The 56,052-nt window shown below is 63.6% G+C and carries 50 protein-coding genes, 2 pseudogenes and 1 riboswitch (1 of these 53 only partly in view); of the genes and pseudogenes, 29 read left to right on the top strand and 23 right to left on the bottom strand.

Going from position 1 to position 56,052, the window contains the following annotated elements; translation table 11 throughout:
• Together tilS and ftsH are read left to right on the top strand one after the other, a co-directional pair.
• Positions 1 to 185, top strand: partial view of a tRNA lysidine(34) synthetase TilS gene (gene tilS, locus FJ492_RS07835; RefSeq protein ID WP_140769572.1) — the 3' portion only. Its footprint begins 1,183 nt before the window's first position; 185 of the gene's 1,368 nt are visible here — the last part of the coding sequence; its start codon lies off the left edge, out of view; its stop codon occupies positions 183 to 185.
• Positions 186 to 307: 122 nt separating this feature from the next.
• Positions 308 to 2,233 (top strand): ATP-dependent zinc metalloprotease FtsH, encoded by a 1,926-nt coding sequence (gene ftsH / locus FJ492_RS07830; protein ID WP_027141803.1) that lies wholly within the window; start codon positions 308 to 310, stop codon positions 2,231 to 2,233.
• Between the two features lie 66 nt (positions 2,234 to 2,299).
• On the opposite strand, the gene FJ492_RS07825 is transcribed toward ftsH, so the two are convergent.
• Entirely contained in the window at positions 2,300 to 2,665 is a 366-nt protein-coding gene (locus FJ492_RS07825) for a helix-turn-helix domain-containing protein (RefSeq protein WP_140508974.1), read from the bottom strand.
• A 183-nt stretch (positions 2,666 to 2,848) separates the two neighbouring features.
• Here FJ492_RS07825 and FJ492_RS29550 point away from each other — a divergent pair.
• A pseudogene (locus FJ492_RS29550) lies at positions 2,849 to 3,612 on the top strand (SDR family oxidoreductase).
• Between the two features lie 28 nt (positions 3,613 to 3,640).
• The gene (locus FJ492_RS07815; protein WP_140769349.1) at positions 3,641 to 4,510 is read left to right on the top strand and encodes an NAD(P)-binding domain-containing protein; all 870 of its coding nucleotides are present in this window, start codon (positions 3,641 to 3,643) and stop codon (positions 4,508 to 4,510) included.
• Positions 4,511 to 4,583: 73 nt separating this feature from the next.
• On the opposite strand, the gene FJ492_RS07810 is transcribed toward FJ492_RS07815, so the two are convergent.
• Positions 4,584 to 5,447: a hypothetical protein gene (locus FJ492_RS07810; protein ID WP_140769347.1), complete on the bottom strand. Its 864-nt coding sequence runs from the start codon at positions 5,445 to 5,447 to the stop codon at positions 4,584 to 4,586.
• 369 nt (positions 5,448 to 5,816) lie between these two features.
• Between FJ492_RS07810 and glmM the strand changes: the two genes are divergently transcribed.
• The 5 genes from glmM to serA all read left to right on the top strand — a co-directional run bounded on the left by glmM (position 5,817) and on the right by serA (position 12,514).
• A complete protein-coding gene (gene glmM, locus FJ492_RS07805) occupies positions 5,817 to 7,169 on the top strand; it encodes a phosphoglucosamine mutase (RefSeq protein WP_027141808.1) in 1,353 nt (450 codons plus the stop codon).
• Positions 7,170 to 7,416: 247 nt separating this feature from the next.
• The gene (locus FJ492_RS07800) at positions 7,417 to 8,259 is read left to right on the top strand and encodes an outer membrane protein (RefSeq protein ID WP_140769345.1); all 843 of its coding nucleotides are present in this window, start codon (positions 7,417 to 7,419) and stop codon (positions 8,257 to 8,259) included.
• A gap of 302 nt (positions 8,260 to 8,561) precedes the next feature.
• The gene (locus tag FJ492_RS07795; protein ID WP_140509082.1) at positions 8,562 to 9,419 is read left to right on the top strand and encodes an outer membrane beta-barrel protein; all 858 of its coding nucleotides are present in this window, start codon (positions 8,562 to 8,564) and stop codon (positions 9,417 to 9,419) included.
• A gap of 253 nt (positions 9,420 to 9,672) precedes the next feature.
• Positions 9,673 to 10,848 (top strand): phosphoserine transaminase, encoded by a 1,176-nt coding sequence (locus FJ492_RS07790; RefSeq protein ID WP_140769343.1) that lies wholly within the window; start codon positions 9,673 to 9,675, stop codon positions 10,846 to 10,848.
• A gap of 64 nt (positions 10,849 to 10,912) precedes the next feature.
• Positions 10,913 to 12,514, top strand: coding sequence for a phosphoglycerate dehydrogenase (gene serA / locus FJ492_RS07785; protein ID WP_027141812.1), 1,602 nt, complete (start codon positions 10,913 to 10,915; stop codon positions 12,512 to 12,514).
• A 204-nt stretch (positions 12,515 to 12,718) separates the two neighbouring features.
• Here the strand turns inward: serA and FJ492_RS07780 are convergent, their stop codons facing one another.
• The gene (locus FJ492_RS07780; RefSeq protein ID WP_027141813.1) at positions 12,719 to 13,636 is read right to left on the bottom strand and encodes a DMT family transporter; all 918 of its coding nucleotides are present in this window, start codon (positions 13,634 to 13,636) and stop codon (positions 12,719 to 12,721) included.
• A 211-nt stretch (positions 13,637 to 13,847) separates the two neighbouring features.
• Between FJ492_RS07780 and FJ492_RS07775 the strand changes: the two genes are divergently transcribed.
• Together FJ492_RS07775 and FJ492_RS07770 are read left to right on the top strand one after the other, a co-directional pair.
• Entirely contained in the window at positions 13,848 to 15,146 is a 1,299-nt protein-coding gene (locus tag FJ492_RS07775; RefSeq protein WP_140752019.1) for an adenylosuccinate synthase, read from the top strand.
• Between the two features lie 75 nt (positions 15,147 to 15,221).
• A complete protein-coding gene (locus FJ492_RS07770; RefSeq protein ID WP_140769341.1) occupies positions 15,222 to 16,976 on the top strand; it encodes a hypothetical protein in 1,755 nt (584 codons plus the stop codon).
• A gap of 26 nt (positions 16,977 to 17,002) precedes the next feature.
• Here FJ492_RS07770 and FJ492_RS07765 read toward each other — a convergent pair whose 3' ends face one another.
• From FJ492_RS07765 to FJ492_RS07755, 3 genes are read right to left on the bottom strand one after another with little or no spacing between them, the layout of a single operon-like run.
• Positions 17,003 to 17,224, bottom strand: coding sequence for a CcdB family protein (locus tag FJ492_RS07765; protein WP_246675940.1), 222 nt, complete (start codon positions 17,222 to 17,224; stop codon positions 17,003 to 17,005).
• A 33-nt stretch (positions 17,225 to 17,257) separates the two neighbouring features.
• Complete coding sequence (locus FJ492_RS07760; RefSeq protein ID WP_140769339.1) at positions 17,258 to 19,078, bottom strand: ABC-F family ATP-binding cassette domain-containing protein; 1,821 nt, start codon at positions 19,076 to 19,078, stop codon at positions 17,258 to 17,260.
• 1 nt (position 19,079) lies between these two features.
• Positions 19,080 to 19,739: a thiamine diphosphokinase gene (locus FJ492_RS07755; RefSeq protein WP_140769337.1), complete on the bottom strand. Its 660-nt coding sequence runs from the start codon at positions 19,737 to 19,739 to the stop codon at positions 19,080 to 19,082.
• 87 nt (positions 19,740 to 19,826) lie between these two features.
• Positions 19,827 to 19,941, top strand: a riboswitch (TPP riboswitch).
• A 43-nt stretch (positions 19,942 to 19,984) separates the two neighbouring features.
• Here FJ492_RS07755 and thiB point away from each other — a divergent pair.
• The 4 genes from thiB (at position 19,985) to FJ492_RS07735 (ending at position 25,145) form a co-directional block, all read left to right on the top strand.
• On the top strand, positions 19,985 to 20,983 hold the full coding sequence (gene thiB / locus FJ492_RS07750; protein WP_140769335.1) for a thiamine ABC transporter substrate binding subunit: 999 nt from the start codon (positions 19,985 to 19,987) through the stop codon (positions 20,981 to 20,983).
• A 23-nt stretch (positions 20,984 to 21,006) separates the two neighbouring features.
• Complete coding sequence (thiP, locus tag FJ492_RS07745; RefSeq protein ID WP_140769333.1) at positions 21,007 to 22,674, top strand: thiamine/thiamine pyrophosphate ABC transporter permease; 1,668 nt, start codon at positions 21,007 to 21,009, stop codon at positions 22,672 to 22,674.
• On the top strand, positions 22,667 to 23,443 hold the full coding sequence (gene thiQ / locus FJ492_RS07740) for a thiamine ABC transporter ATP-binding protein (RefSeq protein ID WP_140769331.1): 777 nt from the start codon (positions 22,667 to 22,669) through the stop codon (positions 23,441 to 23,443). The genes thiP and thiQ overlap by 8 nt, the downstream gene beginning before the upstream one ends.
• Before the next feature lie 232 nt (positions 23,444 to 23,675).
• The gene (locus tag FJ492_RS07735; RefSeq protein ID WP_140713033.1) at positions 23,676 to 25,145 is read left to right on the top strand and encodes a M48 family metalloprotease; all 1,470 of its coding nucleotides are present in this window, start codon (positions 23,676 to 23,678) and stop codon (positions 25,143 to 25,145) included.
• Between the two features lie 16 nt (positions 25,146 to 25,161).
• Here the strand turns inward: FJ492_RS07735 and FJ492_RS07730 are convergent, their stop codons facing one another.
• Together FJ492_RS07730 and FJ492_RS07725 are read right to left on the bottom strand one after the other, a co-directional pair.
• A complete protein-coding gene (locus FJ492_RS07730) occupies positions 25,162 to 26,025 on the bottom strand; it encodes an RNA polymerase factor sigma-32 (protein ID WP_027141824.1) in 864 nt (287 codons plus the stop codon).
• Between the two features lie 71 nt (positions 26,026 to 26,096).
• A complete protein-coding gene (locus FJ492_RS07725) occupies positions 26,097 to 26,282 on the bottom strand; it encodes a hypothetical protein (protein ID WP_140769329.1) in 186 nt (61 codons plus the stop codon).
• Between the two features lie 61 nt (positions 26,283 to 26,343).
• On the opposite strand from FJ492_RS07725, the gene FJ492_RS07720 reads away from it, so the two are divergent.
• The 3 genes from FJ492_RS07720 (at position 26,344) to FJ492_RS07710 (ending at position 28,699) form a co-directional block, all read left to right on the top strand.
• Positions 26,344 to 27,117, top strand: a complete 774-nt coding sequence (locus FJ492_RS07720; protein ID WP_140509004.1) for an amino acid ABC transporter substrate-binding protein — start codon at positions 26,344 to 26,346, stop codon at positions 27,115 to 27,117.
• A gap of 134 nt (positions 27,118 to 27,251) precedes the next feature.
• Positions 27,252 to 27,932 (top strand): amino acid ABC transporter permease, encoded by a 681-nt coding sequence (locus FJ492_RS07715; RefSeq protein WP_140752065.1) that lies wholly within the window; start codon positions 27,252 to 27,254, stop codon positions 27,930 to 27,932.
• A complete protein-coding gene (locus FJ492_RS07710) occupies positions 27,929 to 28,699 on the top strand; it encodes an amino acid ABC transporter ATP-binding protein (protein WP_140509006.1) in 771 nt (256 codons plus the stop codon). Before FJ492_RS07715 ends, FJ492_RS07710 begins: the two co-directional genes overlap by 4 nt.
• A gap of 78 nt (positions 28,700 to 28,777) precedes the next feature.
• Here the strand turns inward: FJ492_RS07710 and FJ492_RS07705 are convergent, their stop codons facing one another.
• The 6 genes from FJ492_RS07705 to FJ492_RS28675 form a co-directional block, all read right to left on the bottom strand.
• Positions 28,778 to 29,359 (bottom strand): CarD family transcriptional regulator, encoded by a 582-nt coding sequence (locus FJ492_RS07705; protein WP_006327799.1) that lies wholly within the window; start codon positions 29,357 to 29,359, stop codon positions 28,778 to 28,780.
• A gap of 369 nt (positions 29,360 to 29,728) precedes the next feature.
• Positions 29,729 to 30,067: a ferredoxin FdxA gene (gene fdxA, locus FJ492_RS07700; RefSeq protein WP_013892564.1), complete on the bottom strand. Its 339-nt coding sequence runs from the start codon at positions 30,065 to 30,067 to the stop codon at positions 29,729 to 29,731.
• Positions 30,068 to 30,302: 235 nt separating this feature from the next.
• Entirely contained in the window at positions 30,303 to 30,689 is a 387-nt protein-coding gene (locus tag FJ492_RS07695; protein ID WP_140509007.1) for an RNA-binding S4 domain-containing protein, read from the bottom strand.
• 10 nt (positions 30,690 to 30,699) lie between these two features.
• Positions 30,700 to 34,131 (bottom strand): helicase-related protein, encoded by a 3,432-nt coding sequence (locus FJ492_RS07690; RefSeq protein WP_140769327.1) that lies wholly within the window; start codon positions 34,129 to 34,131, stop codon positions 30,700 to 30,702.
• A 298-nt stretch (positions 34,132 to 34,429) separates the two neighbouring features.
• Positions 34,430 to 34,666 (bottom strand): hypothetical protein, encoded by a 237-nt coding sequence (locus FJ492_RS07685; protein ID WP_140752037.1) that lies wholly within the window; start codon positions 34,664 to 34,666, stop codon positions 34,430 to 34,432.
• Positions 34,667 to 34,804: 138 nt separating this feature from the next.
• A complete protein-coding gene (locus tag FJ492_RS28675) occupies positions 34,805 to 35,161 on the bottom strand; it encodes a hypothetical protein (protein WP_246675939.1) in 357 nt (118 codons plus the stop codon).
• Between FJ492_RS28675 and FJ492_RS29095 the strand changes: the two genes are divergently transcribed.
• Entirely contained in the window at positions 35,073 to 35,489 is a 417-nt protein-coding gene (locus FJ492_RS29095) for an FAD-dependent monooxygenase (protein ID WP_246675937.1), read from the top strand. The two genes, FJ492_RS28675 and FJ492_RS29095, sit on opposite strands and share 89 nt — an antisense overlap.
• 26 nt (positions 35,490 to 35,515) lie before the next feature.
• Positions 35,516 to 35,716 carry a hypothetical protein gene (locus tag FJ492_RS29090; RefSeq protein ID WP_246675936.1) on the top strand — a complete coding sequence of 67 codons (201 nt, stop codon included), beginning with the start codon at positions 35,516 to 35,518 and terminating at the stop codon, positions 35,714 to 35,716.
• Between the two features lie 97 nt (positions 35,717 to 35,813).
• Here FJ492_RS29090 and phbB read toward each other — a convergent pair whose 3' ends face one another.
• Both phbB and FJ492_RS07665 read right to left on the bottom strand, forming a co-directional pair.
• Positions 35,814 to 36,539: an acetoacetyl-CoA reductase gene (phbB, locus tag FJ492_RS07670; RefSeq protein ID WP_140769323.1), complete on the bottom strand. Its 726-nt coding sequence runs from the start codon at positions 36,537 to 36,539 to the stop codon at positions 35,814 to 35,816.
• Between the two features lie 108 nt (positions 36,540 to 36,647).
• On the bottom strand, positions 36,648 to 37,826 hold the full coding sequence (locus FJ492_RS07665) for an acetyl-CoA C-acetyltransferase (RefSeq protein ID WP_140769320.1): 1,179 nt from the start codon (positions 37,824 to 37,826) through the stop codon (positions 36,648 to 36,650).
• Positions 37,827 to 38,122: 296 nt separating this feature from the next.
• Between FJ492_RS07665 and phaR the strand changes: the two genes are divergently transcribed.
• Positions 38,123 to 38,731, top strand: coding sequence for a polyhydroxyalkanoate synthesis repressor PhaR (phaR, locus tag FJ492_RS07660; RefSeq protein WP_027141834.1), 609 nt, complete (start codon positions 38,123 to 38,125; stop codon positions 38,729 to 38,731).
• Positions 38,732 to 38,751: 20 nt separating this feature from the next.
• Here phaR and FJ492_RS07655 read toward each other — a convergent pair whose 3' ends face one another.
• Positions 38,752 to 39,894, bottom strand: coding sequence for a citrate synthase (locus FJ492_RS07655; RefSeq protein ID WP_140769317.1), 1,143 nt, complete (start codon positions 39,892 to 39,894; stop codon positions 38,752 to 38,754).
• A gap of 92 nt (positions 39,895 to 39,986) precedes the next feature.
• Between FJ492_RS07655 and FJ492_RS07650 the strand changes: the two are divergent.
• From FJ492_RS07650 to FJ492_RS07630, 5 genes and pseudogenes are all read left to right on the top strand, one after another.
• A pseudogene (locus tag FJ492_RS07650) lies at positions 39,987 to 41,074 on the top strand (citrate synthase/methylcitrate synthase).
• 207 nt (positions 41,075 to 41,281) lie between these two features.
• Entirely contained in the window at positions 41,282 to 42,412 is a 1,131-nt protein-coding gene (locus FJ492_RS07645; protein ID WP_140769314.1) for a patatin-like phospholipase family protein, read from the top strand.
• Positions 42,413 to 43,234: 822 nt separating this feature from the next.
• Positions 43,235 to 44,410, top strand: a complete 1,176-nt coding sequence (locus tag FJ492_RS07640; protein WP_140769312.1) for an efflux RND transporter periplasmic adaptor subunit — start codon at positions 43,235 to 43,237, stop codon at positions 44,408 to 44,410.
• Positions 44,411 to 44,489: 79 nt separating this feature from the next.
• Positions 44,490 to 47,666: an efflux RND transporter permease subunit gene (locus FJ492_RS07635; protein ID WP_140769310.1), complete on the top strand. Its 3,177-nt coding sequence runs from the start codon at positions 44,490 to 44,492 to the stop codon at positions 47,664 to 47,666.
• Positions 47,667 to 47,762: 96 nt separating this feature from the next.
• On the top strand, positions 47,763 to 47,921 hold the full coding sequence (locus FJ492_RS07630; RefSeq protein WP_015315312.1) for a DUF3309 family protein: 159 nt from the start codon (positions 47,763 to 47,765) through the stop codon (positions 47,919 to 47,921).
• A 42-nt stretch (positions 47,922 to 47,963) separates the two neighbouring features.
• On the opposite strand, the gene FJ492_RS07625 is transcribed toward FJ492_RS07630, so the two are convergent.
• Both FJ492_RS07625 and FJ492_RS07620 read right to left on the bottom strand, forming a co-directional pair.
• Positions 47,964 to 48,923: an SDR family oxidoreductase gene (locus tag FJ492_RS07625; protein ID WP_140752051.1), complete on the bottom strand. Its 960-nt coding sequence runs from the start codon at positions 48,921 to 48,923 to the stop codon at positions 47,964 to 47,966.
• 88 nt (positions 48,924 to 49,011) lie between these two features.
• Complete coding sequence (locus FJ492_RS07620; protein WP_140509026.1) at positions 49,012 to 49,221, bottom strand: DUF680 domain-containing protein; 210 nt, start codon at positions 49,219 to 49,221, stop codon at positions 49,012 to 49,014.
• Between the two features lie 114 nt (positions 49,222 to 49,335).
• Between FJ492_RS07620 and FJ492_RS07615 the strand changes: the two genes are divergently transcribed.
• Entirely contained in the window at positions 49,336 to 50,250 is a 915-nt protein-coding gene (locus FJ492_RS07615) for a LysR family transcriptional regulator (protein ID WP_140769308.1), read from the top strand.
• Here FJ492_RS07615 and FJ492_RS07610 read toward each other — a convergent pair.
• From FJ492_RS07610 to FJ492_RS07600, 3 genes are all read right to left on the bottom strand, one after another.
• On the bottom strand, positions 50,208 to 51,389 hold the full coding sequence (locus tag FJ492_RS07610; protein WP_140509030.1) for an MFS transporter: 1,182 nt from the start codon (positions 51,387 to 51,389) through the stop codon (positions 50,208 to 50,210). The two genes, FJ492_RS07615 and FJ492_RS07610, sit on opposite strands and share 43 nt — an antisense overlap.
• Before the next feature lie 98 nt (positions 51,390 to 51,487).
• A complete protein-coding gene (locus FJ492_RS07605; RefSeq protein ID WP_140509032.1) occupies positions 51,488 to 51,796 on the bottom strand; it encodes a DUF1244 domain-containing protein in 309 nt (102 codons plus the stop codon).
• A gap of 11 nt (positions 51,797 to 51,807) precedes the next feature.
• On the bottom strand, positions 51,808 to 52,605 hold the full coding sequence (locus tag FJ492_RS07600; protein WP_140769306.1) for an N-formylglutamate amidohydrolase: 798 nt from the start codon (positions 52,603 to 52,605) through the stop codon (positions 51,808 to 51,810).
• A 287-nt stretch (positions 52,606 to 52,892) separates the two neighbouring features.
• On the opposite strand from FJ492_RS07600, the gene FJ492_RS07595 reads away from it, so the two are divergent.
• Entirely contained in the window at positions 52,893 to 53,339 is a 447-nt protein-coding gene (locus tag FJ492_RS07595; RefSeq protein ID WP_245262044.1) for a DUF1036 domain-containing protein, read from the top strand.
• Complete coding sequence (gene pyk, locus FJ492_RS07590; RefSeq protein WP_140712999.1) at positions 53,336 to 54,766, top strand: pyruvate kinase; 1,431 nt, start codon at positions 53,336 to 53,338, stop codon at positions 54,764 to 54,766. The genes FJ492_RS07595 and pyk overlap by 4 nt, the downstream gene beginning before the upstream one ends.
• 176 nt (positions 54,767 to 54,942) lie before the next feature.
• Here pyk and FJ492_RS07585 read toward each other — a convergent pair whose 3' ends face one another.
• Positions 54,943 to 56,010, bottom strand: a complete 1,068-nt coding sequence (locus tag FJ492_RS07585; RefSeq protein ID WP_140769304.1) for an alpha/beta hydrolase — start codon at positions 56,008 to 56,010, stop codon at positions 54,943 to 54,945.
• Positions 56,011 to 56,052 lie beyond the last annotated feature (42 nt).

The raw sequence follows: 56,052 nt of genomic DNA, 5'->3' as shown, positions 1-56,052 counted from the left end.
GCGTCGGGAAAGCTGGTCCGGCGCCTGATTGGCCCGCACCGCAAAGGTTCGCGGCCTCGCCGATCGTTAGCCCCTTTGCCCGCTTCCTGCCGTCCTTCGATCTGGCCCCGGCACGCGCCGTCGCCGGGTTGATCGGCGCCGCGCCGCTTCCCGCCTTGCCATTGCGTGGCCACAGTGCCGGTTGATGCTGGGCGAAAGCTTAACCCAGACATGCTGTTCTGCTTGGCAAGGGGGGACGCTCTCCCTATGTTAGGCCCAAGTTTCCTCTCATGATGCTGTCCGCTCGCGGACGCCAACGGGACAATTGATGAATCCGAACTATCGCAACCTCGCGCTCTGGGCGATCATAGCGGTCCTGCTCATCGCCCTCTTCAATCTGTTCCAGACGCCGCAGACGCGCGGGGCTTCGAGCGATGTGCCTTATTCGCAGTTCCTGCAGGATGTCGCGGCCGGCCGGGTCAAGACGGTGACCATCGCGGGCGCCCGCATCACCGGCACCTACACCGACAACTCCAGCGGCTTCCAGACCTATTCGCCCGGCGATCCGCAGCTGGTCTCGCGGCTGCAGGACAAGAACGTCACCATCAATGCGCGGCCTGAGACCGACGGCTCCAATTCGCTGTTCGGCTACCTGATCTCGTGGCTGCCGATGATCCTCATCCTCGGCGTGTGGATATTCTTCATGCGCCAGATGCAGTCCGGCTCCGGGCGCGCCATGGGCTTCGGCAAGTCCAAGGCCAAGCTCCTGACCGAGGCGCATGGCCGCGTCACCTTCCAGGACGTCGCCGGCGTCGACGAGGCCAAGGAAGATCTCGAAGAGATCGTCGAGTTCCTGCGCGATCCGCAGAAATTCCAGCGCCTCGGCGGCAAGATTCCGCGCGGCGTGCTGCTGGTCGGCCCTCCCGGCACCGGCAAGACGCTGCTTGCCCGCTCGGTCGCCGGCGAAGCCAACGTGCCGTTCTTCACCATTTCGGGCTCGGACTTCGTCGAGATGTTCGTCGGCGTCGGCGCCAGCCGCGTCCGCGACATGTTCGACCAGGCCAAGAAGAATGCGCCCTGCATCATCTTCATCGACGAAATCGACGCCGTTGGCCGCCATCGCGGTGCCGGCCTCGGCGGCGGCAATGACGAGCGCGAGCAGACGCTGAACCAGCTGCTGGTCGAGATGGACGGCTTCGAGTCCAACGAAAGCATCATCCTGATCGCCGCCACCAACCGGCCCGACGTGCTCGATCCGGCATTGCTCAGACCAGGCCGTTTCGACCGCCAGGTGGTGGTGCCGAACCCCGACATCGTCGGCCGCGAGAAGATCCTCAAGGTGCATGTGCGCAACGTGCCGCTGGCGCCCAATGTCGACCTCAAGGTTGTCGCTCGTGGTACGCCCGGCTTCTCTGGCGCCGACCTGATGAACCTGGTCAACGAATCCGCGCTGATGGCGGCGCGGCGCAACAAGCGCCTCGTCACCATGGCCGAGTTCGAGGACGCCAAGGACAAGATCATGATGGGCGCCGAGCGCCGCTCGTCGGCCATGACCCAGGCCGAGAAGGAGCTGACCGCCTATCACGAGGCCGGCCACGCCATCCTGGCGCTCAACGTGCCGTCGGCAGATCCGCTGCACAAGGCGACCATCATCCCGCGCGGCCGCGCGCTCGGCATGGTCATGCAGTTGCCGGAAGGCGACCGCTACTCCATGAGCTACAAATACATGATCTCGCGCCTCGCCATCATGATGGGCGGCCGAGTCGCCGAGGAGTTCAAGTTCGGCAAGGAGAACATCACGTCCGGCGCTTCCTCCGACATCGAGCAGGCGACCAAGCTGGCGCGCGCCATGGTCACGCGCTGGGGCTTCTCCGACAAGCTCGGCCATGTCGCCTATGGCGACAACCAGGAGGAAGTGTTCCTCGGCCATTCGGTGGCGCGTACGCAGAACATCTCGGAAGAGACCGCGCAGATCATCGACGGCGAGGTGCGTCGGCTGATCGACGAAGCCTATTCGACGGCTAAATCCATCCTGACCAAGAAGAAAAAGGAATGGATCGCGCTGGCACAAGGCCTGCTCGAATACGAGACGTTGTCCGGCGAGGAGATCAAGCAGTTGATCGCCGGACAGAAGCCCTCGCGCGACCTTGGCGACGACACGCCGCCGAGCCGTGGCTCGGCCGTGCCGAAGTCCGGCCGCCGCAAGAAGGGCCCCGAGCCCGAAGGCGGCATGGAGCCGCAGCCGTCCAGCTGAGCTTGGATTACAGGTTTCAAGAAAAACGCCGCGGTTTGAAGCCGCGGCGTTTTTTATTCGTGCTGGTCATGAAGCGTGCGGCGCGGGCGCATCTGCCTTGCCGGGACGCCTTTCAGTCCGCACCGCATGTTGCTTGCCCCATCTGGCGAGCGGGATCAGGGCATTGTCCAGCTCGATGCCGAAGTCGGTGATCGAATATTCGACCCTGGGCGGCACTTCGGGGAAGACCTGGCGATGGACGATGCCGTCCGCCGCCATTTCGCGCAGCTGCTGGATCAGCATTTTTTCGCTGATGTCGGGCACCAGGCGCTTCAGCTCGCCGAATCGCGCCGGCGCTTTGTGTATCTGCCAGAGCAGCAACGCTTTCCATTTGCCGCCGATCACCTCGAGTGCGGGTCCAAGTCCGCAACTATCTGGCTGTTTCTTTCCCATGTTTCATCCAATTCTGAGCAATCGGTGGGTGGCTTACATTTTTGTCGGTACTTGAGAAAAACCAAGTCGGCCCATAGCTTCGGACCAGATCGCAAACACCGGCGAGCACCACAACACCATATCGGTATCCCGCTTCGGCCTGCAAAGGCCGTCGAGGGCAGGATTTTGTCAAAAGGATGCATCATGACACGATACGCAAACAGCAAAGCTGTGGTGATCGGCGGAACCCACGGCATGGGGCTCGCTGTCGCCGAGGCATTGGTTGAGGGCGGCGCCGAGGTGCTGGTCACCGGCCGTGACGAACGCAACATCGATGCCGCACGCGCCAGGCTGTTTTCGCGCGCCCATGTGTTGCGGTCCGACATCGGCGACATGGCCGCTATCGTTACACTCGGCGCAGAGGTCGGGCAGAAGCTCGGCCAGATCGATTTCCTGCACGTCAATGCCGGGATCGCCTATCTGGAGCCGGTGCCGCAGGTTACCGAAGACAGCTACGACCGCATCTTCAACATCAATACCAAGGGGCCTTCTTCACCGTTCAGCGGCTCTTGCCCCTCATTAGGGATGGCGGCGCCATCGTCTTCACCTCGTCCGTCGCCGACGAATCCGGCACCGGCGGCATGAGTGTCTATTCCGGGTCGAAGGCAGCACTTCGCGCCTTCGCCAAGGTGCTGGCCGCCGAACTGCTGCCGCGCCGGATCCGCGTGAATGTGGTCAGCCCCGGCTTCATCGACACACCGACAATGGGTGTGGCCAGCGCTTCCGCCGAGGAGCGTGCGGCCTTCATCAGGATAGGCGACAAGGTCACGCCGATGAAGCGTCACGGCACGATCGAGGAGGTGGCGCGTGCGGTGCTGTTCCTGGCTTTCGACGCGACCTTCACCACGGGTGCCCGGCTGACCGTGGATGGCGGCCTTGGCCAGGATCTGAGCCCTCTGCCGGTGTGACCGGCAAAGCGAACAAAGGAAAAGCAGGATGAGTGATATTGCTGTAATCGGCCTCGGTGCCATGGGCACGGCGCTCGCCGAAGCCTTTCTTGAGAAGGGGCACGCGGTGACGGTGTGGAACCGCTCAGCGGCAAAGTCGGAGCTCGTCGCGGCCAACGGCGCCATAGTGGCCAGGAATGTCGAGGAGGCGGTCAGGTCGAGCCCGCTGATCGTGGCATGCCTTCTGGTGTACGACACTGTCCATGAGGTGCTCGGTCCCGCAGGGGACGCGCTTTCGGGCCGCACATTGGTCAATCTCACCAACGGCACACCCGAACAGGCGCGAGCGATGTCCGTCTGGGCCGCCCAATGCGGTGCCGACTATATCGACGGCGGCATCATGGCGGTACCGCCGATGATCGGCGGGCAGAATGCCTTGATACTCTACAGTGGCTCCAGGCAAGCGTTCGACGACCATGCAGGCCGGCTCGATGCGCTCGGCACCAGCAAGTATCTTGGCGAGGATGCCGGTCTCGCGCCACTCTACGACATCTCGCTCCTGGCCGGCATGTACGGGTTGTTCGCCGGTGTGCTGCAGGCATTGGCATTGACGGGCAAGGCTGGAATCCCCGCCGGCGAATTCATGCCGCTGCTGACATCGTGGCTTCAGGCGATGCAAGGCGGATTGCCGAAATGGGCGCAACAGATCGACAGCGGCGACCACACCGCCAATGTCGTTTCCAATCTGGGCATGCAGGCAGATGCCTATGTCAATCTGGTCGATGCCAGCAAAGCGGCTGATGTCAGCACCGAACTCGTCTTGCCGATGCAAAATCTTATGCGACGCGGTGTGGCGGCTGGCATGGCCAACGCCGATCTTTCAAGTCTGGTCGGGCTCCTCTCCAAGCAAGGGAGTTGAGCCTGGCCAATGCCGAACAAAAAAGCCCGCGAGCCTTGCGGCTCGCGGGCTTTGTTTTTTCAGATGCGGTCGATCAGCTCTTCAGCTTGGCATTGCAGAGGCTGTAGAAGCCGCCGCCCTTCTGGATCCACTTCAGGCCGCCAAGCGTGTTGGCGTCCTTGTTGGCGTAGTACTGTTCGAGGCAGGTGTGCATGCGGCCCTTGGCCGGGGTCTCGCTGGCGAATTTCGGCGAGATGGCGGTCGGGAAAGTCACGCCCTTTGGCGCCACAGCAGTCGGCTTTGCTGGTTCCTTGGTGTAGGTCGCCTCGCTCGGAGCCGGCACGGTATCATCGTCAGAGGCGCTGGCGCCGCATTCGCTCTTGCGGAAGTCGTTCCACTTCATGCCGTTCAGCGTATTCGCCGTCTTGGCAGCCTGATATTTGGTGCTGCATTCGGCCATGCTCAGGCGCTTGCCAGAAGCGGCGGCCGGGGCGGTCGTGGTCGCAGCCTTGGTGGTCGCCGGCTTGGTGCTGTCAGCGGCGGCGGATGCGCCAGCGGCGCATTCGGTTTTGCGGAAGTCGTTCCACTTCATGCCGTTCAGCGTGCCGGCGGCCTTGGCCGCCTGGTACTTGGTGCTGCATTCCTTGGCGGTCAGGCCCTTGGCCGTGCTGTCGGCGGCTGCGGCGGCAGCCTTGGTGGTCTTGGCCGGCTTGGTTTCGGCCGGCTTGGTTTCAGCAGCCTTGGTCGTGGCCGCCTTGGTGTCGGTGGTGGCCGCGGCGTCGGTGCCGCACTGTGCCTTGCGGAACTGGTTCCAGGTCGCCCCGGCAAGTGTCCCCGCGTCCTTGGCGGCGTTATACTTCGTGCTGCACTCGGCCATCGTCAGCGCGTTGGCTGGCGCGGCCAGGAACAACGTCGCGACCGCAAGGCCGGTCAGAGTAGCAATTCGGTGGATGAGCATAGCGTTTCTCCGTGGCTGCAGCCCATTATACGTCCCAGCGAATCAATAACGCTCAACGGTCGGTTGCGCCAGATGCCAAGTGGCGTATATATCGCCGAAAATCGCATTCTGACGACAAGGTGATGAAATCATTTGGCCTGACGGCCGCCGAAGCAAGAATTCTCGGGGTGCATCCGCGCCGAATGGCTCGCAAAACTGGTATATTGAGAGGCAACCGCGTCTCCATGCTAAGCTGCCGCCATGTTGTGTGCAGTGCACAACAATGATTTTCTAAGGATTGGTAACATATAATCACACAATGTGATCGAGGCGCGGCGGCCAATTGTGGCATGACGTGCCGGCTAAGGACAATCGAGGGTACTGGTTAGCATGGCAGGGAATTACTTCGGCACGGATGGCATTCGCGGGCGCGCCAACAAGTTTCCGATGACCGCCGAAATCGCCATGCGGGTTGGCATGGCCGCCGGTCTTTCGTTCCAGCGCGGCAGCCATCGCCATCGTGTCGTGCTCGGCAAGGACACCAGGCTTTCCGGCTACATGATCGAGAACGCGATGGTGGCCGGCCTTTGCGCCGCCGGCATGGACGTGTTCCTGCTCGGCCCGATCCCGACGCCGGCGGTCGCGATGCTGGTGCGTTCGCTGCGTGCCGACATCGGCGTCATGATCTCGGCTTCGCACAATCCCTATTATGACAACGGCATCAAGCTGTTCGGGCCTGACGGCTACAAGCTCTCCGACGAGATCGAAGAACGCATCGAGAGCATGCTCGACAAGGATATCGAACTGGCGCTCGCCGATTCCGACGGGCTTGGCCGCGCCAAGCGCGTCGACGGCGTGCATGACCGCTACATCGAGTTCGCCAAGCGCACCTTGCCACGCTCGATGTCGCTTTCGGGCCTCAGGATCGTCGTCGACTGCGCCAATGGCGCGGCCTACAAGGTGGCGCCCGAGGCGCTGTGGGAACTTGGCGCCGAGGTCGTGGCGATCAATGTCGAACCCAACGGCTTCAACATCAACAGGGAATGCGGCTCGACCCATCCGGCCGGGCTGCAGAAGAAGGTGCATGAAGTGCGCGCCGACATCGGCATCGCGCTCGATGGCGATGCCGACCGCGTCGTCATCGTCGATGAGAATGGGGCCATCGTCGACGGCGACCAGATCATGGCGCTGATCGCCGAGTCATGGCACCAGAGCGGGCGGCTGGCCGGCGGCGGCGTCGTTTCGACGATCATGTCCAATCTCGGCCTCGAACGCTTTCTCGGCGACATGAAGCTGCAATTGCACCGCACCAAGGTCGGCGACCGCTATGTCGTGGAGCATATGCGCGCGCATGGGCTCAATGTCGGCGGCGAGCAGTCGGGCCACATCGTGCTGTCAGACTTTTCGACCACGGGCGACGGTCTGGTCTCGGCGCTGCAGGTGCTGGCCTGCATCAAGCGGCAGGGCCGCCCGGTCAGCGAACTGTCGAAGAAATTCGAGCCGGTGCCGCAACTGTTGAAGAACGTTCGCATCGCCGGCGGCAAGCCGTTGGAGGAAGCTCCGGTCAAGGCCGCGATCGAAGACGCCCGCCACCGTCTCGGCAAGGCCGGGCGGCTGGTCATCCGTCCATCCGGCACCGAGCCGCTGATCCGTGTCATGGCCGAGGGCGATGACCCGCAGCTGGTCGAGGCCGTGGTCAACGACATCGTCGGGGTGATCTCGGAAACCCGCAGCGCCGCCTGATCGCAGCCCAGGGGAAGGCGTCGCGCGCCGCCTTGGTTGCATCGAAGCTCGCCCCTCCGGCGGGCTTTTTGTTGGCCACAACTGGTCTCCTTCTGTCGAAATCATCGCCGAATCCCTGGAACTTTAGAGATTCGTGGTTAATCGACAGGGTTAAACGCCTTTTAACCTTTGCAATTCATTATCCACGCCTGAAAGCCAATCTCATCCGGACGCGATCGCCGTTCCGAGGTTTCTAGGGGTGACAAGCATGTTCAATACAGCAAGAAATGCCCTGTTCGCGCTGCTGTTCGCGGGCTTGGCCTGGCCGGTGTTCGCAGCCGACCTGCCGGAGCCACAGGTCGAAGAGGCACCGCCACCGGTCTACGAGCAGCCGGTGGACGTCGGCGGCTGGTATATCCGCGGCGACATCGACTATCACAAGTCGAAGGTGGGCGACATCGACTACATCACCTATGGGGCCGCCCCTTGCCCCTGCGGACCTCCTGTCGGTGTCGCCGGCAGCAAGACTTTCGATTATGGCAAGCTCAAAGGCGGCTTCTCGCTCGGCGGCGGCGTCGGCTACAAGATCAACGAACACTTCCGTACCGACCTGACCGCCGACTACTGGTTCAAGTCGAATTTTAATGGCGGAACCTCGGATCTCACCTCGACCTCGACCGAAGTGTCGAAGATGAGCGCCTTGCTGCTGCTGGCCAATGCTTATGTGGATATCGGCACCTGGCACGGCATCACGCCCTATGTCGGCGCCGGCATCGGCGGTGCGCGGATCAAGTGGGATACCGTCCACGATCCGAACACCACCGAGACCAATCCTGGCGCGTCCAACTGGCGTTTCGCCTACGCGGTCATGGCCGGTGCTTCCTACTGCCTGACCGACAAGATCATCCTCGATGCTGGCTACCGCTTCTCCCATATCCAGGGCGGCCGCATGTTCGAATACGACACGAGCAGCGCCGGGCCTGGCTTCGACCATGGCTTCAACACCCACGAGGTGCGGGGTGGCCTGCGCTACCAGTTCGGCGGCAACAACGGTTGCGCCGCACCGGTGGTGGCCTACCAGCCCGAACCCGAGCCGATCTACACCAAGTAAGACTTGCACGATCCGATATATGCGAACCGCCCGGCCCAGCCGGGCGGTTTTCGTTTGGGTTGTCGCCACGGAAGTACTTCAGACGTCGCATCGAAATAGAACCAAGCGGCACACTTCAGATCTTTGCTTTCCTGCATGCCGGCTTCTCCAAAGTCAGGTCATTTTGGGCGACATGCATTAGCGAAATCAATTCGCTAACGCTCTGTTAGCCTTAACCGCGACTTAACCACTATGGTTAACAATGCTCCTTGAAACGATGGTGCGTCACCTATGCGACGCGCCGAATTCGGGAGCCGGGGACCATGATATCAATATCGCGTATGGGGCTGGCGCTTGCCGCATTCCTGTTGCCGCTGACGCCTGCAATAGCCGCCGACTACGATCCACCGATCTATGTCGACCAGGCACCCGACTATGTGCCGGTCGAGGTCGGCTCTGGCTGGTACCTGCGCGGCGACGTCGGCTATGCGTTCAGCCACCCATTCGATAACGAGGAGGTCTCGAGCGGGCCCCTGAACAGCTTTACGTCCGAGAGCAGCCTTTTTACAGGCAGCGTCGGCATGGGCTATCACGTCAACGACTATCTTCGGGTGGAACTGAATGGCGGGATTCTGCCGACCAATAAATTCGCCGATCATCAGAAACTTGCCACCACTTGCAAAGGCACGACGCTCGTAGATGACGGTTTCGGAACCATCAATTCCGCGCCCGCATCGCAGTTGTGCGACCAGATCGACAACGGCAGCAACAAAGCCTACAGCCTCATGGCCAATGGCTATGTCGATCTCGGCACTTATGTCGGGATCACTCCTTATGTCGGCGGCGGCATCGGCCTTGCGTACAACAAATATTACAAGAGCATCGGCGCCAAGGATTGTGTGGAAACACCGGTAAATTCCGCCGGAACGGGCGGGTTTTTCTGCAATGACCCCGCAGGGTATGATGGCCAAACCGATACGGCCGCCAAATTCAACTTCGCTTACTCGATCGGCGCCGGGCTGTCTTATCAGGTTACGAAGAACGTTTCCGTCGATCTGGGCTATGAGTATTTCTCGGTGCCGGACGGCAAATATGTCGCCTACGACAATGGCGCCTTCAACATTCACAAGGGCATAGACTACCAGACTGTCAAGCTCGGGCTGCGCTACGACCTCTGGTAAGGCCTGGGAAAGACCGGGACTTTGGCGGCGGATCCTGAGGTCCGCCGTTTGCGTTTGGATCCCGAAATCCTGATCGCAGACATTTCTTGTTTGATTACATGTCGCTGTCCGCCGCGCACTTTTGGGCGACATGCGTCTGGTATCCCGGCAGCGACAAAAACTTTCCTCTTGACGCCCGAGGCCTGAACGCATATCGCCGTCCGTGGGCCACCCCTCCCCAACGAGGGGCCACTATCTGGAAGGATAGACCACGATGACGACGCTTACGAAGCCCGGACTCCGTCCGGCAAATCCCAATTTTTCCTCAGGTCCCTGCGCAAAACGTCCCGGCTGGTCGGTCGAGGCGCTGAAATCCGCCGCGCTCGGCCGTTCCCACCGCGCCAAGATCGGCAAGACCAAGCTCGAGCAGGCGATCGCGTTGACGCGCGAGATTCTCAAGGTCCCGGCCGACTACCGCATCGGCATCGTGCCGGCCTCCGACACAGGTGCCGTCGAGATGGCGCTGTGGTCGTTGCTCGGCGAGCGCGGCGTCGACATGGTCGCCTGGGAAAGCTTCGGCTCCGGCTGGGTCACCGATGTGGTCAAACAGCTGAAAGTTGCCGATGTCCGCAAGATCGAAGCCGGCTATGGCGCACTGCCGGATCTGACCAGGATCGATTTCGATCGCGATGTGGTCTTCACCTGGAACGGCACGACCTCGGGCGTCCGCGTGCCGGACGGCGGCTTCATTCCCGCCGATCGCAAGGGCCTGACCATCTGCGACGCTACTTCCGCGGCCTTCGCGCAAAGGCTCGATTTCGAGAAACTCGATGTCGTGACCTTCTCCTGGCAGAAGGTGCTGGGCGGCGAGGGCGCGCATGGCATGCTGATCCTGTCGCCACGTGCCGTCGCGCGGCTGGAGAGCTACAAGCCTTCATGGCCGTTGCCGAAAATCTTCCGCCTGACCTCGGGCGGCAAACTGATCGAGGGCATCTTCAAGGGCGAAACCATCAACACGCCGTCGATGCTTTGCGTCGAGGACTATCTCGACGCGTTGAACTGGGCGAAGTCGATCGGCGGCATCGATGCGCTGATTGCCAGGGCGGATGCCAATGCCGCCGTGCTCGACCGGTTCGTGGAAAGCTCATCCTGGCTCGGCCATCTCGCCGTCGCGCCGGCGACCCGATCGAACACGTCGGTCTGTCTGTCTTTCAGCGACCCGGATGTCGCGGCGCTCGACGCTGATGGGCAAGCGGCGTTCGCCAAAGGGCTTGTCTCGATGCTCGACAAGGAAGGCGTCGCCTACGACATCGGTTCCTATCGCGATGCCCCGCCGGGATTGCGCATCTGGTGCGGCGCAACCGTCGAGGCCTCCGATCTCGAAGCGCTGATGCCCTGGCTCGATTGGGCTTTTGCCAGCCAGAAGGCGTCGCTGAAAGCGGCTGCCTGAAACTCTCCGTGGCGGCCCGAGGGCCGCCCATTCCCGGATCAATCCCATTTTCAAGGAGGCCGCCATGGCGCCCCGCGTTCTCGTCTCTGACAAACTCTCTCCCACGGCCGTGCAGATATTCAAGGATCGCGGCGTCGAGGTCGACTATCTGCCCGATCTCGGCAAGGACAAGGAAAAGCTGCTCGAAGTGATCGGCCGCTATGACGGCCTCGCCATCCGCTCGGCGACCAAGGTCACCGAGAAGCTGATCAACGCCGCCACCAATCTCAAGGTCATCGGCCGTGCCGGCATCGGCGTCGACAATGTCGATATCCCTGCGGCAAGCCGCAAGGGTATCATCGTGATGAACACGCCCTTCGGCAATTCGATCACGACGGCCGAACACGCTGTGGCGATGATCTTCGCGCTCGCCCGCCAGATCCCGGAAGCCAACGCTTCGACCCATGCCGGCAAATGGGAGAAGAACCGCTTCATGGGCGTCGAGATCACCGGCAAGACGCTGGGCATCATCGGCTGCGGCAACATCGGTTCGATCGTCGCCACACGCGGCGTCGGGCTAAAGATGCATGTCATCGCCTTCGACCCTTTCCTGTCGGACAAGCGCGCCGAGGAGCTCGGCGTCGACAAGGTGGAACTGGACGAACTCTTCGCCCGCGCCGACTTCATCACCCTGCACACGCCGCTGACCGACAAGACCCGCAACATCATCGATGCGGCAGCCATAGCCAAGATGAAGAATGGCGTGCGCATCATCAACTGCGCCCGTGGCGGGCTGGTGGTCGAGGCCGACCTGGTCGCGGCGCTGAAGAGCGGCAAGGTGGCCGGCGCCGGCATCGACGTGTTCGAGGTCGAGCCAGCGGAGCAGAATGCGCTGTTCGGCATGGAGAACGTGGTGGCGACACCACACCTTGGTGCCTCGACGGCGGAAGCACAGGAGAATGTCGCGCTGCAGGTCGCCGAACAGATGGCCGACTATCTGATCAAGGGCGCGGTCTCCAACGCCATCAACATGCCCTCGATCACGGCGGAAGAGGCGCCGCGGCTGAAGCCGTTCGTCAAGCTCGCCGAAGTGCTCGGCGCCTTTGTCGGCCAGGTCACCGAGGATCCGATCAGCGAAGTCGAGATATTGTTCGACGGCTCGACCGCGACGATGAACACCCGTGCGCTGATCAGTGCCGCCCTTGCCGGACTGATCCGGCCGCAGGTCGCCGACGTCAACATGGTCTCGGCGCCGATCATGGTGAAGGAGCGTGGCATCATCGTCGCCGAGGTCAAGCGCGACAAGTCGGGCGTCTTCGACGGCTATATCAAGCTCACCGTCAAGACCGAGCACAGGACCCGCTCGATCGCCGGTACCTGCTTCTCCGACGGCAAGCCGCGCTTCATTCAGATCAAGGGCATCAATCTCGACGCCGAGGTCGGCCAGCACATGCTCTATACGACCAATGCCGATGCACCAGGCATCATCGGGCTGCTCGGCACGGTGTGCGGCGAGAACGGCGTCAACATCGCCAACTTCCAGCTTGGGCGCAACCGACCCGGCGGCGACGCCATCGCGCTGCTCTATCTCGACGCGCCGTTCCCGGAAAAAGTGCTGGAGCAGGTGCGGGGCCACATGTCGATCGACTCGGCAAAGCGCCTCCAGTTCGACGTGGGCGGGATCTAGCTCTCCGCACCTCCCCAGGTGACAAGCACACGACGCCCCGTTTGCCGGCATGCATGCGGGGCGTTTCCATGACCGCCGGAACCGCCCGGCGGATGCGCCGTTGCCGACGGTGGCATGATTTGGAAGCCTCTAGTCAGCGGTTCAATGTTTGATGGAATCGCCGAACCGCTTCAACTCTTTACATGGCGATCCCTAGGGAAAGTGCTACGCGCGCTTCCTGGAATTGCTCTGGCCAGAAGCCATCTTGCGCCCGCTGTGTTCGGCGAGCCCGATGCCGCCCAGAACGAGAACCAATGCCAGCGCCTGATAGAGCTGAAAGGTCTCGCCAACGATCAGCACCGAAAGCAGCGTGCCGAAGATCGGCACCAGATTGATGAACAGGCCAGCGCGGTTGGCGCCGATGAGCTCGTTGCCCCTGATATATGTTATCTGCGAGATCACCGAAGCGCCGATCGCCGTGTAGACGATGACAGCCCAGCCGCGCGTATCGGGCACGATCACCTTGCCGGCGGCGGCTTCCCACAGGAAGAAGGGCAGCGAGGTGATGAGTGCGGCGAACGACATGGCCAGCATCAGGCTCTGCCAGCGCATCGCCGGCTTCAGCCGCAACCCGACCGAATAGCCGCTGTAGAGAACGACCGCGACCAGCATGATGGCGTCGCCGAAATTGAGTTCCAGCGTCAGCAGCCGGCGGGGATCGCCATGACAGGCCGTCAGGATGACGCCGAAGATGGTCAGCGCCACGCCGGCGATCTGCGCCCAGTTCACGCGCAGGCGGAAGAAAACGAAATTGGCTGTCATGATCAGGATCGGCATCGCCGCCTGTTCGATCGAGACATTGATCGCGGTGGTGTAATTCAGCGCGGTGTAGAAGATGGTGTTGAACAGGGTGAAGCCGCTGGCGCCCAGCGCCGCCAGCACGAACCAGTGCCTGCGCACGACATGCCAATCCTCCTGGATCGTGCGCCAGCCGATCGGCAGCAGGATCGCCACGGCCAGCATCCAGCGCAGGAAGACCAGCGTCATCGGCGAGACGTGGTCGACCGCCAGCTTGCCGGCCACCGAATTGCCGCCCCACAGCAAGGTGGTGAGCAGCAGGAATATGTAGGCGCTTCGATGCATCGCGGGCTTCCGGCCGCGGGATGGGCTGCGGTGTTTGCCGGCCTATTGCCCCCACCAGCCCAAGTAAATGATGTCAAAGCCGGAAATTGTTGTGCCTCAGGGCATTTTTGGCGGCAAAGAAAGGTCGCACTCGCGAGGTCTTGACGCTATAGAGGCCTGTCGTTTCGAACCATATCCAAGCCGCGCGGCGGCGTCTCAAGGGAAAAGAAACATGGCCAATGTGGTGGTCGTCGGCTCGCAGTGGGGCGACGAAGGCAAGGGCAAGATCGTTGACTGGCTGTCGGAGCGTGCCGATGTGGTGGTGCGTTTCCAGGGCGGCCACAATGCCGGTCATACGCTGGTCGTCGACGGTAAGGTCTACAAGCTGTCGCTGCTGCCTTCGGGCGTCGTGCGGGAAGGCAAGCTGTCCATCATCGGCAATGGCGTGGTCTTTGATCCGCATGCTTTCGTCGCCGAAGTGGAGAAGCTCAAGGCGCAGGGTGTGGAAGTGACGCCGGATCGCCTGAAAATAGCCGAAAACACGGCGCTTATCCTGTCCGTACACCGGGAACTGGACGGATTCCGCGAGGATGCCGCTTCGAATTCCGGAACGAAGATTGGCACGACCCGACGCGGTATCGGCCCCGCCTACGAGGACAAGGTGGGCCGGCGCGCGGTTCGGGTGATGGATCTGGCGGATTTGGAAACTTTGCCCCTGAAGGTCGACAGGCTGCTGACGCACCACAATGCGCTGCGTCGCGGGCTCGGCCACGCCGAAGTCACGCATGACGCGATCATGCAGGAATTGACCTCGGTCGCGAACAACATCCTGCCTTATATGGATCGCGTCTGGAAGGTGCTCGACGACAAGCGCCGCGCCGGCGAGCGCATCCTGTTCGAGGGCGCGCAAGGCACGCTGCTCGATATCGACCACGGCACCTATCCGTTCGTCACCTCGTCCAACACGGTCGCAGGCCAGGCCGCAGCCGGCTCCGGCGTCGGCCCGGGCGCCATCGGCTACGTGCTCGGCATCACCAAGGCCTACACGACGCGCGTCGGCGAAGGTCCGTTCCCGACCGAGCAGAAGAACGAGGTCGGCGAGTTCCTCGGCACGCGCGGCCATGAATTCGGTGTCGTCACCGGGCGCAAGCGCCGCTGCGGCTGGTTCGACGCGGTGCTGGTGCGCCAGGCGGTCGCCGTCAACGGCATCAAAGGCATCGCGCTGACCAAGCTCGACGTGCTCGACGGGCTGGACGAGATCAAGGTCTGTACCGGCTACAGGCTCGACGGCGAGACGATCGACTATCTGCCGGCAAGCCAGGGCGCGCAGGCCCGCGTCGAGCCCATCTACGAGACGCTGGAAGGCTGGAAAGGCACCACCGCCGGCGCACGCAGCTGGAACGATCTTCCGGCCCAGGCCGTCAAATATGTCCGATACATAGAGGAGTTGATCGGCGCGCCGGTCGCGCTCCTCTCCACCAGCCCGGAACGGGACGACACGATACTTGTGACCGATCCGTTTCAAGACTAGTTTCTGAAGCCTTTCCGGGCATCGCGGCTGATTTGCGGGGGCCGGCGCGGAGGCAAAATACAGGTCGACTGACGCATGGCAGATTTCGTTGCTGTTCTGAAAAACGCGTTCGAGAAGCACGGCGACGAGACGCCCGAGAAGCGTACGCGCATCTATAACAGCGTTCGCGCCATGCTGGCGAAGAAGCTTGCGGAATATTCGCCGCCGCTGGCTCCCGAGGCCATAGACAAACAGAAACGCTCGCTGGACGACGCCATTGCCGGCGTCGAGCGTGAGTACTTCAAAAGCGTTCCGGAGACGGATCCGCTCGCGGAACTGGAACACATCTTTTCCTCCATCGACCGTAACAAGAACCAGTCGAGCCACGTCAAGCAGCCAGTCAAGGCCGAACCGGTTCCCGCTTCCTCTCCGTATCGGCCCGCCCCTGCCGCGGCCAGCCCGGCGCCGTACAAACCGGCGCAGCCCGTGGCAAATCCCGAGCCCTACCGGCCTGCTCCAGCCGCCAAATCCGAGCCAGGCTGGCAAAGGCCGACGCCGGTGCAGCCCGCTTCGGAAAAGACCTTGCCGGGGATGGACGCGAATCGGGATGACGACCAGGACGATGTCTTTGCCGATGACGAAGCGTCGGCGGGCGCCGACACTTTCGAGCGTTCGCGCCCGGCTGAACGCAAGCGCAGCTATGGCGGGTTGATCGCCGCCGTCGTCGCATTGCTGGTCGTTGCCGGCGGCGGTTACGGCATCTGGCTGAACAAGGATGCCTTCGGCAAGATGCTGGGCATGGACGGCAGCAAGGTTGTTGCCAAGACCGAACCGGTGAAAACGACGCCGGCCAAGCCGGCAACCGATGCCGCGGCCGCGCCTCCGGCGCCCGCGACAGGCGCCGAAGGCACGAAATTCACGCAGCGGCTGACGCCTGAAGGCGGCGAAACCGATCCCGGCCCGGCGGGTGGGCAGAGCGGCATAGGCGAGGGCGAATCCGTCGCCGCGTTGACGACGCCGCCAACGGCAACGAATGCGCCGGCCACGGCAGCGCCGGCGGTTCCCGCGCCGGCTGCCAATACGCCGGCTGCCGGTACGCCCGCGGCGGGCGCGCCAGCCGCGACCACGCCCGCGGCGGGCACCCCGCCCGCGACACCACCCGCCAATGGAACCGCGCCCGCGGCCCCGGCCGATGCCGCGGCCACGCCGCCGCCCGCGCCGGCAGGCGCCACGCCGGCGGCACCGGCAGGCGCGACGCCGGCGGCACCGGCCGCGGCTGCTGCGCAGACGGCGGTTCCGGTCGGCCAGAAGGCGATCTTCTATGAGGAGCGCACCAGCACCGCGCAGGGTTCGGCCGAGCCCGGCAGCATCGTCTGGTCGCTGGTGCAGGAATCGCCCGGCGGCGACCTGCCGCCCGAGCCGGCGATCCGTGCCGAGGCGACCATTCCCGGCAAGGACATCCAGCTGCGCATGACAATCCGTCGCAACACCGACCAGACCCTGCCGGCCAGCCACATCATCGAGATGATCTTCCTGACGCCCGACGGCTTCGAGGGCGGCGGCGTCGACAACATATTGCGTGTCGCCATGAAGAGCTCCGAACAGGATGCCGGCAGCCCGCTGATCGGCATCCCGGCCAAGATCGCCGACGGCTTCTTCCTCGTCGCGCTCAACGATACCAAGGCCGACGAAGACGCCAACATGACCCTCTTGCGCGGCCAGGACTGGATCGACGTGCCGGTGGTCTACAAGACCGGACGGCGGGCATTGCTGACCATGGAAAAGGGCCTTCCCGGCGAGAAGGTGTTCGACGAGGCGATCAAGGCCTGGCAGGCCAAGACCGCGGGTTGAGAAGGCGGCGCAACGGTCGCCTTCGTTCAGAAACCCTGGAACAGCATGTCGAGTGCGGCGGCGATTTCGTCGTGATGCCGGGAAAGATTTCCTTCGACGTCCGGCAATTCGGAGGCCGACAAGGCTGAGATGAATTGTGTGACCATCACATGGTCATTGCCGTCGATGGCGAAGGTCGGGTTTAGTCGGCGGCCCGGCACCGGAGCCATATTGGGCGGCATCAACGGAATGACGACTCTCGTGGTCAACCTATCAAGCGCGCCCAAGGCCGCATGCAATCTTCACCCTTCCATCTCTTCCCGCAGCATTTCAAGCTCCAGCCATTCTTCCTCGAGCGCCGCCAACGTGGCGCGCTCCTTGTCGAGGGCGGCGATCGTCTTCTGGAACGAGGCCGGGTCGCGCTCGTAATAGGCCGGATCGGCGATGTTGTTTTCCAGCCGCGAGATCGATGCGGTCACCGCCTCGATCTTCTTGGGTAGGGACTCCAACGCGAACTTCTGCTTGAACGACAGTTTCTTCGCCGGCCCTTTCGGCGCCGCCGGCTCGCTCCTGCCCGACGTGGGCACATCGCCGGCTTCCGCCTTGGGACGCGCTTTTCGGTCGTCCAGCCTGGTGCCGCCGCGTTGCGCCAGCATGTCGGAATAGCCGCCGGCATATTCGACCCAGCGGCCGCCGCCGTCCGGCGCGATGATGCTGGTGACGGTACGGTCGAGGAAATCGCGGTCGTGGCTGACCAGGATGACGGTGCCGGCAAAACCGGCAACCAGTTCCTGCAGCAGTTCCAGTGTCTCCATGTCGAGATCGTTGGTCGGCTCATCGAGCACCAGAAGGTTCGCCGGCCGTGCCAGCACGCGCGCCAGGATCAGCCGCGCCCGCTCGCCACCGGAAAGCTCACGCACAGGGGTGCGGGCCTGTTCCGGCTTGAACAGGAAATCCTTCATGTAGGAGACGACATGGCGCTGCTCGCCATTGATGACGAGATTTTCGCCGCGCCCGTCGGTCAGATATTGCGCCAGCGTCTCCTGCGGATCGACCGCCTCGCGCTTCTGGTCAAGCGTGGCGATTTCCAGATTGGTGCCGAGCCGTACCGAACCGGCATCCGGCGCCAATTCGCCGGTCAGCATCTTCAGAAGTGTCGTCTTGCCGGCGCCGTTCGGCCCGACAAGACCGACGCGGTCGCCGCGCTGGATGCGGGTCGAGAACCCCTTGACCACGGTGAGATCACCAAAGCTCTTCTCGATGTTCTTGGCTTCGATCACCAGCTTGCCGGATTCGGCGGCGTCGCTTGCCACCATGGTCGCGGACCCTTCGGCGCCGCGATGGCCGCGAAAGCGCTGGCGCATGGTCTGCAGTTCGCCCAATCGGCGCATGTTGCGCTTGCGCCGCGCCGTCACGCCATAGCGCAGCCAGTGCTCCTCTCGCACGATCTGGCGGCCGAGCTTGTGCTGCTCGCGCTCTTCCTCTTCCAGCACCAGGTCGCGCCATTCCTCGAAATGGCCAAAGCCCTTGTCCAGCCTGCGGGTCTGGCCACGGTCGAGCCAGACGGTGGCGCGCGACACGCGTTCGAGGAAGCGGCGGTCATGCGAAATGACGATGAGCGCCGAGGAAGTCCGGACGAGCTCTTCTTCCAGCCATTCGATGACCGACAGATCAAGATGGTTAGTCGGCTCATCAAGAAGCAGAATGTCGGGCTCCGGCGCCATGACGCGGGCAAGGGCGGCGCGCCTGGCCTCGCCGCCGGACAGGTCTCCTGGCCGTTCCTCGCCCGACAGGCCGAGATGCTCCATCAGATAGCTGGCGCGGTAGGGATCGTCGGCTGGCCCGAGCCCGGCTTCGACATAGGCCCGCACGGTGCCAAACCCGTCCATGTCGGGCATTTGCGGGAGATAACGCACCGTCGCCGAAGGCTGGCGGAACACCTCGCCGTCCTGCGGCTCGACCACGCCGGCGGCGATTTTGAGCAGCGTCGACTTGCCGGACCCGTTGCGGCCGACCAACGCGATCTTGTCGCCGGCCGAAGCGGTCAAGGCGGCGCCGTCGAGCAGCGGTGTGCCGCCAAAAGTCAGTTTTATCCCGTCGAGATTGAGAAGAGGCGGGGCCATGTCAGCTTTCAGGCAAAGGATAGGGATGGGCGAGCAGCAGGGCTCGGCCATGGCGAAGCGCGATGTCGAGGCGGCCCCCGGTCTTGCCGAACTTGACCTCGTTGGAAATGGTCAGCGACGAACCGAACGCCACCTCAACCTTGTCGAGCGGCCATTTGGCGCCGGTGACGGTCAGGCCGGAGAGTTCGGAGAAGCCGAGAATCGAGAACAGCGTGCCGTCGGCATAATCGAAGCCGGCCGTGCCGGGCAGCAAAGGAACGCCTTCCTGGGCGCCGCTGGTCAGAAACACATCCATTCCGGCCTCGGCCAGCCGCAGGCCAAGCGCCAGATGCAGGAAGGCGTGGTCGGCGCGCTTGCCGCCGAAGGCGCCCGCCAGCACAAGGCGCGTCGCCCCGCGTTCAAGGGCTGCCGCGATCGCCAGTTCGCCGTCGGTCTTGTCCTTTTCCGCCGGGAAGGTTTGCCGCGGCACCGCGGCCAGGTGGGCGGGCAGATCGGGCGGCACGGAATCGAAATCGCCGACCCACAGTTCCGGAACAAGGGCCAGCATCCGCGCGTGGCCGATGCCGGCGTCGGCGGCGATGACGCGCGAGCTTTCGACCTGGCGGTCAAGCCGGGGCGTGCGAATGAGATCGCCGCCAAGCAGGATGGTGAATGTGCTCATATCCCGTCGCCCTTACCAGCCCGGCACGGGAAACGGAAGGCGGCAAACTCCCACTTGCGTGTCCCGTCGGCCGGGCTTATGTGTCGAAACGCTCTAACGGGGTGCCGGACGCGACTTTCGCGGGCCGGCTGAGAGGCAGTCTCGCCAACCCGCTGAACCTGATCCGGTTTGTACCGGCGGAGGGATTAGACGTTTCGGACAATCCGACGCCTCAATTCCTTTCAACGCAAACGAAGGAGGCGCCGATGCGCACGCTTTTATATTCCCTCATCGCGGCCACTGTAGTGACCCTGTCCGGACCAGCTTTGGCCAAGGACAAGCTCACCGTCTACACCTATGAGAGCTTCACCGCCGACTGGGGTCCAGGCCCGGTGGTGAAGAAGGAATTCGAGGCCGAATGTGGCTGCGATGTCGAGTTCGTCTCGGTCGCCGATGGCGTGGCGCTGCTCAACCGCGTCAAGCTGGAAGGCGCTTCGACCAAGGCCGATATCGTGCTCGGCCTCGACACCAATCTCACCGCCGATGCCAAGGCGTCTGGCCTGTTCGCGCCGCACGGCGCGGTGAGCGATGTCAATGTGCCGGGCGGCTGGAGCGACGATACTTTCGTCCCCTTCGACTACGGATATTTCGCTGTCGTCTACGATACCGAAAAGCTGAAGACGCCGCCGAAAAGCCTGAGGGACCTGGTCGAGGGCAGTGCCAATGACAAGATCGTCATACAGGACCCGCGCACGTCGACGCCCGGTCTCGGCCTGCTGTTGTGGGTGAAGTCGGTCTATGGCGACAAGGCGCCGGAAGCCTGGGCCAAGCTCAAGGCCAAGGTGCTGACGGTGACGCCGGGCTGGAGCGAGGCCTATGGCCTGTTCACCAAGGGCGAGGCGCCGATGGTGCTGTCCTACACCACCTCGCCGGCCTACCACATGGTCGCCGAGAACACCGAGCGCTACCAGGCGGCATCCTTCGAAGAGGGCGAGTACCTGCAGATCGAAGTCGCCGGCATCACCACGACAGGCGCCAAGAACCCGCTGGCGGCCAAGTTCATGGCTTTCATGACCGGGCCGAAATTCCAGGACACCATCCCGGAGACCAACTGGATGTTCCCGGCCGGCAAGACCGGCAAGCCGCTCAACCCTGCCTTCGACAAACTGGTCAAGCCGACCAAGACCTTGCTGTTCAGCCCGGAGGAAGTCGCGGCCAACCGCAAGGCCTGGGTGGACGAATGGCTGGCGGTGATGAGCAAGTAGATTTTGTGGGCGAGTCTCGTGAGATGACCGCCAAGGAACACAATGTTTCCCAAGTCGATCGTTGGTTCTCAGTGCAAACCCGCTCTGACCCCCGCATCACAGCCGGCATTGTCGCGCTTGCCGCAACCTCGCTGCTGATCGGCGGCGCTTTTGCCGGGCTGCTCGCCGAAGGCGCCCACGATTTTTCCGGCGCCTGGGCCGCCTTCGATCCTTACCTCTTCCGTGTCGTGCGCTTCACGCTCTGGCAGGCGGCCCTGTCGACGCTGCTCTCGGTCGGGCCTGCCCTGTTGGTGGCGCGGGCGCTGTCGCGGCATCCACGTTTCCCCGGCCGCGCCTTCATCCTGCAGCTCTTCGCCGTGCCGCTGGCTCTGCCGGCGATCGTCGCGGCGCTCGGCATACTGGCGCTCTACGGCCGAGCCGGCTATTTCGCCGGTCTGTCCAACTGGGTCGGCGGCCAGGGTTGGCCGGGCATCTACGGCCTCTCCGGCATTCTCGTCGCGCATGTCTTCTTCAATCTGCCGCTGGCCACCCGCCTGCTCCTCGAGGCGCTGCAAACCATTCCCTCCGACCAGTGGCGGCTGGCGAGCCAGCTCGGCATGGGCGCGCGGCCGGCATTCCGGCTGATCGAGTGGCCGACGCTGCGTGCCGCGCTGCCCGGTGTCGCCGGACTTGTCTTCATGCTGTGCATCACATCCTTCACCATCGTGCTGACGCTCGGCGGCGGACCGGCCGGGACGACGCTGGAGGTCGGCATCTATCAGGCATTGCGCTTCGATTTCGATCCCGCGAGGGCTGTCGCGCTGACATTGTTGCAGATCGCGCTGACCTTTGTCGTGGTGCTGGCGTTGACCCGGCTTGGCGCCAACGTGGCCGGCGACGCCAACCTGTCGGTCGCGCCGCGCCGCTATCTCTTGGTCAACAGGACTGAGGCCGTGCTGAATGCCCTGCTCATCGGGCTGGCGCTGCTGTTCGTCGCGGGACCCATGGCGGCAACCGTGGCGGCCGGATTGGGCGCCGATCTCGGTCGGCTGGCCGGTGAGGCCACTGTCCGGCAAGCGACACTGACCAGTGCCGTGCTCGCGTTCCTGTCGGCGTTGCTTTCGGTGATGCTGTCGCTGGCTCTCACAATGGCGCGGAGGGCGCTGGCATTGAACCGCCGCTCCGGCTCAAGGACACTGCTCGAACATGCCACCGATACCGGCGCCGGGTTTGTGCTGGTCGTGCCGCCGATCGTCATCGGCGCCGGCTGGTTCCTTCTGTTGCGCCATCTCGGCGATGTCTTTGCTGTCGCCCCGCTCATGGTCGTCACCGTCAACGCCGTCATGGCGATGCCTTTCGCGCTGCGCGCCGTCCGTCCCGCCTATGATGCGGCAAGCGAGCGTCACGAGCGGCTCTGCGCGCAGCTCGGAATTTCCGGCTGGTCAAGGCTGTGGCTGGTCGACTGGCCGTCGCTTCGGCGGCCGCTCGCCACCGCCTTTGCCTTCGCCATGGCGCTGTCGCTTGGCGATCTCGGCGTGATCGCCCTGTTCGGCAGTGATTCCGTGCAGACCTTGCCCTACCTTCTCCTGGCGCGCATGGGCAGCTACCGCACGCAGGACGCCGCCGGCCTGGCGTTGTTGCTGGGCCTTGTCTGCTTGGCGCTGGTGCTGGCAGCGGACCGGCTGGGAAAGGGGATGGCCCGCGATGTCTGACGGGGCGGCTGACGGCAAAGGGTTTCCGGTGCGGCTGGACAAGGTCTCGTTCAGTTATGGCGAGGCGTTGTTCGCCTTCGATGTCGGATTCACCGCGACGCAGATCACCGCCATCATGGGGCCGAGCGGTTCGGGAAAGTCGACGCTGCTCAATCTGGTGGCCGGGTTCGAGACGCCGCGATCCGGCCGCGTACTGATCGGCGGGGCCGACGTAGGTGCCGAGCCGCCGGCCATGCGGCCGGTGTCGATGGTATTCCAGGAAAACAATCTTTTCGCCCATCTTTCTGTCCAGCAAAATGTCGGGCTCGGCCGTTCGCCATCGTTGCGGTTGACCGAAGCCGACCACGCCGATATTGCGGGCGCCCTTGCACGCACCGGCCTTGCCGGCAAGGAGAAGCGGCTGCCGCGCGAGCTTTCGGGCGGCGAGCGTCAGCGCGTCGCCCTGGCCCGCGTGCTGGTGCGTGACCGCCCGGTGCTGCTGCTCGACGAACCCTTCGCCTCGCTTGGGCCCGCCTTGCGCGACGACATGCTCGACCTGGTTGCCAGCCTCCATGCCGAGCGTGGCATGACGGTGCTGTTCGTCACGCACCAGCCGCAGGATGCCCGCCGCATCGCGCAGAAAGTGGTGTTTCTGGACAATGGCACCATCGCTGCCTCAGGCACCTCGGACGATTTCTTTGCAGGGGCTGGGCCGGAGGCGTTCCGGCGCTATATCGGTGCCGGTGCCGGGGATGCGTTATCACGAGATATTGCCCGGAAGCGGACATAATTTACGCTCAAACCGACTTGAGGCGATGTGGCGCTTGCTTGCCATGACTGGAGTAGTGTGGCTAGGTCCGCTCGATACCGGTCCGGCACAGGCCGTGATTTGCCTACAGCATCTGCTGCCCGCCCCGAGGGGCGCGTGACGGACGCTGTAGCAGTTTGTTTTGCGCATGCCGTGGTCATGCGCAAGGACCTGAAAGGAAGCCATTCTGGCGATCAGCGCTGACAGGCTACGAATGAATCCGCTGGCGCGGTTCCTGGCGCTGGCTGGCTTTGCCGTGGCGCTGGCAAGCTGCCAGATGTTCACGCCTCCCGAGGTCCAGGAATCTGGCTTCCAGCCATCCGACAAGCCCATCACGGTGGACAATGTCGCCGCCAACAACAAGCTTGCAGAACTCGCCAAGGCGCAGCATCCGCGCATTCTTGCAACGTATGGCGGCGAATATTCCGATCCCAAGCTCGAGCGCATGGTCGCCAAGGTGGTCGGCAATTTGACCGTGGTATCGGCCAACCCGACCCAGACCTATCGCATCACCATCCTCAATTCGCCCAACGTCAACGCCTTCGCGCTGCCGGGCGGATATCTCTACATCACGCGCGGCCTCTTGGCGCTGGCCAATGATTCGTCCGAGCTCGCCGCCGTCATCGCGCATGAAATGGGCCACGTCACCGCCAATCACGGCCTGCAGCGCCAGCAGCTGGAGGCCGAGGAAGGCCTGGCGACCAAGGTCGTTTCCGATGTGCTCGGCGACAGCCCGACCGCCAAGGCAGCACTGATCCGCGGCAAGCTCAGGCTGGCGCAGTTCTCGCGCAACCAGGAACTGGAGGCGGACGCCATCGGCATCAAGTCGATCGGCGAAGCCGGCTACGATCCCTATGCCGCCGGCCGCTTCCTGCAGTCGATGTCGGCCTACACCGATTTCCGTTCGATCAGCGGTGCCACGGACGCCAGCCTCGACTTCCTCGCCACCCACCCCAACACGCCGCAACGCATCGATCTGGCACAGCGCCACGCCCGCCAGTTCGGCGCGCCCGGTTTCGGCACGCGCGACCGCGATTCCTTCCTCGCCGGCATAGACGGCCTGCTTTATGGCGATACGCCGGAAGAAGGCTATGTGCGCGGCGAAACCTTCCTGCATCCGGGCCTCGGCGTGTCGTTCACCGTGCCGGACGGTTTCATCATCGACAATTCAGCGGCAGCGGTTACGGCGACCGGTCCGGGCGACATAGCGATCCGCTTCGACGGCGTTTCGATCGACAAGAACCGCGCCCTGACCGACTATATCAGAAGCGGCTGGGTGGCTGGCCTCGACGACAGCACCGTTAAGCAGGAAACCATCAACGGCAATGAGGCGGCGACCGCGCATGCCGGCGCCGAGGGCTGGCAGTTCGATATCGCGGTGATCCGCGCCGGCGGCCAGGTCTATCGGTTGCTGACCGCGGCTCCCTCGGCCAGCAGCTCGCTGGAAACGGTGGCGCGCTCGGTCAGCGGCTCCTTCCGCATCCTCAGTCCCGCCGAAAAAGCGGCACTGAAGCCACTGCATATTCGTGTGCTCACCGTGCAGCCGGGGCAGACCATGGGTTCGCTTGCTGCCCAGATGGTGGGGGTCGACCGCAAGCTCGACCTGTTCCGCGTGCTCAACGCGCTGTCGCCGGGGGCCGCGGTTTCGGCCGGCGACAAGGTCAAGATCGTCACCGACAAGTAAGCGCCCGTTGCGGGAATCAGGCGGCAGTCGCCATGAATTCGGGGTTCTGCTTCACCAGCGCGACCTTGAGCTTTTCCATGGCGCGGGCCTCGATCTGGCGCACGCGTTCCTTGGAGATGCCGAGCGTTTCGCCGAGAGCCTCGAGCGTGGCGCCCTCGTCGGTAAGCCGGCGTTCCTCGATGATGCGGAGTTCGCGAGCGTTGAGAGCTTGAAGCGCCTCCCTCAGCCAGAGCGAGCGGCGCGCGACGTCGATCTTGTCGCCGACAATCTCGTCGGGCAAGGGATCGTCCGAGACCAGGAAGTCCATCCGCTCGGTCGCACCCGCATCGTCGGCAAGCGGCACGTTGAGCGAGGAGTCGGGCGCCGACAGGCGTGAATCCATCAACTCCACATCAGCTTCGGAAACGCCGAGCGCAACCGACACCTCGCGGTAAAGAGTTGTGTTGGAGAGCGGTTCGGCGCCGTTCGCGAGACGGGCACGCAAGCGCCTGAGATTGAAGAACAGGGCCTTTTGCGCCGAACTGGTGCCGCCGCGCACGATCGACCAGTTGCGCAGGATGTAGTCCTGCATCGAAGCGCGAATCCACCACGTCGCGTAGGTCGAAAACCGCACCTCGCGCTCCGGCTCGAAGCGGGCGGCGGCCTCGAGAAGACCGACATGGCCTTCCTGGATCAGGTCGCCGAGCGGCAGGCCGTAATGACGGAATTTCGAGGCCATCGAAATGACCAGACGCATATGGGCAACGGTGATGCTGTGCAACGCATTCTGGTCGTTGTCCTCTTTCCAAAGCAGTGCCAGCCGATGCTCCTCGTCGCGTTCGAGGTAAGGCGCCCTCATTGCCGCGCGGACCATGACCCGACCTGCCGTGTCTTCCATCATAAGGCGCTCCTTGGCTCAGGCGTGCGAATGACAAACTGGCAGGAACCGGCTTGAAATGACGGCGTCGTGCCCTAGAACAGCCAAAACTGCCGTGCGCGGGAAAGGTTCCGCTGGCGCAGGCAGGCGAGCGATGACGTCTGGGCAATTTCGGCACGGCTGCCCGGAATCCCGATGCTGCAACGAAATTCTTTTTGGAGTATTTGATTTCTGGATTTAGCCCTCTTTGAAATTTCGTTCCTTATTTTTTCGACCTGCATCTGTCATTTTCCAGCCCTCACAACATGCCTGATATCAGGCCAAGGACGGGATCACAGAAAAATGAAATGGCTGAAGTCGCTCATCATCGCCGGAACGCTGCAGGCCCTGACGGTCGCATCGGGGCATGCCGGCGCCAATCTCGACCAGATCAAGCAGGCCGGCGTCATCAAGGTCGGTACGGAAGGCACTTACGCTCCGTTCACCTATCATGATGCATCCGGAGCGCTCGTCGGATTCGACGTCGAAATCGCCAAGGCGATCGCCGACAAGCTCGGCGTCAAGGCGCAGTTCCTCGAGGGCAAGTGGGACGGTCTGATCGCCGGCCTCGACGTCAACCGCTATGATGCCGTCATCAACGAAGTCGGCATCACCGATGCCCGCAAGGCCAAGTATGATTTCTCCGATCCCTACATAGCCTCCAAGGCGGTGCTGATCGTGCGCGGCGACAATACCGACATCAAGACTTTCGCCGATCTCAAGGGCAAGAAGTCGGCGCAGTCGCTAACCTCCAATTTCGGCAAACTGGCCGAGTCGAATGGCGCCGAACTGGTCGGCACGGATGGCTTCGACCAGTCGATCCAGCTGCTTTTGACCGGCCGTGCCGACGCCACCATCAACGACAGCCTGTCGTTCCTCGACTTCAAGAAGCACAAGCCCGACGCCAATGTGAAGATCGCCGCCCAGGAAGAGAATGCCGATTACTCCGGCGTCATCGTGCGCAAGGGCGATCCGGAGCTGGTCGCGGCCATCAACAAGGCCCTGGCCGACATCAAGGCCGACGGCACCTACCAGAAGATCGCCGACACCTATTTCGGCCAGGACGTCTCGAAGTAGTTCATAAGGGGGCGGTTGTCGCCCCGCAGCCCATCCAGCGGCGAGCCGTCTTTGACGGCTCGCCGCTTTTGTCGTGATATGGCTGACGCATTCGCGCTTCGATGACGCTGCCCGTCCCTTCCGGAGGATATTTCGTGCCGCACTGGCTGCAACTGATGCTGGATTCGCTGCCCTCGCTGCTGTGGGCAGCGTTGATCTTCACCGTGCCGCTGACGCTGCTGTCCTTCGTGCTCGGCCTGACGGTGGGATTGGGCGCAGCGCTCGGCCGGCTGTTCGGGCCGAGGCCGCTGGTGGCGCTCGTGCGCTTCTATGTCTGGATCTTCCGCGGCACGCCGCTCCTGGTGCAGCTGTTTCTGATCTTCTACGGCCTGCCGTCGGTCGGCATCCTGCTCGACGCCTTTACCGCGGCGCTGATCGGCTTCACGCTCAATATCGGCGCCTACACGTCGGAAATCATCCGGGCGGCGATCGGCTCGGTGCCGAAAGGCCAGTGGGAGGCCGCCTATTCGATCGGCATGACCTGGAGCCAGGCGATGCGGCGCACCATCCTGCCGCAAGCCGGCCGGGTGGCGGTGCCGCCGCTCTCCAACACCTTCATCTCGCTGGTCAAGGACACGTCGCTGGCCGCCGCCATCACCGTGCCGGAGATGTTCCAGGCGGCGCAGCGCATTGTCGCCACCACCTATGAGCCGCTCATCCTCTATGTCGAGGCGGCGATCCTCTATCTGGCGATGAGTTCAGTGCTTTCGGCCTTGCAGACACGGCTGGAGGAGCGGCTCAACCGCTATGGCGGCTTCCTGGAGGCACGCTCATGATCGGCCTCACCAACATCGAAAAGCGTTTCGGCGACAATCTCGTGCTGAAGGGGGTGACGGTTGCCATCGCCGAAGGCAGTGTCACCGCGCTGGTCGGGCCTTCGGGCGGGGGAAAAAGCACGCTGCTGCGCTGCATCAACCTCCTGGAGATCCCAACATCGGGCACGGTGCGGATCGGCGACGAGACGCTCGAGTTCCGTCCCGGCGGGAAGGTGTCGGCGGCGGACATAAGGCGTCTGCGCCTGCAGACCGGCATGGTGTTCCAGAATTTCCAGCTGTTTCCGCACCGTACCGCCATCGAAAATGTCATGGAGGGGCTGGTCACGGTGCTGAAATGGCCGGAGGCGCGCGCCCGCGAGCGGGCGCTCGCGCTGCTGGAAAAGGTCGGGATGGCGCACAAGGCGGATGCCTGGCCGGCGACGCTGTCGGGTGGCCAGCAGCAGCGCGTGGCGATCGCCCGGGCGCTGGCGCCGTCGCCGAAGGTGCTGCTGTGCGACGAACCGACTTCGGCACTCGACCCGGAACTGGCGCAGGAGGTGGTCGATGTGCTGAGTCAGCTCGCCAGCGAGGGAACGACCATGGTGATAGCGACGCATGATTTGCGCCTCGCCTCCAAGATCGCCCAGGAAGCGGTGTTCCTCGACGCCGGCGTCATCGTCGAGCAGGGGCCATCCGCCACGCTGTTCGGCAATCCGGAGCGTGAAAGGACCAAGCGGTTCATCGCCACGCTGAAGCAGGAGGCGGCGGAGAAGAAGGCCGGCGCATAGGCGCGGCAATCTCCGGCAATCCCAAAGACAAAAAACCCGGCGCGAGGCCGGGTTTTCGTTAACTCGAAGGCGAAAAGCTCAGGCGGCTTCTTCCTGCTCGGCTTCCTCATTGTCGGCCTTGGCGCCACGCTTGGGGCCTTTGTTGAGGTTGACCTCGATCAGGCGCACGGCTTCGGTTTCCGACATGCGGTTGACGGCCGCGATCTCGCGAGCCATGCGGTCGAGCGCCGCCTCGTAGAGCTGGCGTTCGGAATAGGACTGCTCCGGCTGGTTGTCGGCACGGTAGAGGTCGCGCACGACTTCCGAGATCGAGATCAGGTCGCCTGAATTGATCTTGGCATCGTATTCCTGGGCACGGCGCGACCACATGGTGCGCTTGACGCGGGCGCGACCCTGCACGACCTTCAGCGCGCGCTCGACATAATCCTCTTCCGACAGCTTGCGCATGCCGATCGAGGTCGCCTTGGCGACCGGCACCTTCAGGCGCATCTTATCCTTCTGGAAGTCGATGACGAACAGTTCCAGCTTGTGGCCGGCCACTTCCTGCTCGTCGATCGAGACGATCTGCCCGACGCCATGCGCCGGATAGACGATGTACTCGCCGGTCTTGAAACCGTGACGCGCGGCAGTGGACTTCTTCTGCGGGGTGATCGTTGCCATTACGCCCTGAACTCCTTGTTGTGGGCCGGCGGCGGTGCCGGCTGAACTCGCGTGATCGGGGTCACCGACCATTAGCCGCACAACAGATGAACCCACCGGAAAGGCCGGGACCGGCAAACCGCACGAACTGCAGCCGCCTGGCCCAGATCGCTCTGGTCCGGAATGGGATTTTCACCTTTCAGTGATTTGGGGCGTCTGCGCCATAAATCGACGTTGTGTCACCGGCATGTTTTGTTGATGTAACACAAAAAGTCGGAAGAATCAAGGTTTTGCTGTGTAAGCGAAGGCCACAACCAATCGCCGCCTGTCAAGGCGGTTAATCCGACGGGCCTGTTACGCTGCGTCATACGAGCCTTTACAGCGGCGTTGTCAATCGCCTTCGCCCGGCTCGGCGGAGAAGTATTTCTCGAACTTGCCGGCCTCTCCGTCGAAGGTCTTGGCGTCGGCCGGCGGCTCCTTCTTGGCGGTGATGTTGGGCCATTTCTCGGCGTATTCGGTGTTGATCTGCAGCCATTTGTCGAGGCCGGACTCGGTGTCGGGCTTGATCGCGTCGGCCGGGCATTCCGGCTCGCAGACGCCGCAGTCGATGCACTCGTCGGGATGGATGACGAGCATGTTCTCGCCCTCGTAGAAACAGTCGACCGGACAGACCTCGATGCAGTCCATATATTTGCATTTGATGCAGTTGTCGGTCACGACATAGGTCATCGGTCGGCTCCGGGATGTCCCGTTTTTGTTGGCTTTTTTGTGAGGTAACGCCTTTATCGGCCGCTTGCAAGGGTAGCCATTCCCAGCGGCGCCAGGGTTTGGGAATGGAATTCCAGGCGGCCGGTGCCACGAGGGCCTGACATGCCCCACCGGCCGTCGCGTTTGCCGCTCCCGCTTCTGTTTTTTGTTTGTCTTTGCCCTCGGGAAACACACCCCCGCGTCTGGTCGACAAGGCTCAATCTTCACCGAGCAATCGGTCGGTCTGGCGGCGCTCTTTTTTGGTCGGGCGGCTGCTGCCTGCCTCGCGCTGCGCAGGGATAGCATCGGGAAGGGCGTCGGCCTTGGGTGCGAGCGGCGGCGACATGTCTTCATAAAGTGTGCGAGCTTCCTCGGCCGGGCCACGCCGCACACCGGCGCCGAGCACCTTCCAAACGAAGATACGCCGGTCGAGCGTGATGGTCAGCACATCGCCTGGCTTGACCAGATCGGAAGCCTGCGCTGCTTTGTCGCGATTGATGCGCACGCGGCCGGCTACAACCAATTTGGCCGCCAGCGATCGCGATTTCACCGCGCGCGAGAAGAACAGCCATTTGTCGATGCGCTGGCGGTCTTCAGCAACCATCGAAGTGAGCCTACTTCTTTAATTGGTCGCGTAAGGCTGCGAGCTTGGCGAAGGGGGAATCCGGGTCGAAGCGCACCGGGCGCTCCTCGCGCGGCTTGGGCTGGAAGGCGGGCTTTCCGCCCCCCTTGCCGCGATCGGGGCCCTTGCCTTCCGGCCTGCCACCCTTCCAGTCGGGCCGGCCTTCGCGGCGCTCGGGACGCTCGCCTTGCGGGCGGCCATCGCGACGCTCAGCGCCTTCGCCTTGCGGCTTGGGCTTGAACTTCGAGCGGTCGAAGCGTGGCTTGCCGGCGCCGTCGCGGCGTCCTTCATGGGCGGGACGGTCCGCGGGAGCGCCTGTTGCCGGTGCACCGGCGGCATCGGCCGTCGCATTGCCTCGGCCGCGCGCCTGTCCGTTCTGCGGGCGGTTGTTGCGGCCGTCGCGATGGCGCGGACGCTGGTCAAAGCGACCTTGGCGCCACAACAGGATCGGCTTTGGCGCTTCGGCTTCCTGCGCGTGTTCGCCGGCAGCGTCCGCAACTGCCACTGGTTCGGTGGCTTCCGTCGGCGCGGAGGCCTCGACGGTCGGCTCCGCCGCTGCGGCGTTCTCTTCTGTGGGCGCGGCGTCAATCTCGGCAGTTTCAGGTTCGGTCTGCGGTTCAACCGGCGCCGGCTCGACCGGTTCAACGGCGGCTTCGGCTACCGGCGCCTGTTCGCCCGCAACTTCGGCCGTGGCTTCCGCCTGTTCTTGCGCGACAGGCTCTGCTGCCGTTTCCGCGATGACCTCGGCCGGAGCTTCGATGGCGGCCTCGGCGGCTGCCGTTGCCGAACCCTCGACCTCCGCGGCCGCATCTACAGCGCCGGCTTCCGTTACTGCGGCTTCCACTGCCGCCTCTTCCGCCGCCTTGGCCTGTTCCGCGCGAGCTGCCTCTTCGGCTGCCTGCTTGGCTGCGGCGGCTTCCCGCGCGGCAGTGTCCTGCGCTTCCAGCCGTGCCTTGACTTCAGCAGCCGGTTTCGGCTCGGCGCGATAGCCTAGGCCCTTGAGGATCTCTTCCATGTCGTCGGCGGTGGCTCCGAGGATCGACATCATCGGCGGCGTCACCATGAAAGACTGGCCGTCATAGGCGCCGTCCGGTCGCTGGCCGAGGCCGGGCTTCCAGTTGGTCGCCGGGCGGATCAGGTCGGCCAGCCGCTCGAGAATGTCGATGCGTACGGCGCGGCGGCCGAGATTGCGGTAGCCGGCAAGCTTATAGAACGCCTTGTCGAAGGCCGGATCGATGACCACCGAGGTGCGGCCCGACGCCAGCGCATGGACGACGTCGCCGAAGCCAGGCTTGTCCTTGCCGTCGTTCTTCAGCGCCCAGAGTAAGGTCACCAGTCCGGCGGGGGCCGGCTTGATCAGCGCCGGCACGAAGACGTGGTAGGCACCGAAGCGCACGCCGAGCCGGCGAAGTGCCGCGCGACCTTCCTGGTCGAGCGACTTCATCTCCTCGGCGATGTCGCGGCGATTGATGAGGCCGAAATTCTCGACCAGCTGGAAGGCGATGCCGCGGCCGATGCCGGAAATCTGCTCGGCATTCTTCAGGTCGACCAGTGGCTTCAGCAGGGATTCGATCTGGAAATTGACGAAGCGTTCGGCGCGCGCGGCGACCCTGTCGCGCGCCGGGCCCGTCAGCTGTTCGTCTGCCAGCAGCACCAGACGCGGCTTCAGCGCGTCCTCGCCCGAAACCAGCGTGCCGATCGGCGCGCCGATCCAGCGCAGCGTGCCGTCCGAACCGAGCGCGAGATCGCCATTGGCGCAGGCGCCGAAGCGCTCCGCGCGTGCCTCGAATTCGGCGGCCAGCGCCTTTTGCGCGGCCGTGCGCACGGCCTTGGCGTCCTCGCCGCCGGCGGTCTGGTCGGCGGTGAAGCGGAACCCTTGCAACTCGCCGACATGATGGCCTTCGACAAGGACGGTTCCGGTAGGGCTGATTTCGGCTTCAGGCATGGTATTTTCTCTAAGGCGCCGCATGAGGACGGAAGTCCTGCGGTCTACGAAGCGTTTCGTCAACCGCTCATGCAGCGCATCCGACAATCTGTCTTCGATTTCGCGCGTCTTTTCCCGCCAGTGTGCCTGATCGGCCAGCCAGCCGGGCCGGTTCGACACGAATGTCCAGGTGCGGATCTGGGCAATGCGGTGCGACAGCGTATCGATGTCGCCCTCGGTGGTGTCGGCGCGGCGCACCTGCTCGGCCATGTAATTTTCGTCGACATGGCCATGCCGGGCGAGGTCCATGTAGATCGAGGCGATGAGATCGGCATGCTGGGCCGGCGCAATCTTGCGATAGTCGGGCAGCGCGCAGGCTTCCCACAGCAGCGCCACACGTTTGGCGTTGGTTGCGAGCGCGCGGATGCCTTCGTCGCGGGAGAGATGTTCGAGCGCTTGTGCATCGACGGCCGGCAGCGCGCGTGTCAGGCCCTCGACTGGGGCGTTGGTTTCGATCGACCGCTTCAGCGCATCGAGGCTGGCGAAATCGAATTGCGCGGTGCGCCATTGCAGCACCTTCACCGGGTCGAAGTCATGGCCCTCGATCTTCTGGACCAGATCCTCGTCGAGCGGATCGACCTGGCCGGTGACGCCAAACGTGCCGTCGCGCAGATGCCGGCCGGCGCGGCCGGCGATCTGGCCGAGTTCGGCCGCCGTCAGATTGCGGTACTGGTAGCCGTCGAACTTGCGGTTCTGGGCAAAGGCGACATGGTCGAGATCGAGGTTAAGCCCCATGCCGATCGCGTCGGTGGCAATGAGGTAGTCGACATCACCCGACTGGAACAGCGCCACCTGGGCATTGCGGGTGCGGGGCGACAGCGCCCCGAGCACGACGGCGGCACCGCCCTGCTGGCGGCGGATCAGCTCGGCGATGGCGTAGACCTCGTCGGCGGAGAAGGCGACGATCGCGGTGCGCCGTGGCAGGCGGGTCAGTTTCTTGGAGCCGGCATAGGCCAGATGCGACAGCCGCGGCCGCGTCACCACCGAGACGCCCTTCAGCAGCCGCTGGAGGATGCCGTGCATGGTGGCCGCGCCGAGCAGCAGCGTTTCCTGGCGGCCGCGCAGATGCAGGATACGGTCGGTGAAGATATGGCCGCGCTCGAGGTCGCCGGCCAGTTGCACCTCGTCGATGGCGACGAAGGCGGCGTCGGTCTCGCGCGGCATGGCTTCGACGGTGCAGACCGAATATTTGGCGCCTTGCGGCTGGATCTTCTCCTCGCCGGTGATCAACGCCACCTTGTGGGCGCCGACCTTCTCGCAGACGCGGGTGTAGACCTCGCGCGCCAGCAGCCTCAGCGGCAGGCCGATGACGCCGGTTTCGTGCGCCACCATGCGCTCGATGGCGAGATGGGTCTTGCCGGTGTTGGTGGGGCCAAGCACTGCGGTCACGTCGCGGCCCGACAGGATCAGCGGCTCGGTGTGTTTCTGCTGGATGTTCATCGGCTCGGAAATAAGGCTTTCTGGCCTCTCGTGGTCGGGAGCATGCCTGGACGGCGCGTATGACAGCCGACACATAGGGATTTCGGGCGCGAAGCGAAAGCGGAATGTTCCAACCGGTTTCCGAAGACGTCCGCGTCAGCCCGCAAATCAGCCCCTGCTTAACAGTTGGAACGAGTCTGGAACGAATCAGCGACGAATCGGTGACTCCGTCAGGTTCAGCTTTTGTTCACGGCTAGATATGGATTTTGGGACCTCGAGTCTCACCACATGCTGAATCACCGGATTGGCCCGTTTTGTGCTAGGCGGGCTTTGCCGTTAATCTTTGCCTGTGAAGGATGCGGGAGGATCGGTATGCCCCGCTCAAAGTTATGAAATCGTTAATCTTTCTGAACTCGACATTAAGGAATAGCAGGCGATCGCGGCCATTAATGTTAACATTGCGCTCAAAGCCGGAACGAATCGGCGACAAATCAGCGTCAGCGGTTTTTTCTCCTTTTGTTCCCCCAATATCTTGTGTTGTGAACAGCTTATCCACCGAGAATCCACAGGCTTGACCACAGGGTTTCGCACAGACGCGCTGCCGCCATTAACCTTTGCGTGCCGGAACAGGACATGTCGGGTTGGGAGGTCCGATAATGTCGTGATCATGCGCACAGCAATGCTCGCCGCCGGTTCAGGATGTATCCACCCCGGTTGCATAGCGCTGCAGGACCGGACCGACATCCCTGATGATTTCTTCGTGCGATAAGGCCACGACGGGCGGCAACCGCAGCAGATATCGGCACGTCGCCAGACCCAGCAACTGGCTGGCGACGAGGCCGGCGCGCCGGCCGGCGTCGGAGGGGTCGCCGAACGGTGCCACAACCGGCCGGACCTGAGTGGCGAATACGTCGCGCACCTTCTCCGCGGCGAATTCATTGGACGCAGCCGAGCGCAGCAGAATGACCATGCCGGTGGCGCTGGGAGAATTCTCCCAAGTGCGAAGAAAACGCCGGATGATTGCGTCGCCGATGGAAGCCCGGTCGGTCACCTGCGTTGCGGGCAGTTGCAGGTCGAACAGCGCCGCCCTGGCGAACAGCTCATCCTTGCTGCGAAGCAGCCCGGCGAAGGTGCTCGACCTGAGTTGGAGTACACGTTTTCGCGTTCATCATCGCATCGCCAAGTCCTATCGCCATCGGTCGTTGTTCGTCATAGGCGATGCTGCCCATGTGCACAGCCCCGCCGGCAGTCAAGGCATGAACACCGTTCTGATCGATGCCGTGGTGCTGGGAGAAGTACTCGGCGACGTGATCAACGGCATCCGCGCGAAAGCGAACTCGACCTTTACGAGACGCTTCGCCGTCCAGCGCAGGAAGTGATTGACCTCGCGGGCAGGCTGACCGGCATGGCACTCACGCGCACCCCGTTCCGGCGCTTCCTGCGCAACCTCGTCCTCGGCTTCGTCAATATCAACCCGATCGCCAAGCGCAAGATTTCACTGAAGCTGTCAGGTCTCAGCCGGGCCGATATGGCCAAGCTGCCGGCACCATCACAATCGGGTGTACGCAAGCAGTCCACGAAAAGCGGACTTAAGCTGGTCGCATGAATCGACAGCGCCCGCTTCCGTGTCCGTATGGGCGAGCATCAAAAATGAAAGCGCCGGCGGAACTGCCGGCACTTTCAGATTTGGCTACACGGTTTGATCAGACGAAGTACTGGCCACCGTTGGCGGTGAGGGTCGAGCCGGTGATGAAGCCGGCGTCTTCGGAAGCGAGAAAGACGACGCAGCGCGCGATCTCTTCCGGTTCGCCAAGGCGGCCGACCGGGATTTGCGGGATGATGCGTTCGTTAAGCACTTTCTCGTCTATCGCCTTGACCATCTCGGTGGCGATGTAGCCCGGGCAGACGACGTTGACGGTGATGCCCGCGCGGGCGCCTTCCTGGGCGAGCGCCTTCGAGAAGCCGATGTCGCCGGCCTTGGCGGCGGAGTAATTGACCTGACCGGCCTGGCCCTTCTGGCCGTTGATCGAGGAGATGGTGATGACGCGGCCGAACTTGCGGTCGCGCATGCCGCTCCACAGCGGATGGGTCATGTTGAAGACACCGGACAGATTGGTGTCGATGACCTCTTTCCACTGCTCGCGGGTGATCTTGTGGAACATGGCGTCGCGGGTGATGCCGGCATTGTTGACCAGTACCGAGACAGGGCCGAGGTCGGCCTCGACTTGTTTGATCCCGGCCGCGCAAGCGTCATAGTCGGCGACCGACCATCTGTAGACCGGGATGCCGGTCCGCGCCTTGAACTTCGCCGCCGCCTCGTCATTGCCGGCGTAGTTCGCGGCAACCGAATAGCCGGCGTTCTTCAAAGCGATCGAGATCGCCGCGCCGATGCCGCGCGATCCACCTGTGACGATTGCAACCTTGGTCATGCATTTTCCCCTTTTTGAAATCGCCCTGTTGTCGGGCTTGGCAGGCACTGGATCTATACAGGCACCACATGTGAAACGGGCGGCTTGCGCCGCCCGTTTCAAAGTCTATCAGAAAGCCTCCACACACATGGCGACGCCCATGCCACCGCCGATGCATAGGGTGGCCAGCCCCTTCTTGGCGCCGCGTCGGCGCATTTCGAAGACCAGCGTGTTGAAGATGCGGGCGCCCGAGGCGCCGATCGGGTGGCCGATGGCGATGGCACCGCCGTTGACGTTGACGATCGAGGGATCCCAGCCCATGTCCTTGTTGACGGCGCAGGCCTGTGCGGCGAACGCCTCGTTGGCCTCGACAAGGTCGAGATCCCCTGCCGACCAACCGGCCCGTTCCAAAGCCTTGCGTGAAGCGGGAATGGGTCCGGTGCCCATGATCGCCGGATCGACGCCGGCGGTCGCCCAGGAGGCGATGCGCGCCAGCGGAGTGATGCCGCGCCTGGCGGCTTCCGCTTCGCTCATCAGCAGCGCGCCGGCGGCACCGTCATTGATGCCGGAGGCATTGGCGGCCGTCACCGTGCCATCCTTGTCGAAGGCCGGCTTCAGCTTGGTCATGGCATCGATCGTGGCGCCGTGGCGGATGTATTCATCCTGATCGACAACCGTGTCGCCCTTCTTGCCCTTGATGGTGAAGGCGACGATCTCGTCCTTGAACTTGCCCGCCTTCTGCGCGGCCTCGGCCTTGTTCTGCGAGGCCAGTGCGAACTGGTCCTGATCGTCGCGGGTGATCTGGAACTGGCGGGCGACGTTCTCGGCGGTGTTGCCCATGTGGTAGCCATTGAAGGCATCCCACAGTCCGTCCTTGATCATGGTGTCGATCATCTTGTAGTCGCCCATCTTGACGCCGGCGCGCAGGTGCTCGGCGTGCGGCGACAGCGACATCGATTCCTGGCCGCCGGCAATGATCACCTTGGCGTCGCCGGTGGCGATCTGCTGCATGCCGAGCGCGATGGCGCGCATGCCCGAACCGCAAACCTGGTTGAGGCCCCAGGCGGTGGTCTCCTTGGGCAGTCCGGCAAGGATCGAGGCCTGGCGGGCCGGGTTCTGGCCTTGCGCCGCGGTCAGCACCTGGCCGAGGATGACTTCATCGATCTCGGCCGGTTCGACCCCAGCACGCGCCAAAAGTTCCCGGACGACGACGGCGCCGAGTTCATGCGCGGGCGTGGCGGCGAAGGCGCCGTTGAAGGAGCCTACAGCCGTGCGCGCGGCGCTGGCAATGACGATGGAAGCGGACATTTTCTTCTCCAGACTTCAAGGGTGTTGTTGTGCCGTTGAGGACTTTTCTTGCCCTTTCCCAATCCCAAGTCAAACCGGAAATCGGCATGGCGCCCATGCGCCGCAATCAAGCCAAGTCTCGCCGCTCCGGTGGCCCAGCCGCTGCTGCGCAGCATATTTAGCCTGCCATGCAGCATTATATGATCCCGCAGTGCACAAACTGCTTGGAATTGTAAGGCTTTTGCGCATATCCTCAAAAAGGGCGCAATCGTTACCGGCTGCTTACTCAGGCGTGCCGGTGTCCGGGGAGGATGCAGATGGCCGCAAAAGACGACCCGATCATTATCAAGAAATACGCCAACCGCCGCCTCTATAATACGGGGACGAGCACCTATGTGACGCTCGAGGATTTGGCCGAAATGGTCAAGAAGGGCGAGGAATTCACCGTCCAGGACGCCAAGACCGGTGACGACATCACCCATCCGGTGCTGACCCAGATCATTTTCGAGCTGGAGAACAAGGATGGGCAGAACATGCTGCCGATCCCGTTCCTGCGCCAGCTGATCGCCTTCTACGGCGACCAGATGCAGATGATCGTGCCGAGTTTCCTCGAACAGTCGATGATCGCCTTCTCAAAGGAACAGGAGCGGTTCCGCGAGCAGATGAAGGGCGCCATCGGCAAGTCGCCGCTGGACGTGATGAAGATGGCGACGCCGATCAAGGCGCTGGAAGAACAGACGCGCCGCAACATGGAAATGTTCCAGAATGCGATGCGGCTGTTCACGCCATTTCCGCCTCCGGGCTCGGCGCCCGCCGCGGCGCCCGCCGAACCGGCCAGGAAAGAAACGCCGGAAAAGCCGGACGATCTGCAACAGCTGAAGGACCAGATCGCGGCCATGCAGCGCAAGCTCGACACGATGTCGTAAGCGCATAGCGCTCACGACATTTATGGCAGCAATCCTTCATAGCGGCCGCGCGGCCGGATGATGCTGCCGCTCACGATCTGTTCGACCATGTGCGCGGCCCAGCCGACGCTGCGTCCAAGCGCGAACAGGTGGAACGGTGCATCGCGCGGCAAGCCAAGGCCGCGCGTCAGCACGGCCAGGGCAAAATCTATGTTCGGTTGAGCGTCGGTCGCGGCAATGGCAGCGGTTTCCAGCGACCGCAACGTCTCGTCGGTGTTGTCGAGGCCCGCCAGAAGCGCTGCGGCCCGGGGATCGCCCTCGGGATAGAGCGGGTGGCCGAATCCAGGCAGTGGCCGGTCGTGGCCAAGCCAGCGCCGGATCGCGGCATCGGCGCCATGCCGCGCCGCGTCTCCGGCGAGTTGCATCACGGCTTCGCCAGCGCCGCCGTGGCGGGGACCGGACAGTGTCGCCAGGCCCGCCAGCAGACACGCGGCGGGCGAAGCTCCGGTCGAGGCCGCGACGCGGGCCGCGAAAGTCGATGCGTTGAGTTCGTGATCGGCGAGCAGGACAAGGACGCGACGGATCGCTTCCGCGCCATCATCGTCCACCGACCAGCCCCGTGCCAATCGCTGGTGCACCGGTTCCGGTCCCGCCATGGCACCGAGGGCGCTGGCCAGAACGCCGATCGCGTGCGCGGCGTCAGCGCACAGCGAGGCAGCACTTCGTCCAAGCGAAGGCCGCGCCTGGCCGGCTAGCAAGGCGAGTTGCGCAAAGGCCGGGGCGCGACCGATCTGGGGCGGTGCATCTGGCGACGGCGCTTCGAAACTGATCGAGCCGGGCAGAGCCCAGAGCAGTCCGGCGGTTTCTTCCAGCGTGGTACGGTCGGACAGCGCAACCGCGTCCCGGCCCCGATAGATGAGGTGGCCGTGCCAGACTGTCGAGATCGCGGTGACGATCGACGGCTCGCCCCAGGCGATCGCGCTTTCGGCAATGGCCGCAAGGCTGCGCCCGCGCGCCCTTCGCGTCGCCAGCACCGCGATGTCGTCGGCGCGGTACTGGCTGCGGCGCGGATCGGCTCGATCCGGGCGCATGCCGATGCGGCCGCGGCTGACATAGGCATAGAGCGTCTGCGGCCTCACCCCAAGCCTTTCCAGCGCTTCTTCCCGCGACAGCCATTCCGACATATCGGCCCTGATATTGATTCAGTTGATCAAGATTGATGCTTATGTTGCCCAGCCTTATTTCCCATCGGGAAAAGCTTCAAGGAGACAAGGCTATGGCGAATGGGCTCGATGATGTGGTGGCGGCCGAAACAGTGCTGTCCGATGTGGATGGTCTGGGTGGCCGCCTGACGATCCGCGGCCACTCGCTTGGGGAATTGGCAGGGCGATGGAGTTACGCCCAGGTCGTGCGCCTGCTGCTGGACGGGTTCTTCGACGATCTGCCTGGCGACGCCGAACTGTCGGCAAGGTTGGGTGAGGTTCGCGTCGAGGTGTTCGACCGGCTCGCGGCTTCGCTGCCCTTGCTGGCACCGCTCGATATCTACAGCGCCATGCGCGCCGGCATGGCCTTGCTGCCGGATGGCGAGACGCTGACGGACGCCTTGCGGCTGATCGCGGGGCCCGCGGTGCTGACGCCGGCCCTGCTGCGCCTGCGGCGCGGCGAGCAGCCGATCGCACCCGACGGCAAGGCGGATCATACCGCCGACATGTTAGGGATGCTCAAGGGTTCCGTCCCGTCGCCGGCATTGGCAAAGGCGCTCGACACCTATCTGGTCACCGTCTGCGACCATGGCCTCAATGCCTCGACCTTCGCCACCCGCGTCGTTGCTTCGACCTTGGCGGGCCTGACATCGTCGGTGCTGGCCGGCCTTGGCGCGCTCAAGGGCCCGCTGCATGGCGGCGCGCCTGGTCCTGTCATTGAGATGCTCGACGCCGTCGCCGCGCATGGCGACGCTGCCGACTGGCTGCGCGACAAGATCGCGCATGGCGAGCGCATCATGGGCTTCGGCCATCGCATCTACCGCGTGCGCGATCCGCGTGCCGATGTGCTGAAAGCAGTGGTGCGCAAGCTTGGCGGCGAGGGCGACACCGGCCGCCGGCTGGCTTTCGCCGAGGGGTCGAGCAAACCGCGCTCGACGTGCTTCGGATCGCCAAGCCGCAGCGCTCGCTGCAGACCAATGTCGAATTCTACACCGCGCTGGTGCTGGAAGCGGCGGGATTTCCGCCCGGTGCCTTCAGCAATGTCTTTGCCGCCGGGCGCGTTGCCGGCTGGGTCGCGCACGCGCGCGAGCAGCAGACGACCGGACGGCTGATCCGTCCGCAGTCCCGCTATGTCGGGCCGGTGCCGGACCTCGTCGCCTAGATTCTCTGTTTGTTTCGAGAGCTACGGCCTCCCCGCATTGCAGCGGAGGGGCTTTTCGCATGACCGAAACTTCATGTGATCACGCGACCGTGTTCGTGTTCTTGCCTTGGTCCGTCCTTATATGCTGCACTGCAACATAGGCCGGCGACAGCTGCTTCCCTCCAATGACGTTGGGGCAGGCCGGCGCATCAGGATGACAGGAACGCCATGACGAAGAACGGCAAGGCGGAGGAAAAGAAAAAGATCAACATCGCCCTTCAGGGAGGCGGCTCGCACGGGGCCTTTTCCTGGGGCGTGCTCGACCGGCTGCTGGAGGACGGCAGGCTTGAGATATCGGCGGTTTCCGGCACCAGCGCCGGCACCATGAACGCGGTCGCATTGGCCGATGGTTTCGTGCGTGGCGGGGTTGAGGGCGCCAGGCGGAAGCTGGACGATTTCTGGCAGGCGGTGGCGGCAAAGGGCCGGTTCAGCCCGGTGCAGCGCATGCCGTGGGATGTCGCCTGGGGCAACTGGTCGATCGAGAACACGCCGGGCTATGTGTTCTTCGACACCATGTCGCGGGTGTTTTCGCCCTATGTCGCCAACCCGCTCGGCCTCAATCCGCTGCGCGATGTGGTCGCGCGGGAGATTGACTTCGAGAATGTTCGCGCCTGCAAGTCGATGGAACTGTTCATCTCCGCCACCAATGTCGAGACAGGGCAGTTGCGGGTGTTTTCCGATGGCGAGATCGACCTCGACACGGTGATGGCGTCGGCCTGTCTGCCGCAACTGTTCCGCGCCGTCGAGATTAAGGGGGTGCCCTATTGGGACGGCGGTTATGGCGGCAATCCGGCGCTCTACCCGTTCTTCAAGACGGCGGCGACCGAGGACGTGCTTCTGGTGCAGATCAATCCGGTGGTGCGCGAGGGAACGCCAAGAAGCGCCAACGAGATCCAGAACCGCATCGACGAGATCACCTTCAATGCCGGCCTGCTGCGCGAATTCCGCTCGATCGCCTTCGTCAAGGAACTGATCGCCGCAGGCCGTCTGCCGCATGGCGAATATCGGGACATCCGCATGCATCGTATCGATGCCGACGAGGCGTTCAAGGATCTGTCGGCATCGTCCAAGGTCAATGCCGAATGGGCCTTCCTGACCTATCTGCGCGACCTCGGCCGCACCGCCGCCAGCGACTGGCTGGAAGAGAATTACGAAGCGGTCGGCAAGCGGGCTACGCTCGATCTCTCGAGCGAACTCGATGACGGGTTCAAGCCGGTACGCGGTCCCGCACCCGGCCGTCGGGTGAAGGAATTTCTCGCCGTGCGCAAGAACCCGGAGACCGAGCGCCGTCGGGCCTGAATCTGACAGCACAGGCTTCGAGGGGCAGCGTTTGCCGGCAATCGCGGGCGTAATCCGCCGGAGCTTCAGAGAGGTCGTGGCGTGACAGCAACCTTGGCGTGCGGAAGGAGCCCTCATCATCCTGACGTCTGCTGCCACTGACGGTCAGTGGCACCGCCCCAGGGGCGCTCGTTACCTGCTAACCGGCAGCGCTCGATACAGAATTGCGATTGGGACGAATACCCCCGGCGTTCCCGCCCCTGCCTCGCGCCGCGCCCGAGATCGCACGTGTCAGGGCACGACGATTCAGGATGTTATCGCGCCGGCTCATTGGCGTTTTCAGCATCTGGTTTGACTTCGGTGCATTGGGATCGGCAAGCCTGATCCGAAGGGGCTGCCGTGCCTTTTCCTGAGCGATTCCAGGCTTTTGGCTGAGTATCGTGGCGCCGCAGCCATTGTCCCTCGCCGATCGCACTGACGCGGATCGTCGGTTTGTGCCCGAGCTCCAATCAGCGACGTGTGCGGATCGCGACTGTATTCCGGAGACGGCCCATGACGAGCGGGGCTGGTCGCCCCGTAGCCGGCGTGTCAAGGCCTGCGTGAGCCGGCGGGCCGCTTCGTCAAGTAGACTGGCAAGTCACGAAGAACCGTTTCATGGCTGCCACACCTTGTCCGGCTATGCAATGCTGCTGCAACTTTCGGACTATATTGCGATGCAACTTTGATGTAGAAGCGCGCTCGCTGATCACGGCAATTTGAACACGGTCAGGCGCGCACCCATATCGGCGACGCGCCCGCGTCATAAGACGCGGTGCTGGCCGAACCCGCAGTGGAAAAATGACGATGCCTAAAATCAGGTTTCACAAGCTTGCAGCCATTGTTGTGCTCATCGGTTTCGCCGCGTGGATGGCGACAGGCGAGTTCTCGTCGGTCGGCAGCGGAGCGGCCAACAAGGCCAAGGCAGCCGAGGTCGAGCAGGGCAAGGCGCCGGACGCGAGCAAGCCGAAGACGGCGGAAGCCGAACCGAAGGCCCCGCTGCGCACCGTCGCGGTGGTGACGCCGCCTCGCAAGACCTATGCGCGCGCCATCCGCATTTCCGGGCTGACCGAAGCCGACAAGCGCGCGGTGCTGGCAACCCGCGTTGCCGGCGTCATCGACAAGCTGCCGGTCAAGCAAGGCGATCACGTCAAGACCGGCGACCTGGTGCTGATGCTCGCCGCCGAGGAAAAGATCTCGATGGCCGCCAACGCCAAGCAGCTTGTTGCGCAGCGCAAGGCCGAGCTCGACGCCGCCGAGCGGCTCGCCAAGACAGGCAACTTGCCGAAGCTGCAGCTCGACACCGCCCGCTCCAATCTGACCCAGGCGCAATCCCTGCTGGACACCGCGCAGGCCGAGCTCGACCGCAACGAGGTAAAGGCGCCGTTTGACGGTGTCATCGACCGGGTGCCGGTGGAACTCGGCAGCTCCGTCATGCAGGGGGGCGAGGTGGCGACCATCCTCAAGCTCGATCCAGTGATCGCGCGCGGCGAGATCAGCGAGCGCGATCTCGGCTACCTCAAGATCGGTGATAAGGCCAGCGTTAGGCTGGTCAGCGGCCAGACCGTCGAAGGCACCGTGCGCTATATCAGCCGTGACGCCTCGTCGGCGACCCGCACCTTCCGTGTCGAGATCGCAATCCCCAATGCCGATGGCTCCGTGCCGGCCGGCATGACGGCGGAAATCCAGCTCAGCGCGTTGCCGACCGACGCCGTCTTGCTGCCGCGCTCGGTGGTGACGCTCGGCGACAAGGGCGATCTCGGCATCCGCGCCGTCGGCAAGGACAACAAGGTGGCATTCTTCCCGATCGACCTGGTCGACGATACGCCGACCGGTCTCGTGCTCGGCGGCATCCCGGCCGACGCGCGCATCATCGTCGCCGGCCAAGAACTGGTGAAGGAAGGCGATGAGGTCAAGCCGATCGAGGCCGACCAGGCGACCATCAACAAGCTGATCGGCGAAGCCACCGCCGGGACGCAGTAGCGCGAGGCGCCGGCGCCGGGCCTTGCCCGGCGACAGCATGTCCGTTCGCCACTCCCGAAAGCAACAGCAGGCATAAGTCATGGATATCGTCAGACTCGCAATCAACAATGCCCGCCTGACCATCTCGGTCCTGGTCTTCCTGCTGATTGCAGGCTGGGTCGCCTATCAGTCGACACCGAAGGAAGCGGAACCCGACGTTCCGATTCCGATGATGTATGTCAGCCTCATCTATCAAGGCATTTCGCCTGAAGATTCCGAGCGCCTTCTGCTGCGGCCGATGGAAAGCAAGCTGAAGAGCCTGAAGGGCCTCAAGGAGATGCGCTCGGCCGCTTTCCAGGGCGGCGGCTATGTGCTGGTCGAGTTCCAGCCGCAGACGAACCTGGCGACGGCACTGCAGGATACGCGCTCCAAGGTTCAGGACGGCAAGGCCGACCTGCCGCAGGCGGCCGAGGAGCCCGTCGTCACCGAGGTCAACATTTCCGAATTTCCGGTGCTCGTCGTCACGCTGTCGGGCGAATTGCCCGAACGCGTGCTGGCGGCCGCGGCGCGCGAACTGCGTGACCGCATCGAGGAAGTGCCCGGCGTTCTGGAAGGTTCCCTGCAGGGCTCCCGCGACGATCTGGTCGAAGTCGTCATCGATCCGATGAAACTGTCTTCCTATGGCTTGCAGCTCGATCAGCTGATCGGCGCAGTCGGTGCGTCCAACAGCCTGGTCGCCGCCGGCAACATCGAGGGCTCCCAGGGCAAATACGCAGTCAAGGTGCCGTCGCTGATCGAGAAGCCCGAGGATGTGGCGGCACTTCCCGTGGTTGCCGGTCCCAATGCCGTGGTTCAGGCCAAGGACATCGCGACGATCCGCTCGACCTTCGCCGATGCCACGACGATCACGCGCCTCAACGGCAAGCCGGCCATCGCCATCGAGGTCAAGAAGCGCATCGGCGCCAATCTGATCGACACGCTCACCAAGGTCAGGGAGGTGTCCGACACCTTCGTCAAGACCATGCCCGAAGGGATGCACGTCACCTACACGCAGGACAAGTCGGTCTTCGTCAACCAGTTGCTCGGCGATCTGCAGAACCACGTGATGATCGCCGTCATCCTGGTGTTCATCGTCATCCTCTACGCGCTGTCCGGGCGCGCCTCGCTGCTCATCGGGCTGGCCATTCCGTCATCATTCCTGATCGGCATCCTGCTGCTGGCCATGATGGGCTACACGATCAACATGATCGTGCTGTTCAGCCTGATCCTGGCCGTCGGCATGCTGGTCGACGATGCCATCATCGTCACCGAGTTCGCCGAGCGACGGATGAGCGAGGGCATGCCGAAGCAGGAAGCCTTCGCGCTTGCCGCCAAGCGCATGGCCGGTCCGGTCATCGCGGCAACGATGACGCGAATCGCCGCCTTTTCGCCGCTGCTGTTCTGGCCGGGAATCATCGGCGACTTCATGAAGTACATGCCGATCACGCTGATCGTCACGCTGTCGGCCTCGATGCTCTATGCGCTGGTCTTCGCGCCGACGCTGGGGGCGATCTTCGCCAAGGCGCCGCAGCATCACGAGGATGGCAATCGCGATGGCTGGTACATGGCTGTCGTCAAGCAGGCAGTACGCTTCCCCATCACCGTGATGATGCTGACCGTCGTCTTGCTGGCCGGCATCTTCGTTGGTTATTCGAAGTACGGAGCCGGCGTCGAGTTCTTCCCGAGCGTCGAACCCGACTACGGTCTGCTCTATGTGCATGCCCGCGGCAACCTTTCGCTGGCCGAAATGGATACCGCGACCAAGATCGCCGAAAACCGGCTGCTCGGCTGGCCGGGCGTGAAGTCGGTCTATACCCGCGTCGGCAAGTCCGAGGGCGGCGGCCAGGATGTTCCAGAAGACGTCGTCGGCGTCATCCAGTACGAATTCATCGATTGGCGCGAGCGTAAATCGGCCAACGATATCCTGAACGACCTGCGTGGCGTCATGGCCGGCATTCCCGGCGTCGATGTCGAGGTGCGCGTGCCGGAAGCCGGCCCCCCGACCGGCAAGCCGATCCAGATCAGGCTTTCGGCCATCGACCCCAAGGGATTGGACGAGAAGGCGCGCGAAGTCGCGGCACGCATCGCCAAGGTGCCCGGCGTCATCGATATTTCCGATGGCTTGCCGCCGCCCGGCGTCGACTGGGCACTCGAGGTCGACCGAGCCAAGGCTGCCCAGTATGGCATCAGCCCGACCTCGGTCGGGACGGTGGTGCAGCTCGTCACCAACGGCCTGAAGCTTTCGGAATACCGGCCTGCCGGTGCTGACAAGGCGGTCGATATCCGGCTGCGCTTGCCGGAGGACCGGCGCACGCTGTCGACGCTCGACGAGCTCAGGGTGCAGACCTCGCAAGGATCGGTGCCGATCTCGAACTTCGTGGTGCGCAAGGCGAAGCCGAGCGTCGGCATCCTCAACCGCATCGACGGCGCCCGCACCGTGGTGGTGCAGGCCAACGTCGCCGCCGGCGCCCAGGTCGCCGCCGTGCAGCAGGAGGTCACCCAGGCGGTCACCGACATGAATCTCGGCAGCGGCATACGCTGGAAGCTTGCCGGCTCGAACGAGGACAGCGCAGAGGCCAGCGCCTTCCTCAGCAAAGCCTTCGGTGCCGCTATCTTCCTGATCTTCTTGGTGCTGCTGGCGCAGTTCAACAAGTTCACCAGCGTCTGGCTGGTGCTGTCCTGCGTGGTCATGGCGACGATCGGCGTGTTCCTCGGACTGCTGATCACGGGCGAGACGTTCGGCATTGTCATGTCGGGCATCGGCGTCATCGCGCTGGCCGGCGTGGTGGTCAACAACAACATCGTGCTGATCGACACCTACGACCGGCTGCGTGAAGAGGGCTGGGACAAGATGGACGCGGTGCTGCAGACCTGCCGCGAGCGTGCCCGCCCGGTCGTGCTGACGGCGGTATCAGCCATTCTCGGCGTGCTGCCGATCGCCTTCGGGCTTGGGCTCGAAATCTTCCATCACGAGACGACGATCAACGCGCCGTCGACGCAATGGTGGATTTCGCTGTCCTCGGCGATCGTCTTCGGCCTGTCCTTCGCCACCATCCTGACGCTGGTGGTGACGCCGTCGATGCTGATGGTGTTCACGCGCGCCAAGGTCAAGCCCGGTGCGCGGCGCGGCTGGTTCGGCCGCCTGTTCCGGCGCGGCAAGGGCGAGATCTCGTCCCAAGGGCCTTTGGCGGATGTCGGCGCCGAGCCGGCAGTCAGCTTCCCGAAGGCCGCGGAATAGAGCGTTTCGCAAGCCAAGCAACAAAGGCCGTCCGGGAACAACCGGGCGGCCTTTTGCATTGTTCCCTCGAATGCAACCAGACGGCGAGGGCTCAAAATGACGATCAGCACACTTCTCGTTATCATCCTGATCCTGATCCTGATCGGCGCGGTGCCGGCATGGCCGCATTCGCGCTCCTGGGGTTACGGACCATCGGGCATTGTCGGCGTCATCCTGGTCGTGGTGCTGATCCTGCTTGTGCTGGGAAGGATCTGACCGGCAACGATTCAACGCCGAGTCCTGCAAGCAAGCTCGCGATCAGGCGGCCTGGCGCCGTGCGGGCGCGACGGCGATGCCGATATCCTGCAAGGCTTTGTTCACCGCCTGATCGAGCGGCGTATGCGGGATTTCGCCGATGATCCCTTCCAGCCGCGTCGAGGCCAGCCGGTGGGGCTCGAAGCGCAGGTATGACATCGAGACGATCTCGCGCCACATCGCCACAAACGGGCTGCCGGCGCGCAGCACCCACCAGGGCATGGAAGTCATCTTGAGCTGATGGCCGACGGCCTTCTCGGCGGCCGCCTTGATCTGAAGGTCGGTGACGGCGTGTCCCGGAAAGTTCAGCGTCTCATAGAAGCCGAGCTTGTCGAGATTGCGGGCCAGCGCGACGAAGCCGACTGCGAAGTCCGGGAGATAGGCCCATTCATGCACGAGATCGGACGGACCAGGCGCGGTGTAGATGCCCTTGTTGATCTTGGCGGCGACGATCTGGTCGAACCAGGAGCCGCTGCCGGTGCCACCGAAGAAATCGCCGGCGCGCAGAAGAATCGTGCGCACGCGGCCGGCCGCGGCCTCACGGCGGAACAAATCCTCCATGGCGCAGCGAATGCGGCCTTTTTCCGTGGTCGGATGGAAGGGGGTGTCTTCCGTAATCACCGCCGGCATTGGCGAGCCGTAATTGTAGACGGTGCCGGGGAAGAGGTGCAGCGCGCCGTTGGCATGGCAGGCGGCCATGACATTTTCGGCCATCGGCAGGCACTTGCCCCAGTCGGTGTAGATCGGGTTGAGGCCGTTGAAGATGATTTCGACGCCCTCGGTGGCCTCGATCAGCGATTGACGGTCCAGCGCATCGCCGGCAACCGCCGTGACGCCCTCAAGTTCGGCCGGCACCATCCCGGTACGAGTGACGGCGCGGACATCGAAGCCAGCATCGATGAAGGCCTTGGCAACCACGCGACCGAGCCGGCCATTGGCGCCGAGAATTGCGATCTTGGTCATTCTTCGTCTCCTTATCTGTTTTCAAGTGGGGGTTTGCCTGGAAGCGACGGGACAAGCCCGCCGCTTCTGGATTTTCGAGGACCGCCGTTCAGCGGCTGCCGAAGAGGTCGCGGTTGCTGCCCTGGACGACAGGCTTCTGATTGGTCGCCGCGGATTTGCTGATCGACGTGGTGGTCACATTGTCGGTGGTGACGACGGTCGTTTGGGTGGCATTGTCCGAGCCAAACTTGTCGCTGCCGGCAAAAGCCGTGTTGGCGGCGATGAGGAGGGCGGCGGTTGTGAGTGCGATCTTGGTCATTGGATTACTCCTGATTGGTTGTTGCAGTCCGTATCGGTGTTTGCAGGGTGAATATGATTGCTTCATCGATGAATTGAAATTGACTAGGAATGCAGTTTTGATATTCATTATTGAATGGACGACATCGACTGGAACCTGATCAAGAGCTTTGTCACCGTGGCGGAAACCGGCAGCCTGTCGGCCGCGGCGCGAAAGCTGTCGGCAAGCCAGCCGACGCTTGGCCGTCACATCGGGGAGTTGGAACAGGCGCTTGGCGTCACGCTTTTCCGGCGCGGACGAAACGGCTACGCGCTGACGGAAGCGGGAGCCACGCTATTCGAACGCGGCAAGGTGGTGAGCGAACAGGCTAGTGCCTTCTCACGGCTCGCGCTGGGCTCGGTCGAGGCGATCGAAGGCACGGTGCGGATTGCTGCCAGTGAAGTGGTGGCCGCCTATGTGCTGCCCGACATGATGGCGCGGCTCGGCATCGAGGAACCCGGCATCGAGGTCGAGATCGTTGCGTCGAACCAGGTCGAGAACTTGTTGCGCCGGGATGCCGACATTGCCATCCGCATGGTCAAGCCGGCGCAGACCGAACTGGTGGCGCGCAAGGTCTGCGATATCCCGCTCTGCGCCTGCGCGGCCATCTCCTATCTCGATGGGCGCGGCCGTCCCATGGGACCGGCCGATCTCGTCCATCACGCCCTGATCGGCTTCGATCGCAGCGACGAGATGATCCGAGCCTTTTCCCAGTATGGTATCCCGGTCACCCGAAGCAGTTTCCGCTTCAGGGCCGACAATCAGACCGTGCTCTGGGAAGCGGTGCGGGCAGGAAACGGCATTGGTCTTGGCCAGGAGCCGCTGGCAGACCGCGATCCGCTGGTGGAAAAGGTGTTGCCCGGACTGCCATTGCCTGCTCTCCCGATATGGCTGGCCATGCATCGCGACGTGCGCGGCAGCGTGCGCATCCGCCGTGTGGCTGACTTTCTCCATGAGGAGTTGAAGCGCTATTCGGCAGGTGCCGCGTCAGGAGCGAATTCGGCGCGGTGAGCCAATCCAGCCATCAGCAAGACGACGATCAGCAGAACCGCCATGGCGATGAAGATCGGGCCGAAGCTGGAATGCTCGGCGACGAAGCCGATCGCCGACGGCGCCACCAGAATGCCGGAATAACCCATGGTGGTGACGACGCTCATGCCAGTGCCCGACGACATGCCTTCCTGGTTGCCGCCGGCCGAAAAGATGATCGGCACCATGTTGGCGATGCCGAAGCCGCACAGCGCAAAGGCTGATATGGCGAGCCAGGGCGAGGGCGACAGGCCGGCGATCAGCATGCCGGCGGCCGCGACAATGGCTGAGCCGCGCAGTGTCATCACCGCGCCGAAGCGGTTGCGGACGCCATCGCCGAAAAAGCGCATGATCGCCATGACGCCGGAGAAGGCCGCATAGGCAAGGCCGGCGATGGCGAGGTCGGCGCCGAGTTCCTGCCGCAGATAGAGCGCCGCCCAATCGAGCACCGCGCCCTCGGAAATCATCGTCAGCAGGGCCATCAGGCCGATCAGGTAGACCAATGGATTTGCCGGCAGAGCGAATTTATGATGCTCGGCCGCCTGCGGCCTGTTTTCGGCCACGATATGGGGGACCGCCGCCGCGATTGCCGCGAAGGCAAGCGCGGTCACCACCGAAGCATGGGCGAGGTGGCCATAATTCTGGATGGCAAAGCCGCCAAGGGCGCCGCCGGCGAAACCGCCGAGGCTCCAGAAGCCGTGCGACGAGGACATGATGGCGCGCCCCAGCCGCCGTTCCACCACCACCGCATTGGCATTCATGGCTACATCCATGCCGCCGATCGAGCCGCCGAAGATGAACATGGCGACGGCCGCCAGCGGCACGTCGGGTGCCAGCGCCACGACCAGCAGGCCGAGGCTGCCGCAGAGACCGAACCAGCGCAGCACGGTGCGCGAGCCATGTTTGGAGATCAGGTGGCCGCACCATGTCATGGCGGTGACCGCGCCGGCCCCGAACAAAAGGATCAGCAGGCCGAGCGTGAATTTCGAGATGTCCAGCCGCGTCAGGAATACCGGAATCTGTGGCGCCCAGCTGCCGGTCAGGAAGCCATTGGCGAGGAAAATAGCCGCGACTGCCCATCGGCCGCGAATGGCAGTCTGCAAGGCGTTCGGCGCGTTCATGAGGCGAATCCGGTCAGAAAATGGCTTTGCCCGGCAAATTAGATCGATTCAATTTTCAGTCAAGCGCTCTTTCGGGAAAGCATTTGGGCCAAACGGACTCAGTGATCCTTGGGACGCCTGGCTTCGAATTCCGCCTTCTTGGCGTCCGAAGCCTCTGTCTGGTTGAGCGCCTGCCACTGCGCATAGGGCATGCCGTAGACGATCTCGCGCGACTGGTCCTTCGAGAGATCGACACCCTCGGCATTGGCCGCCTCGCGATACCAGTTCGACAGGCAGTTGCGACAGAAACCTGCGAGGTTCATCAGGTCGATATTCTGCACGTCGCCGCGTTCGCGCAAATGCTCGACCAGCCGGCGAAAGGCAGCGGCTTCGAAGTCGCGCTTCTTTTCGTCGCTGAGTTCGGTCATCGAAACCTCCGTCATAGCGGCCCGGTACGCGAGCCGAACATCTTTATCGCATGTATATCGGGACGGCGGTCGATGGCGTCAACGATCGGCGCCAGCCGTTCGGCCCAGGCGATGGCGCCCTTCTGGTCCGCTATCAGGTCCTGGCGGATTTCGATCAGCGCGTGGGCATAGCCATTGACGATGGCGTGCTTGAACATGGTGTCGCCGTGCAGAGCGCCGTCATACGGTTCGTTGTCGCCGACGACGAGGTTTTTGTCTTCAGCCAGCATGTCGATCAGCAGCCGCGCCACCCGGTCGTCCTTGTCCCAGAGGATGCCGACGTGCCAGGGCCGCTGCTTGCCTTGCATGGCAGGCGTGAAGGAGTGCACCGAGAAGATGAAGGGCGCCTTGCCGGCGGCTTGCGCGACCGATGCAATCATGGCGCCGATCGCATCGTGATAGGGACGGTAGAAGCGATCAAGCCGACTTTCGCGTTCCTCTGGCGCCAGGGGATAATTTCCCGGAATCATGGTGCCGTCGTAGAGCTGGCGAATGAGGGTTGGATCGTCCTCGCCGCGGTTGGGATCGATCAGCAGCCGTGAGAAATTGGCGAGCACCGCAGGCGCATCCAGCAGGGCCGCCAGTTCGCGCGTCACGGCTTCGACGCCGATGTCGTAAGCGATATGGCGGTCGAATTCGACCGACGGCAGCCCCAGGCTGCCATACTCCTCCGGCAGGTCGCGGCGCGCATGATCGGCCAGGAGCACGATGCCCCGCTTGCGGTCGCCCTCGACGATATCGAATGGCGCGAAAACTGTGGATCGGGTCATTGGCGGGAAATGGGCTGTTCGCTGGCTTCCGGGGAGGGTGCTATCGTCATTCCACGAAGACGACGCGTGCGCAATGCCGTTGTTTGGCCAAGGTTTCCGCTGAAATCTGGCAAGGGGCGACGGATGGTGCGCCGGGAGCCTTCCTAAATCGATTGGATTGGTTGAAACGGTGCGTTGACATGCGCCCGGACTTTTCCGAAAAGGGGCGCAGAGAGATGCTGATGTGGTTCTTGAGGGGTTTTGGAATGGGTTCCGCCGGCAGGCAGCGCATGCGCTCCGGCTTCGCCATGCCGCTCCTGATCCTGACCGTCGGCGTGTCGGCAATGGTCATGGCCTCGCCGGCGCGCGCCGATTTCCGCGTCTGTAACGCCACACAGAACCTGGTCGGCGTCGGCATCGGCTATCGTGCCAAAGCCGGCTGGATCACCGAGGGCTGGTGGCATATCGAAGGATCGAGCTGCAAGACGTTGATCGAAGGGCCGCTGTCATCAAGGTTTTATTATCTTTATGCAGAAGACGCGGAGCGCGGTGGACGCTGGGACGGCCCGATCAACATGTGCGTGGCTGAAAAAGAGTTCAAGATCGCCGGCGTAAGCGACTGCGTCGCCCGAGGCTTCCAGCGCGCCGGATTCCAGGAATATGACACGGGCGAACAGGCAAGCTGGATGGTCCAGCTCACCGATGAGCCCGCAACGGGAGGCGCCCCAGCCGCCCCGGGAACGAATAGTCAATGAGACGTAGCCGCAAGGTCAAGATCCTAGCCACAATCGGTCCGGCCTCCTCGTCCGAGGAGATGCTGCAGAAGCTGTTTGAAGCTGGTGCGGATGTCTTCCGCATCAATATGAGCCATACCGATCATGAGCTGATGCGCACGCTGGTCGCACGCATCCGCGCCGTCGAGGAAAAAGTCGGCCGGCCGATCGGCATCCTGGCCGACCTGCAAGGTCCGAAGCTGCGCGTCGGCAAGTTCGCCAACGGCAAGGAAGTGCTGACGTTGGGCCAGACGTTCACGCTTGACGACAATCCCGAGCCCGGCACCTCGACCAGGGTCTACCTGCCGCATCCTGAAATCCTGAGTTCGGTCGAGGCTGGCCATCGCCTCCTGATCGACGACGGCAAGCTCGAGCTGAAGGCGGTGAAGAGCGACGGCAAGTCGATCGTCTGCACCGTCATTGCCGGCACTGCCATTTCCGACAAGAAGGGCGTCAGCCTGCCCGACACCGACCTGCCGGTCGGCGCGCTGACCGAGAAGGACCGCAAGGACCTCGACGCGGTGCTCGCCACGGGCGTCGACTGGGTCGCGCTGTCCTTCGTGCAGCGGCCGGAAGACTTGGCCGAAGCGCGCAAGATCGCGCGCGGCCGCGCGCTTATCATGGCCAAGATCGAAAAGCCGCAGGCCGTCACCCGCCTGGCCGAGATCATCGAATTGTCTGACGCTCTGATGGTCGCCCGCGGCGATCTCGGCGTCGAGATGCCGCTGGAAGCCGTGCCAGGCATCCAGAAGCAGATCACGCGCGCCGCGCGCCGCGCCGGCAAGCCTGTGGTGGTCGCCACGCAGATGCTGGAATCGATGATCACCGCCCCTGTGCCGACCCGCGCCGAGGTCTCCGACGTTTCGATCGCCGTCTTCGAAGGCGCCGACGCCGTCATGCTGTCGGCGGAATCGGCGGCGGGCGCTTATCCGGTCGAGGCGGTTGCCATGATGAACCGCATCGCCACCAAAGTCGAAACAGATCCGACTTATGCCGGCATCATCAACGCACAGCGTTCGGAGCCGGAAGCGACCGGCGCCGACGCCATTTCGCTGGCCGCCCGCGAAATCGCCGAAACGCTGAAACTGTCGGCGATCGTCACCTACACGGCATCAGGCACCACCGGCCTGCGCGCCGCGCGCGAGCGCCCGCAAGTACCGATCATCGCGCTGTCGCCGATCCTCAACACGGCGCGGCGGCTGTCGCTTTTGTGGGGCACGCATTGCGTCGTGTCGCCGGACGCCACTGATCTCGACGACATGGTCAACCGCGCCTGCCGCATTGCGCTGGAAGAAGACTTTGGCAAGCCGGGCGACCGGGTGATCATCACCGCAGGCGTGCCGCTGCGGACCCCGGGATCGACCAACATGCTGCGCATCGCCTATGTCGGATCGGAAACCGGCCGGTAATCGGCCGCCAGCCTGGTCGCGATCCTGAGCGCTCTTGCCGCGGCTTCCGCGTGGTTTCTTCGCTGGAGAAACCGGCCTGCGCGAGGGATAGGGTCGTACGGATACTGATCGGGGCCCAGTACATGCCGCTCAGCTCCTGACGGCATCTTGCGATGACCATTTTCGGATGGCATGCATCAGGTCGGCGCGAGCTCCGCTCCAGGTCCCTTGATGTCGGCGCATTTGCCCACGCCATAGACGTCGCCGGCAACCCGTGTCTCCACCTTCCTGGCAATCGCCTCCAGATCGATGTCCCTGCCGGCGACCCTCTCGACGGCGCCGATGACGAGGTCGGGGGCGATCCAGTCCGGCTTGTGACCGAGATTATGCACCCAGACGAGCTCGGCACCTGAGATGTCGCGCACCAGGCCAACGGAATGGATATGCGCGTAGACGACCTTGTCGCGATCGCCGGAGATGACCACGGCCGGCGCCGTGATTTCTTTGTAACGCGGCGCGGCGCCAAGCGCATAGCGATAGAGCCCGGCAACGTCGGTGGCATTGGCGCGGAAGGCCGATGGCCGCAGCACCAGCGGGATCGCGGCTGACGCGAGATAACTGTCCGGCACCTTGTTGGGCGAGAAGACGCAGGTCGTGGTATCAGCCATCCGCAACGTTCCCGCAGGATAGCTCAGGGTCTCGGAGAACAGCCGGCCGATCACCGGAATGATGGTCAGGTCGTAGTACCAGGACGTCGCGCCGCCCGGCCAGGGATGGGTTGCCGGTGCCAGGAAGACGAGGCCGAGCGTCTTGTCCGCATGCTCGCGGCCGAAAGCCGCCGTCACCACGCCGCCGAAGGAATGGCCGACAATGATTGCCTTCCTGATGCCGAGACGGTCCATCAGTGCGGCAATGGTTGCGGCTTGCGCCGATGGATCCTCATTGTTGCCTGGGCCGCGTCCCGACCAGCCAAAGCCCGGCCGGTCGAAGAACAGCATTTCGGCACGGCCTTCGAGCGGTGGCCTCAGCGGCAGCATCTGATCCCTGAGATTGGCGCTGGCGCCATGGATGAAGACGATCGGAGGCAGATCCGCATCGGCTGGGGCGGGAATGTGGACATAGTGGATGAGGGCGCCGTCGATGTCGGCGAATTCGCCGGCCGGCGGACTGCGGTGCTCGATCAGCCATGAGCCGACGCGGGTCACGCCGACAAGGGCAAGGACTAGCGCCATCAGGAAGGCGAGCGCGGCATAGATCAGGTTCATGCGGGGATATGGGAATGGAGGGGATAAGTAGGGGAGTAGGGG

The sequence above is a fragment of the Mesorhizobium sp. B2-5-4 genome (assembly GCF_006441095.1).
Taxonomy (GTDB): domain Bacteria; phylum Pseudomonadota; class Alphaproteobacteria; order Rhizobiales; family Rhizobiaceae; genus Mesorhizobium; species Mesorhizobium salmacidum.
This window is presented reverse-complemented; position numbering and strand designations above follow the sequence as displayed.

Excerpts from the sequence above, each read along its gene's own strand:
- FJ492_RS07600 (WP_140769306.1), bottom strand. The coding sequence starts at position 52,605 with ATGACCCGATCCACAGTTTTCGCGCCATTCGATATCGTCGAGGGCGAC.
- FJ492_RS07605 (WP_140509032.1), bottom strand. The coding sequence starts at position 51,796 with ATGACCGAACTCAGCGACGAAAAGAAGCGCGACTTCGAAGCCGCTGCC.
- thiP (WP_140769333.1), top strand. The coding sequence starts at position 21,007 with ATGACCGCCAAGGAACACAATGTTTCCCAAGTCGATCGTTGGTTCTCA.
- FJ492_RS07620 (WP_140509026.1), bottom strand. The coding sequence starts at position 49,221 with ATGACCAAGATCGCACTCACAACCGCCGCCCTCCTCATCGCCGCCAAC.
- FJ492_RS07810 (WP_140769347.1), bottom strand. The coding sequence starts at position 5,447 with ATGCTCATCCACCGAATTGCTACTCTGACCGGCCTTGCGGTCGCGACG.
- FJ492_RS07645 (WP_140769314.1), top strand. The coding sequence starts at position 41,282 with ATGACGAAGAACGGCAAGGCGGAGGAAAAGAAAAAGATCAACATCGCC.
- FJ492_RS07795 (WP_140509082.1), top strand. The coding sequence starts at position 8,562 with ATGATATCAATATCGCGTATGGGGCTGGCGCTTGCCGCATTCCTGTTG.
- thiQ (WP_140769331.1), top strand. The coding sequence starts at position 22,667 with ATGTCTGACGGGGCGGCTGACGGCAAAGGGTTTCCGGTGCGGCTGGAC.
- FJ492_RS07710 (WP_140509006.1), top strand. The coding sequence starts at position 27,929 with ATGATCGGCCTCACCAACATCGAAAAGCGTTTCGGCGACAATCTCGTG.
- FJ492_RS07780 (WP_027141813.1), bottom strand. The coding sequence starts at position 13,636 with ATGCATCGAAGCGCCTACATATTCCTGCTGCTCACCACCTTGCTGTGG.
- phbB (WP_140769323.1), bottom strand. The coding sequence starts at position 36,539 with ATGACCAAGGTTGCAATCGTCACAGGTGGATCGCGCGGCATCGGCGCG.
- FJ492_RS07655 (WP_140769317.1), bottom strand. The coding sequence starts at position 39,894 with ATGTCGGAATGGCTGTCGCGGGAAGAAGCGCTGGAAAGGCTTGGGGTG.
- FJ492_RS07695 (WP_140509007.1), bottom strand. The coding sequence starts at position 30,689 with ATGGTTGCTGAAGACCGCCAGCGCATCGACAAATGGCTGTTCTTCTCG.
- FJ492_RS07640 (WP_140769312.1), top strand. The coding sequence starts at position 43,235 with ATGCCTAAAATCAGGTTTCACAAGCTTGCAGCCATTGTTGTGCTCATC.
- FJ492_RS07800 (WP_140769345.1), top strand. The coding sequence starts at position 7,417 with ATGTTCAATACAGCAAGAAATGCCCTGTTCGCGCTGCTGTTCGCGGGC.
- FJ492_RS07630 (WP_015315312.1), top strand. The coding sequence starts at position 47,763 with ATGACGATCAGCACACTTCTCGTTATCATCCTGATCCTGATCCTGATC.
- FJ492_RS07730 (WP_027141824.1), bottom strand. The coding sequence starts at position 26,025 with ATGATGGAAGACACGGCAGGTCGGGTCATGGTCCGCGCGGCAATGAGG.
- FJ492_RS07725 (WP_140769329.1), bottom strand. The coding sequence starts at position 26,282 with ATGCAGGTCGAAAAAATAAGGAACGAAATTTCAAAGAGGGCTAAATCC.
- thiB (WP_140769335.1), top strand. The coding sequence starts at position 19,985 with ATGCGCACGCTTTTATATTCCCTCATCGCGGCCACTGTAGTGACCCTG.
- fdxA (WP_013892564.1), bottom strand. The coding sequence starts at position 30,067 with ATGACCTATGTCGTGACCGACAACTGCATCAAATGCAAATATATGGAC.
- FJ492_RS29090 (WP_246675936.1), top strand. The coding sequence starts at position 35,516 with ATGGCACTCACGCGCACCCCGTTCCGGCGCTTCCTGCGCAACCTCGTC.
- FJ492_RS07610 (WP_140509030.1), bottom strand. The coding sequence starts at position 51,389 with ATGAACGCGCCGAACGCCTTGCAGACTGCCATTCGCGGCCGATGGGCA.
- FJ492_RS07635 (WP_140769310.1), top strand. The coding sequence starts at position 44,490 with ATGGATATCGTCAGACTCGCAATCAACAATGCCCGCCTGACCATCTCG.
- FJ492_RS07625 (WP_140752051.1), bottom strand. The coding sequence starts at position 48,923 with ATGACCAAGATCGCAATTCTCGGCGCCAATGGCCGGCTCGGTCGCGTG.
- serA (WP_027141812.1), top strand. The coding sequence starts at position 10,913 with ATGGCGCCCCGCGTTCTCGTCTCTGACAAACTCTCTCCCACGGCCGTG.
- phaR (WP_027141834.1), top strand. The coding sequence starts at position 38,123 with ATGGCCGCAAAAGACGACCCGATCATTATCAAGAAATACGCCAACCGC.
- FJ492_RS07665 (WP_140769320.1), bottom strand. The coding sequence starts at position 37,826 with ATGTCCGCTTCCATCGTCATTGCCAGCGCCGCGCGCACGGCTGTAGGC.
- ftsH (WP_027141803.1), top strand. The coding sequence starts at position 308 with ATGAATCCGAACTATCGCAACCTCGCGCTCTGGGCGATCATAGCGGTC.
- FJ492_RS07760 (WP_140769339.1), bottom strand. The coding sequence starts at position 19,078 with ATGGCCCCGCCTCTTCTCAATCTCGACGGGATAAAACTGACTTTTGGC.
- FJ492_RS07690 (WP_140769327.1), bottom strand. The coding sequence starts at position 34,131 with ATGAACATCCAGCAGAAACACACCGAGCCGCTGATCCTGTCGGGCCGC.
- glmM (WP_027141808.1), top strand. The coding sequence starts at position 5,817 with ATGGCAGGGAATTACTTCGGCACGGATGGCATTCGCGGGCGCGCCAAC.
- FJ492_RS07720 (WP_140509004.1), top strand. The coding sequence starts at position 26,344 with ATGAAATGGCTGAAGTCGCTCATCATCGCCGGAACGCTGCAGGCCCTG.
- FJ492_RS07825 (WP_140508974.1), bottom strand. The coding sequence starts at position 2,665 with ATGGGAAAGAAACAGCCAGATAGTTGCGGACTTGGACCCGCACTCGAG.
- pyk (WP_140712999.1), top strand. The coding sequence starts at position 53,336 with ATGAGACGTAGCCGCAAGGTCAAGATCCTAGCCACAATCGGTCCGGCC.
- FJ492_RS07615 (WP_140769308.1), top strand. The coding sequence starts at position 49,336 with ATGGACGACATCGACTGGAACCTGATCAAGAGCTTTGTCACCGTGGCG.
- FJ492_RS07705 (WP_006327799.1), bottom strand. The coding sequence starts at position 29,359 with ATGGCAACGATCACCCCGCAGAAGAAGTCCACTGCCGCGCGTCACGGT.
- FJ492_RS07775 (WP_140752019.1), top strand. The coding sequence starts at position 13,848 with ATGGCCAATGTGGTGGTCGTCGGCTCGCAGTGGGGCGACGAAGGCAAG.
- FJ492_RS07755 (WP_140769337.1), bottom strand. The coding sequence starts at position 19,739 with ATGAGCACATTCACCATCCTGCTTGGCGGCGATCTCATTCGCACGCCC.
- FJ492_RS07595 (WP_245262044.1), top strand. The coding sequence starts at position 52,893 with ATGCCGCTCCTGATCCTGACCGTCGGCGTGTCGGCAATGGTCATGGCC.
- FJ492_RS07770 (WP_140769341.1), top strand. The coding sequence starts at position 15,222 with ATGGCAGATTTCGTTGCTGTTCTGAAAAACGCGTTCGAGAAGCACGGC.
- FJ492_RS07790 (WP_140769343.1), top strand. The coding sequence starts at position 9,673 with ATGACGACGCTTACGAAGCCCGGACTCCGTCCGGCAAATCCCAATTTT.
- FJ492_RS07815 (WP_140769349.1), top strand. The coding sequence starts at position 3,641 with ATGAGTGATATTGCTGTAATCGGCCTCGGTGCCATGGGCACGGCGCTC.
- FJ492_RS29095 (WP_246675937.1), top strand. The coding sequence starts at position 35,073 with ATGACCATGCCGGTGGCGCTGGGAGAATTCTCCCAAGTGCGAAGAAAA.
- FJ492_RS07735 (WP_140713033.1), top strand. The coding sequence starts at position 23,676 with ATGAATCCGCTGGCGCGGTTCCTGGCGCTGGCTGGCTTTGCCGTGGCG.
- FJ492_RS07585 (WP_140769304.1), bottom strand. The coding sequence starts at position 56,010 with ATGAACCTGATCTATGCCGCGCTCGCCTTCCTGATGGCGCTAGTCCTT.